Annotated in this window: 55 protein-coding genes and 2 pseudogenes (1 of these 57 cut by a window edge); 23 read left to right on the forward strand and 34 right to left on the reverse strand. The window is 55.0% G+C overall.

Annotated features, from left to right (window positions below; genetic code table 11):
* Nucleotides 1-253: 253 nt before the first annotated feature.
* On the reverse strand, nt 254-1,075 hold the full coding sequence (locus HV213_RS15035; RefSeq protein WP_181486289.1) for a helix-turn-helix domain-containing protein: 822 nt from the start codon (nt 1,073-1,075) through the stop codon (nt 254-256).
* 155 nt (nt 1,076-1,230) lie between these two features.
* Between HV213_RS15035 and celB the strand changes: the two genes are divergently transcribed.
* The 4 genes from celB (at nt 1,231) to HV213_RS15055 (ending at nt 6,160) form a co-directional block, all read left to right on the forward strand.
* The gene (gene celB / locus HV213_RS15040) at nt 1,231-2,550 is read left to right on the forward strand and encodes a PTS cellobiose transporter subunit IIC (protein WP_181486290.1); all 1,320 of its coding nucleotides are present in this window, start codon (nt 1,231-1,233) and stop codon (nt 2,548-2,550) included.
* Between the two features lie 4 nt (nt 2,551-2,554).
* Nucleotides 2,555-3,508 carry a N(4)-(beta-N-acetylglucosaminyl)-L-asparaginase gene (locus HV213_RS15045; RefSeq protein ID WP_181486291.1) on the forward strand — a complete coding sequence of 318 codons (954 nt, stop codon included), beginning with the start codon at nt 2,555-2,557 and terminating at the stop codon, nt 3,506-3,508.
* Nucleotides 3,509-3,511: 3 nt separating this feature from the next.
* Nucleotides 3,512-4,969 (forward strand): leucyl aminopeptidase family protein, encoded by a 1,458-nt coding sequence (locus HV213_RS15050; protein ID WP_181486292.1) that lies wholly within the window; start codon nt 3,512-3,514, stop codon nt 4,967-4,969.
* A 168-nt stretch (nt 4,970-5,137) separates the two neighbouring features.
* Nucleotides 5,138-6,160 carry an IS110 family RNA-guided transposase gene (locus tag HV213_RS15055; protein WP_181484939.1) on the forward strand — a complete coding sequence of 341 codons (1,023 nt, stop codon included), beginning with the start codon at nt 5,138-5,140 and terminating at the stop codon, nt 6,158-6,160.
* 315 nt (nt 6,161-6,475) lie between these two features.
* Here the strand turns inward: HV213_RS15055 and HV213_RS15060 are convergent, their stop codons facing one another.
* Nucleotides 6,476-7,675, reverse strand: coding sequence for an MFS transporter (locus tag HV213_RS15060; RefSeq protein WP_181486331.1), 1,200 nt, complete (start codon nt 7,673-7,675; stop codon nt 6,476-6,478).
* 108 nt (nt 7,676-7,783) lie between these two features.
* On the opposite strand from HV213_RS15060, the gene HV213_RS15065 reads away from it, so the two are divergent.
* Nucleotides 7,784-8,740, forward strand: a complete 957-nt coding sequence (locus tag HV213_RS15065; RefSeq protein WP_181486294.1) for an AraC family transcriptional regulator — start codon at nt 7,784-7,786, stop codon at nt 8,738-8,740.
* Here HV213_RS15065 and HV213_RS15070 read toward each other — a convergent pair.
* From HV213_RS15070 to HV213_RS15095, 6 genes are read right to left on the reverse strand one after another with little or no spacing between them, the layout of a single operon-like run.
* Complete coding sequence (locus HV213_RS15070; protein ID WP_181486295.1) at nt 8,737-9,525, reverse strand: pyrroline-5-carboxylate reductase family protein; 789 nt, start codon at nt 9,523-9,525, stop codon at nt 8,737-8,739. The two genes, HV213_RS15065 and HV213_RS15070, sit on opposite strands and share 4 nt — an antisense overlap.
* A complete protein-coding gene (locus HV213_RS15075) occupies nt 9,525-10,052 on the reverse strand; it encodes an L-2-amino-thiazoline-4-carboxylic acid hydrolase (protein ID WP_181486296.1) in 528 nt (175 codons plus the stop codon). The genes HV213_RS15070 and HV213_RS15075 overlap by 1 nt, the downstream gene beginning before the upstream one ends.
* Nucleotides 10,053-10,056: 4 nt before the next feature.
* Nucleotides 10,057-10,899, reverse strand: a complete 843-nt coding sequence (locus HV213_RS15080) for a transporter substrate-binding domain-containing protein (RefSeq protein ID WP_181486297.1) — start codon at nt 10,897-10,899, stop codon at nt 10,057-10,059.
* Nucleotides 10,889-11,641, reverse strand: a complete 753-nt coding sequence (locus HV213_RS15085) for an amino acid ABC transporter permease (RefSeq protein ID WP_181486298.1) — start codon at nt 11,639-11,641, stop codon at nt 10,889-10,891. The genes HV213_RS15080 and HV213_RS15085 overlap by 11 nt, the downstream gene beginning before the upstream one ends.
* A gap of 9 nt (nt 11,642-11,650) precedes the next feature.
* Nucleotides 11,651-12,349: an ABC transporter permease subunit gene (locus HV213_RS15090; protein ID WP_181486299.1), complete on the reverse strand. Its 699-nt coding sequence runs from the start codon at nt 12,347-12,349 to the stop codon at nt 11,651-11,653.
* Between the two features lie 8 nt (nt 12,350-12,357).
* Nucleotides 12,358-13,098 (reverse strand): amino acid ABC transporter ATP-binding protein, encoded by a 741-nt coding sequence (locus tag HV213_RS15095; protein ID WP_181486300.1) that lies wholly within the window; start codon nt 13,096-13,098, stop codon nt 12,358-12,360.
* Nucleotides 13,099-13,435: 337 nt separating this feature from the next.
* On the opposite strand from HV213_RS15095, the gene HV213_RS15100 reads away from it, so the two are divergent.
* Complete coding sequence (locus HV213_RS15100) at nt 13,436-13,645, forward strand: YdgH/BhsA/McbA-like domain containing protein (RefSeq protein ID WP_110274717.1); 210 nt, start codon at nt 13,436-13,438, stop codon at nt 13,643-13,645.
* A 103-nt stretch (nt 13,646-13,748) separates the two neighbouring features.
* On the opposite strand, the gene HV213_RS15105 is transcribed toward HV213_RS15100, so the two are convergent.
* Entirely contained in the window at nt 13,749-14,879 is a 1,131-nt protein-coding gene (locus tag HV213_RS15105; RefSeq protein ID WP_181482313.1) for an RNA-guided endonuclease InsQ/TnpB family protein, read from the reverse strand.
* Nucleotides 14,880-14,998: 119 nt separating this feature from the next.
* Here HV213_RS15105 and HV213_RS15110 point away from each other — a divergent pair, with 119 nt between their 5' ends.
* Nucleotides 14,999-15,187 carry a hypothetical protein gene (locus HV213_RS15110; protein ID WP_110274718.1) on the forward strand — a complete coding sequence of 63 codons (189 nt, stop codon included), beginning with the start codon at nt 14,999-15,001 and terminating at the stop codon, nt 15,185-15,187.
* A gap of 45 nt (nt 15,188-15,232) precedes the next feature.
* On the opposite strand, the gene HV213_RS15115 is transcribed toward HV213_RS15110, so the two are convergent.
* Nucleotides 15,233-15,508, reverse strand: a complete 276-nt coding sequence (locus HV213_RS15115; protein ID WP_181482314.1) for a VF530 family protein — start codon at nt 15,506-15,508, stop codon at nt 15,233-15,235.
* 274 nt (nt 15,509-15,782) lie between these two features.
* Between HV213_RS15115 and HV213_RS15120 the strand changes: the two genes are divergently transcribed.
* The 4 genes from HV213_RS15120 to HV213_RS15135 are packed head-to-tail and all read left to right on the forward strand — an operon-like array spanning nt 15,783 to nt 19,091.
* A complete protein-coding gene (locus HV213_RS15120; RefSeq protein ID WP_181482315.1) occupies nt 15,783-16,811 on the forward strand; it encodes an isopenicillin N synthase family dioxygenase in 1,029 nt (342 codons plus the stop codon).
* Between the two features lie 29 nt (nt 16,812-16,840).
* Nucleotides 16,841-17,647: a MetQ/NlpA family ABC transporter substrate-binding protein gene (locus HV213_RS15125; protein ID WP_139540107.1), complete on the forward strand. Its 807-nt coding sequence runs from the start codon at nt 16,841-16,843 to the stop codon at nt 17,645-17,647.
* Nucleotides 17,644-18,435, forward strand: coding sequence for a methionine ABC transporter ATP-binding protein (locus tag HV213_RS15130; RefSeq protein WP_181482316.1), 792 nt, complete (start codon nt 17,644-17,646; stop codon nt 18,433-18,435). Before HV213_RS15125 ends, HV213_RS15130 begins: the two co-directional genes overlap by 4 nt.
* Entirely contained in the window at nt 18,432-19,091 is a 660-nt protein-coding gene (locus HV213_RS15135; RefSeq protein ID WP_181482317.1) for a methionine ABC transporter permease, read from the forward strand. The genes HV213_RS15130 and HV213_RS15135 overlap by 4 nt, the downstream gene beginning before the upstream one ends.
* Before the next feature lie 18 nt (nt 19,092-19,109).
* Here the strand turns inward: HV213_RS15135 and HV213_RS15140 are convergent, their stop codons facing one another.
* Complete coding sequence (locus HV213_RS15140; protein WP_181482318.1) at nt 19,110-20,159, reverse strand: NAD(P)H-dependent flavin oxidoreductase; 1,050 nt, start codon at nt 20,157-20,159, stop codon at nt 19,110-19,112.
* Between the two features lie 92 nt (nt 20,160-20,251).
* On the opposite strand from HV213_RS15140, the gene HV213_RS15145 reads away from it, so the two are divergent.
* Nucleotides 20,252-21,088, forward strand: coding sequence for a LysR substrate-binding domain-containing protein (locus tag HV213_RS15145; protein ID WP_181482319.1), 837 nt, complete (start codon nt 20,252-20,254; stop codon nt 21,086-21,088).
* Here HV213_RS15145 and HV213_RS15150 read toward each other — a convergent pair.
* Nucleotides 21,071-22,258, reverse strand: a complete 1,188-nt coding sequence (locus HV213_RS15150; RefSeq protein WP_181482320.1) for a YbfB/YjiJ family MFS transporter — start codon at nt 22,256-22,258, stop codon at nt 21,071-21,073. The genes HV213_RS15145 and HV213_RS15150 overlap by 18 nt on opposite strands.
* Before the next feature lie 264 nt (nt 22,259-22,522).
* Here HV213_RS15150 and HV213_RS15155 point away from each other — a divergent pair, with 264 nt between their 5' ends.
* The gene (locus tag HV213_RS15155; protein WP_181482321.1) at nt 22,523-22,912 is read left to right on the forward strand and encodes a VOC family protein; all 390 of its coding nucleotides are present in this window, start codon (nt 22,523-22,525) and stop codon (nt 22,910-22,912) included.
* A gap of 164 nt (nt 22,913-23,076) precedes the next feature.
* On the opposite strand, the gene HV213_RS15160 is transcribed toward HV213_RS15155, so the two are convergent.
* Together HV213_RS15160 and HV213_RS15165 are read right to left on the reverse strand one after the other, a co-directional pair.
* Nucleotides 23,077-23,379, reverse strand: a complete 303-nt coding sequence (locus HV213_RS15160) for an excalibur calcium-binding domain-containing protein (protein WP_181482322.1) — start codon at nt 23,377-23,379, stop codon at nt 23,077-23,079.
* A 433-nt stretch (nt 23,380-23,812) separates the two neighbouring features.
* Nucleotides 23,813-24,259: a VOC family protein gene (locus HV213_RS15165; protein WP_181482323.1), complete on the reverse strand. Its 447-nt coding sequence runs from the start codon at nt 24,257-24,259 to the stop codon at nt 23,813-23,815.
* A gap of 198 nt (nt 24,260-24,457) precedes the next feature.
* Here HV213_RS15165 and HV213_RS15170 point away from each other — a divergent pair, with 198 nt between their 5' ends.
* The gene (locus HV213_RS15170) at nt 24,458-25,648 is read left to right on the forward strand and encodes an MFS transporter (protein WP_181482324.1); all 1,191 of its coding nucleotides are present in this window, start codon (nt 24,458-24,460) and stop codon (nt 25,646-25,648) included.
* A gap of 194 nt (nt 25,649-25,842) precedes the next feature.
* On the forward strand, nt 25,843-26,133 hold the full coding sequence (locus HV213_RS15175; protein ID WP_110274731.1) for a hypothetical protein: 291 nt from the start codon (nt 25,843-25,845) through the stop codon (nt 26,131-26,133).
* A gap of 177 nt (nt 26,134-26,310) precedes the next feature.
* Here the strand turns inward: HV213_RS15175 and HV213_RS15180 are convergent, their stop codons facing one another.
* From HV213_RS15180 to HV213_RS15205, 6 genes and pseudogenes are all read right to left on the reverse strand, one after another.
* Nucleotides 26,311-29,424 (reverse strand): efflux RND transporter permease subunit, encoded by a 3,114-nt coding sequence (locus HV213_RS15180; protein ID WP_181482325.1) that lies wholly within the window; start codon nt 29,422-29,424, stop codon nt 26,311-26,313.
* Complete coding sequence (locus HV213_RS15185; protein ID WP_181482326.1) at nt 29,421-30,893, reverse strand: efflux RND transporter periplasmic adaptor subunit; 1,473 nt, start codon at nt 30,891-30,893, stop codon at nt 29,421-29,423. The genes HV213_RS15180 and HV213_RS15185 overlap by 4 nt, the downstream gene beginning before the upstream one ends.
* Nucleotides 30,893-32,139, reverse strand: a pseudogene (locus tag HV213_RS15190) (TolC family protein). The gene HV213_RS15185 and the pseudogene HV213_RS15190 overlap by 1 nt, the downstream one beginning before the upstream one ends.
* A gap of 13 nt (nt 32,140-32,152) precedes the next feature.
* Nucleotides 32,153-32,524 (reverse strand): copper-binding protein, encoded by a 372-nt coding sequence (locus tag HV213_RS15195; protein WP_228288538.1) that lies wholly within the window; start codon nt 32,522-32,524, stop codon nt 32,153-32,155.
* Between the two features lie 69 nt (nt 32,525-32,593).
* A complete protein-coding gene (locus HV213_RS15200; protein ID WP_181482327.1) occupies nt 32,594-33,013 on the reverse strand; it encodes a hypothetical protein in 420 nt (139 codons plus the stop codon).
* A 239-nt stretch (nt 33,014-33,252) separates the two neighbouring features.
* Nucleotides 33,253-34,047 (reverse strand): MBL fold metallo-hydrolase, encoded by a 795-nt coding sequence (locus HV213_RS15205; protein WP_181482328.1) that lies wholly within the window; start codon nt 34,045-34,047, stop codon nt 33,253-33,255.
* A gap of 194 nt (nt 34,048-34,241) precedes the next feature.
* Here HV213_RS15205 and tam point away from each other — a divergent pair, with 194 nt between their 5' ends.
* On the forward strand, nt 34,242-35,000 hold the full coding sequence (gene tam / locus HV213_RS15210) for a trans-aconitate 2-methyltransferase (protein ID WP_181482329.1): 759 nt from the start codon (nt 34,242-34,244) through the stop codon (nt 34,998-35,000).
* 218 nt (nt 35,001-35,218) lie between these two features.
* Here tam and HV213_RS15215 read toward each other — a convergent pair whose 3' ends face one another.
* The 6 genes from HV213_RS15215 to glsB all read right to left on the reverse strand — a co-directional run bounded on the left by HV213_RS15215 (nt 35,219) and on the right by glsB (nt 41,099).
* Complete coding sequence (locus HV213_RS15215; RefSeq protein ID WP_181482330.1) at nt 35,219-35,659, reverse strand: GNAT family N-acetyltransferase; 441 nt, start codon at nt 35,657-35,659, stop codon at nt 35,219-35,221.
* Between the two features lie 310 nt (nt 35,660-35,969).
* Complete coding sequence (locus HV213_RS15220) at nt 35,970-37,421, reverse strand: tagaturonate reductase (RefSeq protein ID WP_181482331.1); 1,452 nt, start codon at nt 37,419-37,421, stop codon at nt 35,970-35,972.
* Between the two features lie 239 nt (nt 37,422-37,660).
* The gene (locus tag HV213_RS15225) at nt 37,661-38,188 is read right to left on the reverse strand and encodes a GNAT family N-acetyltransferase (protein ID WP_181482332.1); all 528 of its coding nucleotides are present in this window, start codon (nt 38,186-38,188) and stop codon (nt 37,661-37,663) included.
* A 90-nt stretch (nt 38,189-38,278) separates the two neighbouring features.
* Entirely contained in the window at nt 38,279-39,691 is a 1,413-nt protein-coding gene (locus tag HV213_RS15230) for a GGDEF domain-containing protein (RefSeq protein WP_181482333.1), read from the reverse strand.
* Between the two features lie 113 nt (nt 39,692-39,804).
* Nucleotides 39,805-40,173: a DUF4186 domain-containing protein gene (locus HV213_RS15235; protein ID WP_181482334.1), complete on the reverse strand. Its 369-nt coding sequence runs from the start codon at nt 40,171-40,173 to the stop codon at nt 39,805-39,807.
* A complete protein-coding gene (glsB, locus tag HV213_RS15240; RefSeq protein ID WP_181482335.1) occupies nt 40,173-41,099 on the reverse strand; it encodes a glutaminase B in 927 nt (308 codons plus the stop codon). Before glsB ends, HV213_RS15235 begins: the two co-directional genes overlap by 1 nt.
* Nucleotides 41,100-41,283: 184 nt before the next feature.
* Between glsB and HV213_RS15245 the strand changes: the two genes are divergently transcribed.
* A complete protein-coding gene (locus HV213_RS15245; protein WP_181482336.1) occupies nt 41,284-41,823 on the forward strand; it encodes an RNA 2'-phosphotransferase in 540 nt (179 codons plus the stop codon).
* 146 nt (nt 41,824-41,969) lie between these two features.
* Here HV213_RS15245 and HV213_RS15250 read toward each other — a convergent pair whose 3' ends face one another.
* Nucleotides 41,970-42,509, reverse strand: a complete 540-nt coding sequence (locus tag HV213_RS15250; RefSeq protein WP_181482337.1) for an AAA family ATPase — start codon at nt 42,507-42,509, stop codon at nt 41,970-41,972.
* Between the two features lie 269 nt (nt 42,510-42,778).
* On the opposite strand from HV213_RS15250, the gene ansP reads away from it, so the two are divergent.
* Nucleotides 42,779-44,239, forward strand: coding sequence for an L-asparagine permease (ansP, locus tag HV213_RS15255; RefSeq protein WP_181482338.1), 1,461 nt, complete (start codon nt 42,779-42,781; stop codon nt 44,237-44,239).
* A 48-nt stretch (nt 44,240-44,287) separates the two neighbouring features.
* On the opposite strand, the gene HV213_RS15260 is transcribed toward ansP, so the two are convergent.
* Nucleotides 44,288-44,509: a YgdI/YgdR family lipoprotein gene (locus HV213_RS15260; RefSeq protein ID WP_181482339.1), complete on the reverse strand. Its 222-nt coding sequence runs from the start codon at nt 44,507-44,509 to the stop codon at nt 44,288-44,290.
* Between the two features lie 141 nt (nt 44,510-44,650).
* Nucleotides 44,651-45,712, reverse strand: coding sequence for a 7-bladed beta-propeller protein YncE (gene yncE / locus HV213_RS15265; protein WP_181482340.1), 1,062 nt, complete (start codon nt 45,710-45,712; stop codon nt 44,651-44,653).
* Nucleotides 45,713-45,973: 261 nt separating this feature from the next.
* Between yncE and pqqU the strand changes: the two are divergent.
* Nucleotides 45,974-48,085: pseudogene (gene pqqU, locus HV213_RS15270) on the forward strand (TonB-dependent receptor PqqU).
* A 90-nt stretch (nt 48,086-48,175) separates the two neighbouring features.
* Here the strand turns inward: pqqU and HV213_RS15275 are convergent.
* Nucleotides 48,176-48,475, reverse strand: coding sequence for a DUF406 domain-containing protein (locus HV213_RS15275; protein WP_110274828.1), 300 nt, complete (start codon nt 48,473-48,475; stop codon nt 48,176-48,178).
* A 298-nt stretch (nt 48,476-48,773) separates the two neighbouring features.
* Here HV213_RS15275 and rihA point away from each other — a divergent pair, with 298 nt between their 5' ends.
* Nucleotides 48,774-49,709: a pyrimidine-specific ribonucleoside hydrolase RihA gene (rihA, locus tag HV213_RS15280; protein WP_181482341.1), complete on the forward strand. Its 936-nt coding sequence runs from the start codon at nt 48,774-48,776 to the stop codon at nt 49,707-49,709.
* Between the two features lie 47 nt (nt 49,710-49,756).
* Here rihA and HV213_RS15285 read toward each other — a convergent pair whose 3' ends face one another.
* Nucleotides 49,757-50,794 (reverse strand): NADP-dependent oxidoreductase, encoded by a 1,038-nt coding sequence (locus HV213_RS15285; protein WP_181482342.1) that lies wholly within the window; start codon nt 50,792-50,794, stop codon nt 49,757-49,759.
* A 273-nt stretch (nt 50,795-51,067) separates the two neighbouring features.
* Nucleotides 51,068-51,643, reverse strand: a complete 576-nt coding sequence (locus HV213_RS15290; protein WP_181482343.1) for a helix-turn-helix domain-containing protein — start codon at nt 51,641-51,643, stop codon at nt 51,068-51,070.
* A gap of 158 nt (nt 51,644-51,801) precedes the next feature.
* Between HV213_RS15290 and HV213_RS15295 the strand changes: the two genes are divergently transcribed.
* Both HV213_RS15295 and HV213_RS15300 read left to right on the forward strand, forming a co-directional pair.
* On the forward strand, nt 51,802-52,320 hold the full coding sequence (locus HV213_RS15295; RefSeq protein ID WP_181482344.1) for a GNAT family N-acetyltransferase: 519 nt from the start codon (nt 51,802-51,804) through the stop codon (nt 52,318-52,320).
* Nucleotides 52,317-52,766, forward strand: coding sequence for a DMT family transporter (locus HV213_RS15300; protein WP_181482345.1), 450 nt, complete (start codon nt 52,317-52,319; stop codon nt 52,764-52,766). The genes HV213_RS15295 and HV213_RS15300 overlap by 4 nt, the downstream gene beginning before the upstream one ends.
* A 7-nt stretch (nt 52,767-52,773) precedes the next feature.
* On the opposite strand, the gene HV213_RS15305 is transcribed toward HV213_RS15300, so the two are convergent.
* Together HV213_RS15305 and HV213_RS15310 are read right to left on the reverse strand one after the other, a co-directional pair.
* Nucleotides 52,774-53,007, reverse strand: coding sequence for a DUF2526 family protein (locus HV213_RS15305; RefSeq protein WP_181482346.1), 234 nt, complete (start codon nt 53,005-53,007; stop codon nt 52,774-52,776).
* Between the two features lie 17 nt (nt 53,008-53,024).
* Complete coding sequence (locus tag HV213_RS15310) at nt 53,025-54,623, reverse strand: ABC transporter substrate-binding protein (protein WP_181482347.1); 1,599 nt, start codon at nt 54,621-54,623, stop codon at nt 53,025-53,027.
* 271 nt (nt 54,624-54,894) lie between these two features.
* Between HV213_RS15310 and HV213_RS15315 the strand changes: the two genes are divergently transcribed.
* Nucleotides 54,895-56,106, forward strand: the 5' portion of a protein-coding gene (locus HV213_RS15315; RefSeq protein WP_181485135.1) for an aldehyde dehydrogenase. The gene runs 222 nt beyond the window's last position; only the first 1,212 of its 1,434 coding nucleotides appear in the window; its start codon is at nt 54,895-54,897; its stop codon lies beyond the right edge, outside the window.

Genomic DNA, 56,106 nt, shown 5'->3' on the forward strand with positions numbered 1-56,106 from the left:
GGTCATTCAGGCAGGTTGTATTATGGATTTTTGAGCTATCTCACAACAAAGCGTTCAGGAAATTCAACGCTGCTGTTTTGAGTAAAAAAAGCAGTATTGTTGAGTTCAGGCATAGAGCCCCGGCTCGCGCTGCGCTTAGCCGGGCTACTGGTTCGAAGTCGTATACGGTTTGCGTAGGTCGGGTAAGGCGCAGGCCGCCACCCGACAAAAATGCGCACACAATACCTAACAAATTTGCCATCAGCCTCAGCACTTACCTCTGCCCCAGCGACTCAAGAAACGCCTGCGGCGTCATATCGCCCAGCTTTTTTTGTGTCCGCCCCTGGTTCCACAGCGCGCAGAGACGCTGGAGAGTCGCATCGGGTTCATCCAGTGCCGGGATAACGTCGGCTAATCTTTCACTCAGCTGCACCGCCCCAACCTCTTGTGCCGCTACCGCTCTACACAACAGCCCCGCGCTGGAAGGATGAAAGCCTTTTTGTACGTAAGTCTCAAGACATTGTATCTTAGCCGGACAGGCTTCCAGCACCTGCTCCAGCCAGCTATCAACCAGCGCGGGCGAAATCCCGCAATAGATGCGGCCAAAGCACCAGCCGCTAATCGGCTCCTGCGCCCACAGCAGATGATGCTCGCCGCCGTCGTCCATTGAGAGCGCCACCAGGCGGTAATGGAGCATCAGCGTATCCGCACGTAACCCAGCCTTTAATGCCTTCTTTCCCTGCGGCGCGGCATTCTTTCGCCCTTTATGCGCCGGATGCAGATAACGGTTCAGCGTTGCTCGGGAAATGGCGATCCCCAGTCCTTCATTAACCATAAACAGCAACTCGTCCAGCGGCGCACGAAGGACGTCACGCAGCGTGTTAATCAATGCCTCTTGTTCTTGTCTCAGAACTTTGTGTATTAAATGCGGCGTAGTGTGATTATCAGAAATCTGGCTGCGGTTACGCCAGCGGCGAACGGTGGTGATGGATATCCCCAGTTCCTGCGCCAGTTCCCGGTCACTTTTATCCGATTCCTGGAGATATTTGCGCGTTCTTGGCGTGGTAGTGGCGTTGGCGTGCAGCTTGATTTCCATTCATTCCCCTACAAGAAAACATAACCAATCATATGAGATATATATTATTGCAGAGAATACAATGTGAACCGCTTCACCTTTCAGGCCACCGCTTTCTCTCATAATCCGTCATAGATAACACACACACACCCTGTCGATCTTGTACGGAGTTCACAATGAACAATGTTCTGGGATTTCTTGAAGCTAAATTGATGCCTCTGGCGGCGAAAACCGCCCAGCAGCGTCACCTTGGTGCTATCCGCGGCGCCTACGTTTCATTCATGCCTTTTATTATTGTCGGTTCAATTTTGCTGGTGATTTCGTCATTCCCCAATCAGGCGTATCAGCAATTTATGGCCAGCACCTTCGGTGCCAGCTGGAGCGCGATTATCGAGATCCCGTTTAACGCGGTCTTCTCAACCATGTCACTGTTTATCAGCTTCCTGGTAGCCTACCGCCTGGCAGAACACTACGGCGATGACCGTATCTCCTGCGGCATCCTCTCGCTGGTAGGTTTTCTTATTCTGACGCCGTTTATCAAGGTGGCAGAAAACGGCGGCATCACGGTGATCCCGGTGGAATGGATTGGTACCAAAGGATTATTCGTCGCCATGATCGGTTCGCTTCTGTGGACCGAGCTCTTCTGCTGGTTAAAGCGTAAGAAACTGGTGATTAAGATGCCGGAAGGCGTTCCGCCTGCGGTACAGGAATCTTTCGCCGCGCTGATCCCGGCGCTGCTGGTGATGATTCTGATCCTGGCGATTCGTATCGGGTTTGAGCATACCCACTACGTAACCATCCATCAGTTTATTTATGAGGTCGTCGCCTCGCCGGTGCGTCACTACGGCACCTCCTATTTTGGTGCGCTGATGACCGTCTTCAGCATCACCATTCTGTGGTCGGTCGGCATCAACTCCGGTTCAATGATTAACGGCATCATTCGTCCGCTGTGGATGGAAAACCAGACCGATAACATCGCCGCCATTCAGGCTGGTGTGACGCCTCCGCACATCATTACCGAACAGTTCTTCGATATGATCTGGATGGGCGGCGCGGGCGCGACGCTATCGCTGGTGATTGCGATGCTGATTTTCGCCCGCAGCAAAAATATGCGCGAAGTCGCCCGCCTCGGCGCAGGTGCCTCAATCTTTAATATCAACGAACCGATTCTCTTCGGTCTGCCGGTGATCATGAATCCGATCATGCTGATCCCGTTTAACCTGGTGCCTTTGGTGCTGGTGACGGTGCAGTACGCGGCGATGAAAATCGGTGCGGTGGCAGTGACTACCGGGGTCTTTATTCCGTGGACCCTGCCGCCGGTCATCAGCGGTTTTATCGTCACCGGGCATCTCAGCGGTAGCATCATGCAACTGCTTAATCTGTTGATTGGCGCGATGCTGTACCTGCCTTTCATGCGCATCGTCGATAAGCAGTATCGCGCGGCGGAAATCACCGCCCGCGCCGAAACGGACAACACGCTTGCTAAACAGGAGTAAACCAATGTGGGGAATTATTGCCACCTGGCGAATGGCGCTGGAAGGGGTAACGGAATCCGCTGCGGCGCTGGCCGCCGGGGCTGACACCTCTACCGCCGTAGTGAATGCGGTAGCCGCAGTCGAAGATTTTCCGCTGTACAAATCAGTAGGCTATGGCGGCTTACCAACGGAAAACGGCGAGGTCGAGCTGGACGCCGCCTATATGAACGGCGACACCCTGGCGTTCGGCGCGGTTGGCAATCTGGTGGACATCGCCAATCCGGTCAAGGTGGCTCACGCCCTGAGCCGCCAGCGATACAACAGCCTGCTGGTCGGTCAGGGCGCCCGTGAGTGGGCGCTGAGTCAGGGATTCGCCGCTAAAGAGATGCTGACCGAGCGGGCGCTGCAGCACTATCGCAAACGCTGCCGCGAAACGCTGGATAAAGGCCTCAGTCCCTACGATGGCCACGACACCGTAGGCATTATCGGCCTCGATAAACAAGGTTCCATGAGCGTCGCAACGTCAACCAGCGGCCTGTTTATGAAAAAACGCGGGCGGCTGGGCGACTCGCCGATTATTGGTTCCGGCTTCTATTGCGATAGCGAAACCGGGGCCGCTACGGCGACCGGCGTCGGTGAAGATCTGATGAAGGGCTGTACCAGCTACGAGATCGTGCGGCGAATGGCTCAGGGGATGACCCCGCAGCAGGCAGCAGATTCAGTGGTGTGCGAACTGGAAGACAAGCTGATGTCGCGCTTTGGTCGCGCGGGGGATCTTTCGGTGGTCTGCATGAACCGCCGCGGCGAATTCGGCGCGGCGACCAATATCAAAACCTTCTCTTTTGTGATCGCCAGCGCGACGCAGCCGCTCACCGTGTTTTGCGCCGAGCGCGTGCAGGAGAAAACCCATTATCGTCCGGTGGACGACGAATGGATGCAGGCCTACGCCGCACGCATTCGCGCCCCCATCGAGGAGTAAGTTATGTTGGATTATCGTTTCATTAACCATCTGGATAGCACCTGCAATGGCGCACATCTGGTGACCTGGCCCGGCAGTACGCTGTTAGCGCAATCCCCCCACAACGCCAGCCCCCTGCTCGCCGAAATGGTTGAGCAGGCCGCGCGCGGCGAAGTGGCGGATGCCCGCTTTGGCTGCTCGCCTTTCGCCCGCATTACGCTTATCCCGCAGTCGCTGTGGCAGGACTCGCTTAACGATAGCCTGATCGAGACGCTGCGCCCGTTGTTCAAAGCGCCGGTAAGCGATGCGCTGGTTTTTGATTGCTCGCCGGGAGAAGCACATGGGGCGATGGGCAAAGCGCTGCGCTATTTATTCAATCTCGACTGGCAGCTTGATGATTTAGGTCTGCATCAGGTGAAGACCGTCAGGCCCCGCCTGCGCCAGCTCGCGCTTTACGCGTTGCCAGCACAACAAGCGGCGCTGGAAACGCTGGCTTATCAGCAGCAGGCCACCGCGCACGGTATGCTCGCCGCACGACGGTTAGCGGACCTCCCTTCCGAGCAGTGCACGCCGCAGTATGTCGTAGAAGAAGCCCAGCGTCTGTGCGCGGACATTCCTTCTCTACGCTGCGAGATGCTGGATGAGCGGGCGATTATTGACCAGGGGCTCGGGCTGCTGCATGCGGTAGGAAAAGGTTCTGAGCGCCCGCCGCGCTTGCTGGCGATTCATTATGATGGCATCACCGATGGCCCGGTTCGCTGCTACGTCGGTAAAGGCGTGACCTTTGATACCGGCGGACTGTGGCTGAAGGAAGGCGCCGGGATGTATACCATGAAGTATGACATGTGCGGCGCGGCCAACGTGCTCGGCCTGATGCTGAGCATCGCGAAGCTTGCGCTGCCGGTGCGGGTGATGGGCGTGCTGGCGCTGGCGGAAAACGCCATTGGCCCTAACGCCATGCAGCCCGGCAGCGTCGCGCGCGCCTGTAACGGCTTAACGGTTGAGATCAACAATACCGATGCCGAGGGTCGTCTGGTGCTGTCCGACGCCATCGCCTGGGCCAGCCAGCGGCATCCGCAGGCGCGCTATATTATCGATATGGCAACGCTGACCGGCGCGGTGGTGAAAGCGCTGGGTTATGACCTCAGTGGTTTAATGACTCAAAACGAAACCCTGCGATCGGCGTTGACTCAGGCGGGAATAGAGAGCGGAGATGAAGTCTGGTCACTGCCGCTGGACAGTCGGCTGAAGAAACAGACCGAAAGCGCGATTGCCGATCTTTGCAATACGCCGGGCAACAACGCGGCAATCAGTGCCTCCGCCGCCTGGCTGTTGCAGCATTTCTGTCCGCCGGAAATCCCGTGGGCCCACCTCGACGTCAGCGGCACGGCGCTGTGGCGCGAAGGCGGCAAGAGCGTGGCCTCCGGCAGGCCAATACCGCTGCTGATCCAGCATCTGCTCAACGATATCAGCCATGTTTAAAACCTTCCCGGGACGGCGCGTTGCGCCTTGCCCGGGCTACCAAACAACAAACTCGCACGATGCACCTGCCATAAAGTAGCCCGATGTGATGGACACCTCCCACCTTACGGCATCATAACGTGCCAGACTGGAAGTGTTACCTGCAGTCCACAGGAGGAGGTGTCCACCATGAATATTAAACGTATCGGTCTTGACCTGGCAAAAAATGTCTTTCAGATCCATGCCGTGGATCACCATGAGCATGTCGTCGTACGAAAATCTATTCGCCGCGCCCACATGCACGCTTATTTCTCTCAGCTGGCTCCCTGCACCATCGGGATTGAAGCCTGCGCATCATCCCACTACTGGTCCCGCGAACTCACCCGCATGGGGCATACCGTGCGCATTATTCCCCCGAAATTCGTCAAGCCTTACCTCAAAGGCAACAAGAATGATGCCAACGATGCCGAAGCCATCTGTGAAGCCATCAGCCGCCCCGCCATGCGCTTCGTCGCGGTTAAGACAGAGCGCCAGCAGACCCTTCAGGCGGAGCATCGCGTGCGGGCCAGAGTGATAAAAAGCCGCACGGCGCTGTGCAACGAGATACGGGGCTTTCTGGGCGAATTCGGCGTGGTGCTGCCGGTCGGCATCAGCCAGTTGCGTAAGGCGCTGCCGGAGATACTGTCACAGCAGGAGCAGTGGGATGACCGGTTTATGCGCCTGCTGTGCGAGCTGGCCGAAGAGCTGCGGATGCTGGATGACCGGGTGGCGGGGCATGACCGGCGGCTCGCAGAGGCGGCGCGGGAAGATATCTGCATCCAGCGGCTGATGAAAATAGAAGGTATCGGCGTGATAACCGCCAGCGCGATGGTGGCGTTGTTGGGTGACGCGACGCAGTTTAAGAACGGTCGGGAGATGGCGGCTTATGTGGGGCTGGTTCCCCGGCAGCACTCAAGCGGCGGTAAGCAGCAGCTGGGGCATATCAGCAAGCGGGGTGACAGCTACCTGCGTACGCTGGTCATCCACGGGGCACGGTCAGTTCTGAAGACATGTGCAGGCAAAGAAGACCGGCGGAGCCAGTGGCTGCAGTCGGTGGCGGAAAGACGGAACCGGAATATCGCGACGGTGGCGCTGGCGAACAAGAATGTGCGGATAGCGTGGGCGGTGCTGAGTCGCGGAGAAGATTACCATGGTTCACGGGTCGCCGGTTAACCGACACCCCGTGAACCATGCAGTAAAAGAGCAGTAACCCTGTCGTGAGATTGCGAAGCGATTTAGCGTGATGAGTAACCGGTAAGACCAGCACCTGAGAAATCCGGCCTGTCCGAAGGCTCCCTGCGAAGCAAAGCCGATAGCCCGAAAGGAAGCAGGTGCGCAGAACACATCATGGCCCGGGTACGACGGTACCGAAAGAGAGGCCGGATATACGAACGCAACTTACCCTGGTGACTCACACAAAAAATAGCTTGCATCACGGGAGGTGTCCATATACGGACAGGTGCGCCAGCACCGCCTCCGGGGAATACCCTACTCCTCGCTCACCACCGGTTTGACTCTTACCGCAAACAACACAATCACCATCGCGCTGACCAGCAACAAACCGCTACCGGCGAAAACCCCGCTGGCACCGTTAAGATCGAACACCGCTCCGCCGCCTGCCGCACCCGCGCCAATCGCCAATTGAATAGATGCCACCAACAGCCCGCCCGCGCTTTCCGCCTCATCCGGCACCGTAGTGGCAAGCCACGTTGACCAACCCACCGGCACCAGGCCGAAGGCAAAACCCCACATCGCCACTAACAAACCATCCAACAGCGCGAAGTGCCCGAACGTCACCATCATCAGCGCCAGCACGCTGATCGCCAGCGGCACCAACGCCAGCGTCATGCGCAGACTTCTGGCCAGCAGATGACCGGCAATCGACGTACCGATGAAGTTCGCTACCCCAAAACCCAACAAGATCAGGGAAACCCCTTCGACGCTGGCCTGCGCCACGGTCTCCAGAAACGGTCGCAGATAGGTGAAGAAGGCAAAGTGACCGCTGAAAATGAGGATAGTCGCCAACATCCCGCCAATCATGCCCGGACGGCGCAACACTTTGAACAGCGTCGCGAAGCTGCCCGCGCTTTCCGGGCGCATCGAAGGCAATACCCACAGCTGCCACAACAGCGCAACCACGCTTGGCAATGCGCAAATAATAAACACGTTGCGCCAGCCTATCAGCGCGCCGAAATAGCTCCCCAGCGGCGCGGCAACCACGGTGGCAATCGACACAGCAGAAAAGATGATCGCCAGCGCTTTCGGTACCATCGCCGCCGGAACCAGGCGCATAGCGGTGGCGGTCGACATCGACCAGAAGCCGCCAATCGCAATCCCTAACAACAATCGTCCAAGCAGTAAAAACTCAAGCGTTCCGGCGAACGCCACCATCATGCTGGAGATGATTTGCAAAACGGAAAAAAACATCAGCACCCAGCGGCGGTCAATGTTTCTGGTCGCAGTAGTGATCAACAGGCCGGTGAACAACGCCACCAGCGCCGTTGCGGTTACCGCCTGCCCCGCCATGCCTTCGCTGACCCCAAGGCTTGCTGCCATCGGCGTTAACAAGCTAGCAGGAAGAAACTCAGCGACAATCAGGCCGAACACCCCCAGCGCCAGCGCATAAACGGCGCGCCACGCAGGCTTAGCGCTTGCCAGACTCTCTTCAGCGGCAATGCAAGAACTCATATACATCTCTCCAGAACAATTAACATTTCGTTAAGATTAGGCGGTTCTGTCCGGACGATCTATGATGCATACTCTGCAATTATTGATAATTCGTCCGGGAGTGATGTAATGACCCAGCAAGCCCTCGATCTCACCAGTGAACTGCTGCGCGGCATGCGTCTTTCCGGCGTTAACTATCGCCGCATCGAGACCAGCCGCCCGTTCGGCGTCGAATTCGGCTTCGTGCCCGGTAAAGCGCAGTTCCACTTTATTAGCCGGGGACCGGTACTGCTGCGCATGGTCAGCGGTCAGCGCCTGATGTTACAAAGCGGCGATGCGTTATTTATTCCCAACGGCGATGGCCATGTGCTGCTCTCCGATGACCAGGCTGAGGTGGTCAACGTGTCCAGACTTCCCAGCGAACCGGTCTGCAACTCGGTAAGCTGTATCAAAAACGCCTGTGACAACGAAAAAAGCGACAGCGCCATTATCTTCAGCGCCTGTATGGACTTTGAACTGGGCGGCATGCAGCCGCTGGTCAAAGCGATGCCGGAAGTGATGCTGGTCAGCAGCCTGTTGACCACTCGCCCGGAGATCCAGCCGATGCTCGCCGCCATGGAGCGTGAAACCCTGACGCGTCAGGCGGGCTATGCTGGCATTCTGGCGCGGCTGGCGGATGTGGTCGCCGCGCTGATTGTGCGGGGTTGGGTGGAGTGCGGTTGCGGCAATGCCACCGGTTGGGTGCAGGTGCTGCGCGACCCGAAGCTGGCCAAAGCCATTTACGTCATGCACCAACAGCCCGGAATCAACTGGAAGGTCGAAGATTTGGCTCGCGAGGCGGGAACCTCCCGCTCGGTATTTGCCGAACGCTTTCTCTCCGCCACCGGTACCACGCCAGCCCGCTACCTGACCGAGTTGCGGATGCGGCTGGCGGTGCAGTACATTTCCCATGAGGGACAGGCGCTGGAAAAAGTGGCCTTCAAACTGGGCTACAGTTCGCATGCCGCCTTTAGCCGCGCCTTTAAGCGCATCACCGGCAAAGCGCCGGGCGCACTGCGTGACCTGTCGCGGGGAGAAGAGTTTTAGCCCAGCCCTAATTCACGAGTGCGCCTGACCGCCGCCAGCACGCTACGCTGAAGCCCGGCGGCGAAATCACTATTATTCAGCTCGTACAGACCGTGAATCCCCACTCCTGCCGGTGAATTGTTGATATCCAGAAGCTGGCGCGGATGCTTCTGGCTGCGGCGCAGCATCTCTACCGCGCCGAGCAGATTTTCCAGCACCACTTCCGTGGCCTGAGCACGCGACAACCCAGCCAACACCCCGGCATCGGTAAAGGACTCGATAAAGTAGTAGATATAGTTGGGACCTGCGACGCCAAAACCGGTGAAGATATCGATCAATCGTTCCGGCAGATACAGTACCTTGCCGAAACCGCGCAGAAAGGGCTCGACCCGCTCCGTGCTGGCCAGGGCGTTTAGGGTCGCGCCGCTATAGCCAAATCCGGTATCGGTCAGAGTATTGGGGATCACCCTGACAATCGGCGTTTCAGCGCCAAACAGGGAGGACAGTTTTTCCAGCGTCACTCCAGCAATCAATGAAACAACCGTCGTTCCTCCCGTCAATTGCGAACGTGCGCGGTCAGCCACCGCCGCCAGATCGTCCTGCGGACGGATCCCCAATACCACCAGAGAAGCGTCCGTTAACCCGCGCCCCTCCGGCAGCGAATAGAGGTTTTGCAGATAATCAACTCGTGTACCATCAATATCCTCCAGCGAGATCTCTTCCGCTCGCAGCGTGCCGTTGCTTAAAGACGCGCGAATAATCGCCTCTGCCATCTGCCCGGCCCCGATAAAATGAACATTTGCCATTATGCCTCCTGCTCTTCTGACTGATAAAAACGCAGCCGACAGCCCGCGTCACCGCGAGCCAGCGCGGTCTGTACGTCTAACTGCAGTCCCGGGAATGCGTCGGTTAACGCATGATCGCCTTCCATGCAGATATCGCACAGCGTCTCAACTTCACGGGCATCGCGCCCCTGCTGCCGCCAGCAGTTGACGTAAGGGCAATAGTGAAACAGGACGATAAATTCCGTGCGGCTGGCGCTGACGGGCTCCATCTCATAAACCTGAGATTCAAGACCGCGAGTAAACAGCGTGGCGAACGCTTCCAGATCTCGTCCATCGTGCATCTGCGCGCGTATCTTATGCCCAATATCCCGGCCATAATGACGAATCGCCTCACGGGCAAAATCATCAGTGATGTTACGCTTGCGGCTTTCATCAAGCAGATAACCGAGGGTTGCCGCCCGCTTTTCGGTGATCGCGCGCAGTGCCAGAGTGACTTCATCAGTTAAGGTTGCCGCGTTATGCGCCGGTTTTGCGGTGATTTCGCTCATGCGCTTATTCCCAGTCGGTATTGACTTTGACGTCATTGGCTCCCGGTAAGGCGTACACATCTTCGGCGTACCACTTACGTGAAAGCTCGGCGAGCGTGCCGTCCTTTTTCAGGACCGCCAGTTGGCTATCAATCTCTTTGATCAACTGTGGATCGGTATTCTTTTTATATAAATAGACGTTAGGAAATAAGCCGACAGAATCCGAAGCTTTAAGGTTAAGATTTAGCGCCTTATTTAAGGCCAGCAGCGCGCCAATAGGATAAATTGCCGCATCGTATTCTCCTGAAGCCACAGCTTTAAAAATATCAGCGGCAGACTGTTCACCATTCGGTTGCAGATTAATTTGCTGCGTCGGGTGCTTTTTATTGTAGTTTTCAATCACCGTATAACGCGCATCGGTGGTATGAATCGGTACCAGCTTTTTCTTACCGCTGGCAAGATCGCCAAGATTATGAATATCGTTCTCGTTATTACGCACGATCAGACGTAAATCGCTGATCCCGGTCGGTTCACCGGAGTGGTCGTATTTTTCTGCCCGCTCTTTAGTGAGATAAAAGTGATCCGCCGCAAGGGTATAGGCCCCGGTAGATAAGCCGACTATCATCGCATCGCGCGAGACAGCATTAAAATGAAATTTATAATTGGCCAGCCGCTGATCCAGCACCTTTAACAGATCGCCATCATAACCGGTAATAGTATTGTTATCGTCAACAAAACTAAAAGGAAAACCGTTGGCATTCACCACCACTTCTACCGTTTTCGCCGTCGGGCTTTTTTCAGCAGCCTGCGCAGCGCTAATTCCCATTGCCAGGAACAAAGAACTCACCAGTAACGTTTTATTTTTCAAAATACTTTCCCCAAAATGATAAAGTTGCCACTCTTTTTTGTGCATCTCCTCGCCAGCGTGCGCTCAGAGATATTTCTACGCTGCGCAATGCCCGGGCGATCGCCAGACACAACACGATGTAAATCACCAGCACCACGCAATATGCTTCGACAAAGTGGAAGCCGCGTGCGGCGGCGATGTTGGCTTTCGCCATCAGGTCGATAACGGTGATGGTATAAACCAGCGAGGTATCCTTAATCAGATCGATCAGCACGCTGGTGAAGTTAGGCAGCGCGGATACCGCTGCCTGCGGAAAGATAATCCGCCGAAACTGGGAAAACCCGCTGAGGCCAATCGACCAGGCGGCCTCCCGCTGCCCTTTATCAACCGCGTTCCATCCGGCCCGAAATGTCTCGGCAAAATAAGCGCTGAAGATCAGCGACAGCGCGGTCACCGCCGCCACTAGCGGTGAGAGCTTATAGCTGAACATTTTCTCCTGCGGGCCACCAAACAGTCCGGCGGCAATCCACGGCCAGACATAAAAAAAGAAATAGAGCATCACCAATACCGGTACCGAACGGCCAAAGGAGATGAATATCTTCGCCACATATTTAACGCCGGGTGTCTGGCGAATAATGACATATGCCAGCACTGCCCCCAGCAGGGTAGAAAAAAGTAGTGATAAGAGCGTTATCGCCAGAGTCACCGGCAGTGCGCTCAAAATAAAGGTAAAATTATCCCGAATGAATGCAAAGCTAAACATGTTAATCTGTCACTCCAGCAGGAACTGATATTTCTTTTCAATACGGGTGGTAAAATAGAGAATAATACTATTCAGCAACCAGTAGACGATTATCACGCTAATAAAGGCCGCAACCTGTTTAGCACCATAGCTATTTTGTGAGATTTTCTGTGCCCGACCAAAAATATCGACAATACCAATAATATTCACCAGAGAGGTCATCTTCACCAGATTGATTAAAAGATTACCAAAATTGGGAATAGCAATAATTAATCCCTGGGGGAAAATAATTCGCCGAATGCCAATGTGCCAGGGGATATTCAGGCTCCGGATCGCCTCCTTTTGGCCAATATCTATTGCATTCCATGCCGAGCGGATCATTTCGGCGAAATAAGGACTGATGCTGACCGAGATAGATAAAATGGCAAAGGTGGTATCGCCAACCAACAGCGGTGGAAGCGCCAGCGCCGTCAGAATCAGTTTGCCACCGAAGAAAAAAAGCAGAATCAGCAGCGCCAGCGGTGCCCCGCGCAGAATATCGGTATACCCTTTTGCAACAATCCTGAGCGGCGTAAATCGACTAAATTGTAGCACCACAATAATCAGCGCCAGCATCAGCCCCAACAGCAATGATGCGAAGGTCATCCCGAGGGTGATCGGTAAATTCTCCAGCAGTTTGGGGATAATCTGGCTGATATCCTGCCAGCTAAACAACGCGTTATTGTCCATCTTTAGCCTCAGCCATGGTAGTGCAAACGAGCCAGAAACGCCCGGGTTCGCCCCTGCTGCGCGGCACCAAATATCTGCTCCGCGGGCCCCTGTTCAACAATCTCGCCGTTTTCCATAAACACCACCCGAGAAGCCACCTGGCGGGCAAACTCCATTTCGTGAGTGACGATAATCATCGTCTGCCCCTCGGCGGCAATCGCCTGTATCAGTTCCAGCACTTCGCCGACTTTCTCCGGATCCAGCGCCGAAGTCGGCTCATCCAGAAGCAGTACAGCGGGGTTGATTGCCAGCGCGCGGGCAATACCGATGCGCTGCTTTTGGCCACCGGAAAGGCTATGAGGATAGTGGTCTTTCTTATGCAGTAGCCCTACCTGTTTTAATAACCGTTCGGCAATGTTTTCAGCCTCCTGGCGCGAGCGCTTTTTGGCATAAATCAAGCCTTCGGTGATATTTTGCAGTGCGGTAAGATTATGAAAAAGATTCCACGATTGAAAAACCATTGCGGTTTTGGCGCGTAGCTTTTCAATTTCTTTTTTACCCGCCTCTGCACAGTCCAGCGCCACATCATCTATTTTAATTTGTCCGCTATCTGCGGGTTCTAAAAAATTAAGCGTCCGCAATAGCGTTGTTTTCCCTGAGCCACTAGGACCAATAATGCAAATAATTTCGCCGGGATTTACGCTCAGCGAAACCTCTTTGAGCACCCGTTCACCGGAAAAACTTTTACTGATTTTATCGAGAGTTATCATAATGAGATATTCGTGAATATATTTTCCAACCCGCCGCTTATCGACGTTTGTTGCCGTGTAAAAACTATATTGCTGCGGTTCAGGGGATAGCAAACAAGAAAAAAACATATCTAAAGTCGAAAAATAACTTTTTATATATTTGTTATGGTATTAAGTCCGGATTGTAACCAACGCATCACCATTCAGTGGGGTTAACGTTGAAACGCTAAAATCATTCAATTTTTCTGAAAAAGATGCGCAAATTGTTTCGATTTTAATCACCGCATGCTCAGTCTATTATTTATCACATCGGGGCAACAACGCTCCAACACTGATAAAACACATAAGGAATACGACCATGAAATCCATCAAAACTTTCGTTGCAGTTGCTGCTCTCTCTATGATCTCTTTCGGTTCTTTTGCACAAAGCGTTAGCGCCAGCGCCTCAACTCTGGACCGCGCAGAAGCAAAAATCGCCGCTCAGGCAGCAGAACAAGGCGCGTCATACAAAATTACCAGCGCTCAGTTTAATAACCGCGTGCATATGACTGCTGAACTGACTAAATAAGATCGACAACATTGCCGGGCCGCCAAAAGAACAGGCGACAGCGACAACACGTTGACTGCTCCCCACCGTAAACGGTGAGGATTCCCACTTCGCAGAGCCGAACCTAAGCCGCGTGACGCAATTCAGGATTTACCCGCTCTCCATGGGCTAACACTGCCAGCCCGGCAGCTTTGATATTACGCGCCGCGTTAATGTCGCGATCATGGTCTGCGTCGCACTCAGGACAAGACCATTTACGAACATCCAGAGGCATCTTTTTCATGGTGAAACCGCAACAGCTACAGCGTTTTGAAGACGGGAAAAACGGGTCAATAGCAACGACTGAACGCCCGGCCCATTCGCCTTTGTACCGGAGCTGGCGCGTAAATTCACCCCAGCCTGCGTCTGCTATCGCTCTGGACAGCGACGGGTTGCGGAGCATGTTCTTCACCTTCAGGGATTCGACGCAAACAACTTGATTTTCGTTGATCAGTTTGCGGGATGCCTTGTGCAGGGCATCCTGGCGGCAATCGGCTATTTTCGCGTGGAATCGGGCCACCTTTAAGCGGGCTTTGGCGCGGTTTTTCGAGCCTTTGGCCTTTTTGCTTAATCGGCGCTGGAGCAGCGCCAGGCGGGCCGCGTATTTAGCGGTATGGCGTGGATTGCCGGATTTAAATCCGGTATCAGTGACGAATAAATCTTTTAAACCGACATCAATGCCGACCGTTTTAGCAGTGACCGGCAGTGATACAGGCTCAAACTCGCAGAGACAGGAGACGAAGTATCGTCCGGCGGTATCTCTGGAAAGGGTGACGGTAGACGGAACAGACGGCAATCCACGGCTCCAGCGCACGTCTAAGGGCACTTTACTCTTTGCCATATACAGCTTGCCATCGCGATATTTGAATGCACTGGCGGTTAATTCCGCGGCCTGTTTATGGCGCTTACTTTTGAATGTCGGGTATGCAGCACGCCCGGCGAAGAAGTTCGCAAAGGCGGTCTGCTGGTGGCGTAGCGACTGCTGGAGCGGCACGCAGGAAACATCATTGAGCCAGGCAAATTCCGACTCTTTTTTCAGTGCCGTTAGCCGGGTGCTGGCCTGAATATAGCCCATTTTCTCCTGCCGCTCGTTGTACGCATCAGTGCGCCAGCGAAGGATTGAATTGTAGACAAAACGCACACAGCCGAACGTCCGGGCCAGAAGCTCAGCCTGTTCGACTGTTGGATAGAATCTGTATTTATATGCGCGTTTCATATTTCACATCATATACACGAATCTGTGGGGCTGTAAATGTATACAGGTAAAACCAAATTATGGTTAGCTTCCTCCTTTCTCTCTGCCCACATTGGGCGAGGTCTCCGGAGGGCTATTTGATGAAAAAAATCAGCGTGGTCACCGCACTGCTTTTGGCCGCTACACTTTCATCTACCGTGATGGCCGCAGAGAATAGCTTTGCGCGACCAGAAGCAGGTTCAAATATAGATACCTCGGTGCATCAAAATCATATTGATGTCAGCCATGCTTTCGATAAAGAGAGCCTGACGGCGGGTAATCTTCAGTAAGTAAGACATAGCAAAAGGAGCGCGCGGAAATATCCGCTGCGCTCCTTATTTTTTCTGCCAGTTCGCCCACGGACTCTCTGCCGGGGCATCCGCAACGTCTGACGCCACATCCGTCAGCGAATCGATATACAGCTCCTCCACCTCTTTGCGCGCCCACGGCGTGCGGCGTAAAAACTTCAGGCTCGACTTAATACTCGGATCGCTTTTAAAACAATTAATATTGATGCGCTTCGCCAGTTCAGCCCAACCGTATTTAGCGACCAGCGCGTTGAGCAGGGCTTCCAGCGTGATACCGTGCAGAGGATCTTTTGCGTGCTGCATGACCGTGTTTTTACCTGAATAGAAAAATTTCGCCCACCATACTGGCTCACGACGCCGTGCGCAACCCGACTCACCCTCCTCTTAGCCAAAATTCGCAAAAGCACAGAACCCTGCGCAGACATAAATTAGAAAAGAACGTTATTGGTTGATTATTTTCGCTTAAGGCAAGCTGGCTTCAACCACCCGACTGAGGAATCGATCATGCGCTGTTGTTGTCCCCGAACCCTGAATCTGACTAAACGAAAATGCCTGAAAACCGCCTTCGGAGAACACAATGAACGCGACAACCCTACCGATACTGGATCTTGCCCTCTACGCGAACCCCGCTGAGAAAACGGCGTTCCTCGCCGACCTGCGCCACGCGGCGCGCGATATCGGCTTCTTCTATTTGATTAACCACGGCGTTGATGCCTCGCTGCAACAGGCCGTCCAGCAGCAGTCCCGCGATTTCTTTGCCCTTGCTGATGAACAAAAACAGCAGGTGGCAATGATCCACTCCCCGCACTTTCGTGGCTACAACCGCGCTGCATCGGAATTAACCCGTGGTCAGCCGGACTGGCGCGAGCAGTTCGATATCGGTGCCGAGCGCCCGGCGCTCACGCTCAACGAACGCGCCCCGCGCTGGCAGCGCCTGCAGGGGCCAAATTTATGGCCCGACGCCTTGCCCTCACTCAAACCGACATTGCTAACCTGGCAGCAAGAGATGACCCAGGTTGGGATCACGCTGCTGCGCGCGTTTGCCGAAGCACTGCACCTGCCGCAGGATGCCTTTGATGGCCTGTATGGTGATAAACCCAACGAACATATCAAGCTAATCCGCTATCCGGGCCAACAGGAAACGCAAAGCGCCCAGGGCGTCGGCGCGCACAAGGATTCCGGTTTTCTCAGCTTTCTGTTGCAGGATGAGCAAAAAGGATTGCAGGTCGAAGTTTCACCCAACCGCTGGATTGACGCCACGCCGCTGGCGGGAAGCTTTGTCGTGAATATTGGCGAGCTGCTGGAACTGGCAACCAACGGCTATCTGCGCGCGACGGTGCACCGGGTGGTCTCTCCGCCCGCCACACGGCAGCGTTTGTCGATTGCTTTCTTCCTCGGCGCTCAACTAGATGCCGTGGTCCCCGTTTATACGCTTCCTCCCGAACTGGCCCGTGAAGCCCTCGGACCGGATAGCGACCCGCAAAACCCGCTGCTGCGTGAAGTGGGCTGGAATTATTTGAAAGGACGTCTGCGCTCGCATCCTGATGTCGCTGAACGCTACTACCAGGATGTTTTTCGCGAACGCGCCGAGCAATTGATCGTTTAAACATAACAACAAGCAAAAGGAATAAGATAATGAAATATGCCGCATTTAAACTGGCAGGGGTCGCACTGTCTCTCTCTCTGGCGTGGACTTCCGCTCAGGCCGCCGCGCTGCGCGTTGCCGCTGACCCGGTGCCGCACGCTGAAATCCTGAACTACATTAAAAAAATCGATCCCAGCCTCGATTTGAAAATTGTCGAATTAACCAGCGGCGTGAATGCCAACGAACTGCTGGCTAACGGCGACGTCGATGCCAACTATTTCCAGCACGTGCCCTATCTGAAAGATCAGGAAAAGGCGCTCGGCAAAACGTTTGCCGTTGCGGCGACCGTGCATATTGAGCCGCTGGGCATTTATTCGCGCAAACATAAAGATTTTAAATCGTTGCCTGAGAATGCCACCGTGGCGGTGCCAAACAACACCACTAACCTGAGCCGCGCGCTGTTTCTACTGCAAAGCCAGGGGCTGATTAAGCTGGCGGCAAAATTCACCGACCCGGCGACCACGCTGGCGACACCGAAAGATATCGTCGAAAACCCGAAGCATCTGAAGATTCTTGAAATTGAATCGCCACAAATTCCCCGGTCGTTGGACGACGTCGACCTGGCGGTGATCAACGGTAACTATGCGCTGGAAGCCGGACTGGTTCCGGCAAAAGACGCGCTGGGTCTGGAAAGCGCCACCAATAACCCTTATGCCAATATCCTGGTGACCACGCCGGAGCTGGCTAACGATCCGCGCATCAAGGCGCTGGCAAAAGACCTCACTTCACCGCAGGTTGCTGAATTTATCCGTAAACAATATAACGGATCGGTGATCCCGGTAGCCCCTCAGTCATGATTGAGGTTGTCGGGCTGAGTAAAACCTATGCCGGAACAGGCCGACCGGCGTTAAGCGATGTCTCTCTGCAAGTACCAAAAGGTGCCGTTTACGGCATCCTCGGGCGCAGCGGTGCAGGCAAAAGTACGCTGATACGCTGCCTGAATTTGCTGGAGCGGCCCACTTCGGGCCGCATTATTGTGAACGGGAATGATATTACCCAGATGGATAAAACCGCGCTGCGCGAGTATCGGCTGCGCACCGGGATGATCTTCCAGCACTTTAATTTACTTCACGCCCGCAGCGTGGCCGACAATATCGCGGTGCCGCTGGAGATCGCCAGGGTGCCGAAAGACGCCCGCCGGGCGCGCGTCGCGGAGCTGCTTGAGCTGGTGGGGCTGGCGGACAAAGCCGCCGCCTTCCCGTCTCAGCTTTCCGGCGGGCAAAAGCAGCGCGTCGGTATCGCCCGCGCGCTGGCGGCAAGGCCGGATGTCCTGCTGTGCGATGAGGCCACCAGCGCTCTGGACCCCGAAACCACCGCCTCGGTACTCAGCCTGCTGGCGGACATTAACCAAAAGCTCAACCTGACTATCGTGCTGATCACCCACGAACTGGAGGTGGTAAAAACCCTCTGCGATCACGCGGCACTGCTGGAACACGGGGAGATTATTGAAAGCGGGAGAATTGCCGATCTGCTGGCAGCCCCGTGGTCACGATTGCGACAATCGCTACTGCATGACCCTCAGGCGGAACGGGATTTTCTCGCCCGCCACGGATTTCACGGGAGGCCATTATTCGGGGTAGCATGAGTTGGCAAGATCTCTGGCCGCTGTTGCTTCAGGGCACGGTAGATACCGTTTATATGGTCGGCCTGGCGGCACTGTTTACGGTGCTGATCGGGCTACCCACCGGCGTGCTGCTGTTTGTCTCACGTCGCAATGGTCTGTCGCCGATGCCAAAGCTAAACACAATACTGGGCGCAATTATCAACTTTGGACGTTCGCTGCCGTTTATTGTCCTGCTGATTGCGTTGATCCCTTTCACCCGGCTGATTATCGGCACCACCCTGGGCAGTACCGCCGCAGTGGTTCCGATCACCATTGGCGCTTTTCCGTTCTTCGCTCGGCTCACCGAGAATGCGCTGGATGAGGTGGATTACGGGCGTATCGAGGCGATTTTGTCGATGGGCGGCAATATCTGGCACGTCATCTTTAAATCGCTGTTGCCGGAAGCGCTGCCGACGCTGCTGGCGGGTATCACGCTAACCATCGTGATGCTGATCGGTTTTTCCTCGATGGCGGGCGTGATTGGCGGCGGCGGGCTGGGCGACCTGGCGATTCGTTACGGCTATCAGCGTTTTAATAATGAGGTGATGGTCGGGACGGTGCTAATTCTGGTCGCGCTTGTGCAGGGCGTACAGATGGTCGGCGACCGTCTGGTGCGCGGTTTAGCGCACCGACGTTAGCGGAACATGCGGTTTTCGCTATTGAAAACCGCTTTCGCTAATCAGGGTTTGTATCAGCTCCGTAGCCGAAAGCTCACGAATAAGATTAACGCCCTGTCCCGCCCAGTGCGCGCCGTACTGATGATCGCCGTGGGCCTTTGCCGCCGTCGCCAGCGCTTTCCCGACATCGTAAGCCACGGGATACGCCGGTACCGCGTGCAGCTCTTTCATCTCACGCCAGCCATTCGCAATACATCTTGCCGGACGCCCGGAAATCGCCGAGGTTAAAAAAGTCTGCCCATCGGAACGGTCTTTAATGGCCCGCCGATAATCAGCATCGGCGGCGGATTCCGGGCACAACACGAAGGCCGTGCCAAGCTGTGCGCCCTCAGCGCCAAGGTTCATCACGCTGTTAATTCCCGCGCCGTCCATAATCCCACCTGCGGCAATAATCGGTAATTCTACCCGCCGTTTTAGCGCCTGCACCAGGGTGAAGGTGCTCATCTGCCCATCGGGCGCGAGCGGGTCAAACATCCCGCGATGACCACCGGCTTCGTAGCCCTGCGCAACAACCATATCGATCCCGTGCGCTGCGATCCGTAGCGCTTCCTCAACGCAGGTGGCGCTCGCCAGGGTGACGATACCTTTTTCGCGCATCCGGCGGATAACCTCCCGGTCCGGGATACCAAAATGAAAGCTGATCACCGCCGGGGCCAGGTCGAGCAGCAGCTCTGTCATCTGTGGATTCTCTTGAAAACTGAGATAAATTTCCGCCAGCGTTTCGGGGGGATGACGATTAAAACGGGCAAACTCGGGGCGCAATTGCTCAATCCACTGCGCCTCACGCTGCGGGTCACGGATCGCAGGGTCGTGGCAAAACAGATTGACGTTAAACGGGCGCGTCGTTAGCTGCCGGGTCCGGTTGATCAACGCTTCAGCCTGAGCCACCGTGGACGATCCCAGCCCCAGCGAGCCAAGCGCCCCGGCATGGCTCACCGCCGCCGCCAGTTCCGGCGTCGAGACCCCCGCCATCGGTGCCTGAATAATGGGATAATCGATATCAAGCTGCTGCGTAAGCCGGTTGCTCATGGGCTGTCCTGTTAAAATTTGCGTGCCTGGCTGATTAAAATCTCTTTTAGAGATGCTAATATCAATATTATTTTCAAATTAAGAATAAAAATATGAACCACACCACATTACAGATTTTCAAAACGGTGGCGCAGGAGCAGAGCGTCACCCGTGCGGCAAAGCTTCTCGGGCGGGCGCAATCCAATATCACCACCCGTATTCATCAACTGGAAGAGGAGCTGGAGGTTGAGCTTTTTGCCCGCGGCAATAAGAAGATGCTGCTGTCACCTGCTGGTGAGAACTTTTTGGGCTATGCCGTGAAGATCCTCAGCCTCGCCGAAGAGGCCAAACAGGCGCTGCATCCAGCCACGCCGGGGGGGAATTTACGCATGGGGGCGATGGATGCCACCGCCGCCAGCCGTCTGCCGCAACTTCTCCCTCTCTTCCATACCCAATGCCCGGAGGTGACGCTGACGCTAAAAACGCAGCCGACCCGCCCGCTTATTCAGCAGGTGCTTGACGCTTCTCTCGATTGCGCACTGGTCTGCCTGCCGCAGGGCGCAGCCGCACCTGCCGACATTGAATCCGTGCCGATATTTAATGAACAACTGGTACTGGTCATCCCGGTTAATCAGCAAAATTTTCGCTTTGCCGCCTTCCCGGAAGGTTGTTCCTATCGGGCTCGGGGCGAAATTTTCCTGGCTCAGTGGGTAGACACGCAGGTCGACATTCAGGACGTCAGCTCATACCACGCGATGATCGCCTGCGTGGCCTCCGGCGGCTACGCCTGCCTGTTGCCACAAAGCGTGCTTGATACCCTGGCGTTGCCCTTGGGGTGCCAGGTGCAGCCGGTCGGACAAGCGATCACGCAACTTATCTGGCGCAAAGGCTATACCTCACCGGCCCTTGAACATATGCGCCAGATCCTTGAATCAGCGTCCGATATTTGACTGCCGCCGGACTCCCATCGCGACCAGCGCAGCGGCGACCAGAAGCGCAAATGTCGCCGCGCTCAGCGAAGGATTGAACGATCCGCTGCGGTTATACAGCGCCTCGGCGACCAGCGGGCCGATAATTTGCCCTACGCCATAGGTCGCGGTCATCGCCGCAACCATATTGAATGACACCAGATGGTTCAGCCGCCTTCCCTGCGATAGCGCGATGGTCACCGTCCCCAAAAAGGTGAAACCAACCAGCAGCGCGCTCAATATGCAAAAGGGTAACGAATGGCTCCACGCCGGAAGGATCACGCCGGCCGCCTGAATCAGCAGATTTGCAGTAAACGTGCGGCGATAGCCAAACTTAATCACCAGCCGATGCCAGACAAAACATGACGGAACCGCCGCAAGTCCGAAGATAGCCCAGATTTGCACCGGATCGATGGCGTTCAGCGAACCGCTGAGAAACAGCGGCAGATAGGTGGCGGTAATAATGTAGCCGAAACCGGCCAGGCCATAGATCAGCAGCAGCTTCCACGCCTCGCGCGCCCCGCCCTCTGCCTGCTCATGCTGTGCGGTATCGGCAGGTTTATAAGCGATAAGATAATCGGCCGGACTCAGCAATAAGCGCAGAGCCAACACAAACAGGACGCCAGCGCTTATTGCACATATCAACCAGATTTGCTGGCTGGAGAGCGCCAGCGACTTGCCCAGGTAGATAACTTCAGCCGACAGAAATATTCCCATCCCGACGCCGGAATAGAGCACCGGCGCGCCGTTATGATGCTTCATATGCTGTAGCAGCCACAGCGAAGCGGCAATCAACGTGACTGCGCTTAACAATCCAGCAATACCGCGTACCACGATAATCGCCAGTGGCGAACCTAAAAACGCCAGTAAAGCCATGCACAGCAACGTTAGCAGCGCGGAAAGCAGACTTAACAATCTGGCGTCCGCAGGCCTGGCTTTTGCCAGCAGCAACGCGCCCGCCAGATAACCGGCGTAGTTTGCCGAGGCGGCAAGATTGCCTTCGCGCAGCGAGAGCACCTGCTCATTCAGCATCAACGGCAGGATGCCGGTATAGGCAAAACGCCCGTAGCCCATGCCAATAATCAGTACGACTGAACCGGCCAGTGCCAGTAGAAAAGCCTTTAACTCAGGTCTGATTTCGCCAACGTTCACCTGTTACCTCTTTAATTTAATCTCAAAAAGAGAATTATTATTAATTATTATTCTCTTTTAATTATGATATCGGTTAACCCGACGCGCAAGTCACTCCATGCAGAGGCTTGTCGCCCTGCATGGTAAGGACTTTACGTAAAAGGTATGGAGATGCTTCGTCGGGGGGCGAAATATGGACGTTCACGAGAAAGGCTCTTCCCGACAAATGCCGGAGGCAAAAGCAGATACAGTCATTCGACCAAACGCTCTTCAAGACAAGTACTTATGACACCAATTCAAATGCGTATCGCCAGACCGGTCACCAACCTTTCACTCAGTAGCAAAATGTACTGCGAAGGGCTGGGACTTGAGCAAATCGCGCAGTTTTCCGATCATGATGGTTTTAGTGGGGTGATGGTTGGTCGTCGGGATCTCGGCTGGCACCTTGAATTCACTCTCTGCCACCACCATCCGATAACGCCCTCGCCCAGCGAGGAGGATTTGCTGGTGCTGTATTATCCGCAAATTGCACAGTGGCATGCGCAATGCGAGAAAATGCTGGCCGCCGGTTTTGCGCAGGCCAGCGCGTTTAATCCGTACTGGAACGTGAACGGTAAAACCTTTGTCGACCACGACGGCTATCGGGTCGTGCTGCAAAACAGAAGCTGGTCGTAATGGTTCCATGCGGCAAAGAACTGGGAGACGTTCTCAGAACGTCTCATGAACAATATCACCTATGCTGAAATGTAGTTAAACATGGAAGAAGGTATCTTTTCTGGTATTTCGAGATGGCAACAAAAGTTATTAAAATATTGTTGCCATCTATTTTTAACGCTCTACTACTTGATAACTTCAGCGGACATACTCTCGTTTTTTAATGTGGCAAGATAATTGAAAGAATGACTTTTCCTCTCAAAAATGGATTTAGCCGCATTAGGTGCTTCAATCCTATTATGCCCACACCAATTTTCGCATGGATTACCGTCGCGATCGCCATCCATGCGTACATCTGGACAGTTGCGAGCTACCCAACGGGCCTCATCACAGGATTTCATTTCACTGCAATATTGACGTCCATCACATTCATAAGCATAAACAGATGAAATGAAAAACATCCCCAAAAGTGCAAAAAGTAATTTCATAACTAACGCCCTTTGTTTGAACCAGAGTTAAATATATTACAATGTGTCTTTAAAGCACAGCAAGCTTAAGTTTCATTAAAATAACATAACAACTGCCATCAAATATTGGGATTATATATATATAATTATGAGTGAGAATTCCTAAGCATTACTAAAATAAATTGAATTATCGATGTGATATTCTATTTCCATAATGGATAGGAGAGATCATTTAGAATAATTCTTATCAAAAAACATTCATTCCATCCATCTCTAGCTACTTCCAACAGTTGGAACCCAACACGCACATCCCAGTTAAGCACGTTAAACTAAAAATTGGTGGCTGGAGGCAAGATAATGCACGGTATCCCACTGCAGGTAAACGGCCTGAATTCGTGGCGCATCATCTGCGGTTAAGGAATTTAACCGCAGTCTGTGAGTCACAACCATAGCGCTACTCTTTCCCCTCACGCAGCCACGGGGTGACGGTAACCCCGGCCAGCAGTCCTTCCGGGCTAAGCAGTCGCGTCACGGTCTGGCCCCAGGGTTCCATGCGGTTATCGACCAGCAGACGGTAGCCTCTGGCTTTCAACACGTCGGTCGCAGAGTCAATATCGCGCACTTCAAACTCGATCCACGCCTGGGGAATGGGGAGATCGTCAGGCCAGCGGTCGGCGCCAAAACAGGAACGAGCGGCCTGTGCCAACGGCCAGAGGGCAAAATGTTTTACCCCACCCAACGCGCCATGTTCGATGAGCAAGTAATCTTCATTATTGGGCATCGGTTTTAACGGCAGGCCCAGCGCATCGGTATAAAATGCGCTACTGTCTGAGGTTGATTGCGTTATCGGCCCAAAGCCCGCAACAAACAACACATCCATACCCGCTAAATCGTCTTCCATACTCTTTCTCCTGGTCATTGTCCGTGATGATTTAACAAATTTTATACTCTGTTGCGTGCCGCTTGCCCAGATTCCTCTTCACACATTAGATTTTTTAGTGGGTTTGGCTGAATCATTGAGAAAGCGCATGGTCTGCTCGTCGCGCCCGGCGGCACTGCGCTATGCTTAGCCTCCCTTTTGTTTTAAATACTTAGCGTTATGACCACTTCCGTCAGCACCACTCAGCTTAATCTGCGCATTATTTCGATCGTTGTCTTTACCTGTATTTGTTATCTCTCGATTGGCCTGCCGCTCGCCGTGTTGCCCGGCTATATCCATTACCAACTGGGATACAGCACCTTTATCGCCGGGGTGGTCATCAGCCTTCAGTACATCGCCACGCTGGTCAGTCGCCCCCATGCAGGCCGCTATACCGATATCTGGGGGCCAAAAAAAGTCGTCAGTCTGGGGATTATTTGCTGCATGTTGAGCGGGCTGTTTACCCTGCTCGCCGTCCTTTTGCAGGCCGTGCCGCCGCTGGCGGTGGCCGCTTTACTGGTCGGCCGTATTTTCCTCGGCGTCGGGGAAAGTTTTACCGCCACCGGCGCAACCTTGTGGGGGATTAAAACCGTTGGCGCGATCCACACTTCGCGAGTTATTTCATGGAACGGCGTGGCGACTTATGTGGCGATGGCGGTCGGTGCCCCGCTGGGGGTCCTGCTCAATAGCTATTTTGGCATTAGCGGATTTGCCATTGTCGTGGTGCTGGTGGCCATCGTGGGGCTACTGTTTGCCCGTACCCGTCAGGACGTCAGCGTGACGGCGGGTATCCGGGCACCGTTTCATGTGGTGGTGCGCAAAATCTGGCCTTACGGGATGGGGCTGGCGCTGAGCACCGCGGGTTTCGGGGTTATCGCCACCTTTATTACGCTCTACTTTTCCGCCCATAGCTGGCAAGGCGCGGCGTTTACACTTTCCCTGTTCAGCGTCGGCTTTATCTGCATCCGCCTGGTGTTGGGCAACATGATTACCCGCTACGGCGGCGTGCCGGTATCATTAGCCTGTTTTGTGGTGGAGTGTCTGGGCTTGCTGATCATCTGGTATGCCCCTTCTGCGTGGATTGCCGGAATCGGCGCGTTCCTCACTGGTTCAGGTTTTTCGCTGGTCTTCCCGGCGCTTGGGGTTGAAGCGGTGAAACAGGTCGAAGAGCAAAACCAGGGAACTGCCCTGGGTACCTATTCGGCATTTCTCGATCTGGCGCTGGGGTTAACCGGCCCGGTTGCCGGATGGGTGGCGGGTTATTACGATCTGGACACTATTTATTTGCTCGCCGCGGTGGTGGTCGCGTTGGCATTTATATTGATTTTGCGAATTTATCTACGACAACGCGCTGATTTGCAGCGGGCCTGAGGAATACTCTTCGGACGGCGATTCTCGCGTTGCCTGGTAAAAAACTAATCAATATTTGACTGCTATTCGGCTTCCGTGCCACCATCGCCTCAGCGTCCGGCTGGCGGCGCAATGGTGGCACGGGTGGATATCAGAGACCGCATGATTAAGGTCCATGCCCGTCCTCAACCTGATTCTGGCGGGAAATAAAAGACATGCACCAAAGTTTTAATCAGCGCGTTCATTTCTATTACTGCATTCTGGTTGCGCTGAAAATACACGCAAATTCAAAGAAATCAGGCGGTGTTCGCGGGAAGAATAACTTCCTGCTGAAATGGCTACGCAAAGCCCAGGACAACAATATATTCCACTCGGATATTGCCAGCGAGATCGAATGGCTTCGCGGCAAAATCATTCAGGCTGGCTATGACACCGACCTCGAACCGATGCTGGATTTTGTCTACGCCACCGCCAAACGTGCGGAAGACCTTAAAAACGCTGACTGAGATTACTGATAAAGTGCGCCTCTCGGGCATTGCCCGGTGGCGGGCCTACGGAAAATGAGTCACCTGATGATATGGCGGGTTTTGTAGACCGTGCAAGGCGCCAGCCGCCGCCCGGCAGAAATGCGAGCACAATATCTAATGCTTCCCCGGACCGCCAGGCCCGGGGAATTGATAACGTTAGCGCTTTTTGCGGTGCGTGAGCAGATACACCGCCGGGATCACCAGCATCGACAGCAGCGGCGCGGTGATCATCCCGCCGATCATCGGTGCGGCAATACGCTGCATCACCTCTGAGCCGGTCCCTCCCCCCCACATAATCGGCAGCAACCCGGCCATAATCGTCGCTACGGTCATCACTTTCGGGCGCACGCGCAGCACCGCCCCTTCATGAATCGCTTCGTTGAGGGTCCGATCATCCAGTTGCTCACGCCGTTTGGCGATCGCCTGATTTAAATAGAGCACCATAATCACCCCAAACTCCGCCGCGACGCCCGCTAGCGCAATAAAGCCAACGGCGGCCGCCACCGACAGGTTATAGCCCAGCAGCCACAGCAACCAGACACCGCCAATCAGCGAAAACGGCAATGTGCCCATTATCAACAGCGCGTCTTTAACCTTGCTGAAGGTAACGTAAAGCAGCACGAAGATGATCATCAGGGTAAACGGCAGCACGATTTTCAGCTTTTCAGTGGCCCGCTCCAGGTATTCATACTGCCCGGACCAGGTCAGTGAGATCCCTTCCGGCAATTTAACCTGTTTGCTGACCTCACTCTGCATTTCGTCAACGGCGGATTTCAGGTCACGCCCGCGAATATCGACGTAGATCCAGTCCGACAGGCGGGCGTTTTCGCTTTTTAGCATCGGCGGGCCGTCGGTGATGGCGATATCCGCCAGCTCGGACAGCGCCACCTGCGCCCCGCCGCTGGTGACCACCGGCAGATCGCGCAGCTTTTGCAGCGAGTCGCGCATTTCACGCGGATAGCGCACGCTTATCGGGTAACGTTCACGCCCTTCAATGGTCTCGCCAATGTTATCGCCGCCCACTACGCTGGCGACCACCGATTGCAGCTCCTTCACCGACACGCCATAGCGGGCCGCTTTTACCCGGTCGATCTTGATATCAATATAGCGTCCACCGTCGAGACGTTCAGCCAGCGCCGACGTCACTCCCGGCACGTTGCGTACGATGCGCTCGATCTCCTCGGCGGTTTTTTCAATTTCCGCCAGATTGTTGCCGTTCACTTTGATGCCGACCGGGCTTTTAATGCCGGTTGCCAGCATATCAAGACGGTTACGGATCGGTGGCACCCAGACGTTGGCAATCCCCGGCACTTTCACCGTGTTATCCAGCTCGCTAATCAGCTTATCCATGGTCATACCGGGCCGCCATTCGCTTTTTGGCTTGAACTGAATGGTGGTTTCCAGCATCGTCAGCGGCGCCGGGTCGGTGGCGCTATCGGCACGACCGGCTTTGCCAAACACGCTCTGCACTTCAGGAATGGTTTTAATCAGGCGATCGGTTTGTTGTAGCAGGCGTCCGGCTTCGCGGCTGGAGATCCCCGGCAGCGTGGACGGCATATACAGCAGATCGCCCTCATCAATCTGCGGCAGGAATTCGCTGCCAAGCTGCGCCAGCGGCCACAGCGTGGCAACCAGCAGCACACCGGCGGCGGCCAGCGTCGCCTTTGGCCACTGCAACACTTTATCCAGCAGCGGTTCATAGGCGCGAATCAGCCAGCGGTTGAGCGGATTAGCGGTCTCATCGGGGATTTTGCCGCGAATAAAATAACCCATCAGCACCGGAACCAGGGTGATCCCCAGTCCGGCGGCTACCGCCATCGAGTACGTTTTAGTGAAGGCCAGCGGCGAGAACATCTTGCCTTCCTGCGCCTCGAGGGTGAATACCGGAATAAACGACAGGGTGATGATCAGCAGGCTGCAAAACAGCGCAGGTCCCACTTCCGACGCCGCCTGCTGGGCAATTTTCCAGTAATCATCTGAAGATGGCTGGCGCTCGGGATGATCGTGCCGCCACTGCTCCAGCACCTTATGCATATTTTCAATCATCACGATTGCCGCATCCACCATCGCCCCGATGGCAATCGCAATCCCGCCGAGCGACATCATATTGGCGCTGACGCCCTGATAGTGCATGACGATAAACGCGCCGAGGATCCCTAGCGGTAGCGTAATCATCGCCACCAGGGCGCTGCGAAAGTGGAACAGGAACAGCGAGCAGACCACCGCCACGACGATAAACTCTTCGATAAGCTTATGGGTCAGAGTCTCAACCGAGTTTTTAATCAGCTGCGAGCGGTCGTACACCGGGACAATCTCCACGCCAGCGGGCAGGCTTTTTTTGACTTCCGCCAGTTTGGCCTTCACCGCGTTAATGGTGGTCAGCGCATTTTTGCCCGAACGCATAATGATAATCCCGCCCGCCACTTCCCCTTCACCGTTGAGTTCGGCGACACCGCGACGAATCGCCGGGCCGCGGCGCACGCTGGCGACGTCGGAAAGCAGCACCGGCACGCCGTTGCGCGAGGCAATCACAACCTGATTAAAGTCGTCGATGGATTTCAGGTAGCCGGTAGTACGCACCATATATTCGGCTTCGCCCAGCTCCAGCACAGAGCCGCCTCCCTCCTGGTTGGCGCTCTGAATGGCGCTAATCACCTGCTCGTGGGTGACATTTAGCGCCCGCAGCCGGTCAGGATTGAGGATCACCTGATACTCTTTCACCATTCCGCCGACGCTGGCGACTTCTGAGACATCCGGCACGGTTTTCAGCTCATATTTGAGGATCCAGTCCTGAATCGCCCGCAGATCGCCGAGACTGTGCTTACCGCTTTTATCGGTGAGCACGTATTCAAACACCCAGCCGACGCCGGTAGCGTCCGGCCCTAACGAGGCTTTCGCTTCCGGCGGCAGGCTGCTCTGGATTTGGCTCAGATACTCCAGCACGCGGGAGCGCGCCCAGTACGGGTCGGTGCCGTCATCAAACAGCACGTAAACGTAGGAATCGCCGAACATCGAAAAGCCGCGTACGGTTTTCGCACCCGGTACCGATAGCATGGTGGTGGTCAGCGGATAAGTGACCTGGTCTTCAACAATTTGCGGCGCTTTGCCGGGATAGCTGACGCGGATGATCACCTGCGTATCGGAGAGATCCGGTAACGCATCCAGCGGTGCCTGCTGCACCGACCAGACACCCCAGGCAGCCATAATGAGCGTCGCCAGCAGCACCAGCAGACGGTTGCGCAATGACCAGCGGATAACGGCGGCAATCATGGCTGCTCCTTAGCGCCGGTCATCGGCATAATTGAGGTGACTTGCGCCCCGTCGTCGGTCAGGGAAAAGCTGAACATCACCGACTCGCCGGGGCGGATTTGCTGACGCTGCTGCGGCGTGATGGCAAAATCCATGGTCATCGCTGGCCACTTCAGCTCCGGGACCGGCTGATGCTCAATGGTGACCGATTCATCGTTCAGCACTTTGATAACGCCGTGCGTCGAGTACGTTTTAGCCTCCTCGCCCTCCTGCCCGGCGATTTGCGGCAGCGCGCTGCGCAGGCTGGCTTCGGAGTCAATCAGGAACTGACCAGAGGTGACCACCTGCTGGCCCTCTTCGAGGCCGGATTTGATCTCGACCAGCCCGTTCTGCGCGCGTCCGGCGGTGACCTCAACTGGACGGAAATGCCCTTCGCCATCAGCGATCAGCACGCGGTTGCTGGTGCCGGTGGCGATCAGCGCCTCTTCGGGGATGGTCAGAACGGCGCGACTCTGCTTCGCCTCAGCCAACTGGACGTTTAAGTACATTCCCGGCTTCAGTTGATGCTGCGGATTCTCCAGCACCACGCGCGCTTTCAGGGTGCGGGTGGTGGCTTCGAGGTCGGGCAGCAATTCACTGACTTTCCCCTGGAAGGTCAGCCCGGGCCAGCTGCTGGTGGTCGCCGTCACCTGGCTACCGAGACGCAGCAGGCTGGCCTGGTTTTCCGGGTAATCAATCACTATCCATATCGGGTCGAGGCTCGCCAGTTCAAACAGCGCCTGAGTGGCCGTCACCTGCGCGCCGGTTCGCGCATCGAGTTTATTGACGTAACCCGCGTTTGGCGCGCGAACGGTCATGCGGGTTTGCGGTTTGCCGCTACGCTCGACGCTGCGAATAATCGCTTCCGGCATAAACTGCAATTGCAAGCGCCCGCGCGCGGCGGCGGTGAGCCCGCTATCGCCAAGCTGCCTCACCGCCAGATACTCCTGCTGCGCTGCCGCCCACTGCGGGATCCACAGCTCGGCCAGCGCTTGGTTCTTTTTCACAAACTGCTGCGAGGCGTTGACGTAAAGCTTCTCAATCAGGCCATTAGCCAGCGCTGGAACCGTTTCAACGCTGCGTTCGTCAATAGCAACAGTACCAAACGCGTTGAGTTTGAGCGCCAGCGCCTGACGGGAAACCTTTGCCGTACGCACGCCGAGATTTTGCTGCTGGCGAGCGCTAATCAGCACGGCGCCCGCATCATCTCCCTCGCCTTCATCGGCATAGCGCGGAACCAGGTCCATATCCATAAATGGCGATTTGCCCGGCTTATCAAAACGCGTGCCGGGGGTCATCGGATCGTACCAGTACAGCACTGTGCGGCCTGCTACTGCTTCCTCTCCACCGTTAGCCATTGTCGGGGCTTCTCGTGCACCCAGCCAGTATCCGCCCGCAGCGGCAAGGGCGACGGCCAGCGCCACCAGGGTAATAACAGATTTAAGCTTCATTATTTAACATCCTGCGGAATCAGGTAGCGAATAGCAGCCCACGCGTCAGCGAGCGCTTTCTCGGCATTGTTGCTGGCGATTTCGCCGCTCAGCAGATCGCGACGCACGGATAACAGCTCGCTAAGCGCAGAGCTGCCCGCCCGATACTGGGCATTGACGAGGCTGACTTTTTTGCGCAACAGCGGCAGCACCTCGCTTTGCTGGCGGTCGTATATTGCTTTCGCTGCGTTATATTGCGAGATCAGCTGATACTGCTGCGCCTGGTGTTCGCGCAGCAGTAGCGTTAGCTGGTCGTTGGCCTCAAAGGCGCGCGAAACATCGGCGGCGTGGTCTTTGTCCTGACGTTTGCCCTGAAAAATAGGCATATCGACGGTGAACATCACTCCGACCATGTCGTCGTAATCATCCCCGCGTCTGGCGTAATAGACTTCAACGCCGACGTCGGGGATCGCCGCCACCTCCGATTGCCCTGATTTCGCTTTTGCCAGATCGGCTTCGCGCGCGGCCTGAATCAGCTCCGGATGGAGTTTAACCCCCTCGATTAAGGTGGTTTCATCCGCCGGAAGTCGTTCGATGCGCGGCAGCGGGCCGGAGATATCGCGCACATCCTTGCCGGTGAGCTGCATCAAGCGCGCCTGAGCGACCTGTACATCGCGACGCGCGTTATCCTGCTCATTTTTCATCGCATTCAATGCCAGTTGAACATCCAGCACGCTGCTGGGACTGGCGCTATCGCTACTGACGCCCGCTTTCTGGACGCCAATTTGCCGGGAAGTTTCGCTAATCAATGTCTGTACTGAGCGTAGCGATTTCTGCGCCACCGCCAGCGCCAGCCATGCCTGAGCGGTTTCCCGTTGGAGCCGGGCGCGAATCACATCCGCGTTGGCAGCGGTTCGCCGCGCTTCGGCGGTTATCGAGTCGGCTTTGCGCTCGCGCTTGGTACTGCTGACGTAGTCCTGCATCACACCAACCCGCTGCATAGTCATACCCTCACGGGTCAGGCGGCTGGCGTTGTTCCCCCCAACGGGACATTCTCAATGCCAAATTTCAGCTTTGGGTCGGGGAGCTGCATGGCGGAGTCCGCCATGTTTTCTAATGCGTTAACCTGATGATCGTTAGCGGAAAGCTCGGCGGAGTAGCTCTGCGCAGCCGACAGGGCCTCCGCCAGCGTCGTCGCCCAGCCGTTGGTTGAAATCAGCGACAGCAGAAGCGGCAGCCCAAAGGCCGCCTTATTTAAGATGTGCATAGTGACTCCGGAGTTATTGCGCGGTAATGGAAACGAGCGCGTAGCCGGAGTCAGTCTGACGGAAGGTAAAATTAACCCGCTGCCCCACTGCTAACTTTTCACCCTGATACTCGCCGAGCGCAAAGCTCATGGTCATCGCGGGCCAGTTCAGTTGCGCAACGGGCGAATGGGCAATGGATACCGAATTATCGCGCCAGCCTTTAATCAGCCCATTTGCCGAATAAGTCGTAACGGAATCATCCTGCTTATTCATATCCGACATGTCCGTCATCGTGGACATATTGTGGTGATGCATGGCGCTGTCTTCGGCGTTGGCGGTAAATGAAACGGCGGTAAAGGTCAGAACGCTGGTAATAAGCAGAAAAATAGAAGTAGAACGCATCATAATATCTCCGAAAAAAACATAAAGTCGCCCGCAGACCGGGCAGATCTGATGGATGTTTTTAACGGAGATTTATTCTCTGAAGCGGCAGAAGCGTATTTCAGCCGGAGGGCCAGTGACCGGCGGCGTATGCCAGTCCATACGTTCAGCGCAACTTTCCTGCTGCGGGGAAACCACTAACAGCGCGGTCTCTGAGGGAAGAGCATTCAGCTGTAGCGCAGTTGAAGAATTAGGCTGAGCCGTGTCCGGGTCACAGTGCTTCTCGCAAATAACCTTCTGACCAGCGCTTTCCATACCGGGCATACTCATCATGCCATCAACAATATGGTGAACCTGCACTTCCGGCGCGACCGATGGTTGGCCACCGCCATGATGCGCCGCGACCGCGAGCTGAAGATTGAGCAGTAACCAACAGGCAATAACAAGCCCAGCGCGGATACGTAGCCTGCGCCGGGTTGCTTGTTTAAATAATGCCTGAAGTGACTGGATCATAGTTATATTCACAATGAGATGACCGCCGAATTAAATCACACTCACCGGCAGAATTAAATAATATTTCAGAAGGAAAAACAGGCATTAAACAGAATGAAGTTTCTCTATATACCTTTACACAAAATAGTGAAATAACGATTTGACCTTCCCCTAGGGGGAGGGTGTATGGGCCTGGAAATAATGTATTTAATAAATGGCAAAAATGTTATTTATATGTGATTCAATAATAAATTAAGCCGCTACTCCAGCACTAACGTATCGCCCGTTGCCGGGGCCGCGTCAGCTGAAAGCCACCATCGCCCCCATGAGCCGGTGCAGTGGCACGCCATAATCTTTTCTACCTTTTGCTGCCGCAAAAACAGTTTCAGCTGGCGTATGAGCCAGGGGGAAGCGCTGCGCAGATGAAGACCGCCGATTACAGCGTGTATTCTCTGTTCGCACATTATCTTCTGGCAGTGCCTGATGGTATTGATCAATCCGCGATGTCCGCAGCCGCAGATAATGACCAGCCCTCGGGTCGAGCGGTAGATCAGCACGCCTTCATCGGCAATATAATCCTGTGTCTGACCATCAAGTACGCCGTAAGCTTTTGGCCTGGCGACGGCAATTTCACCGGACCACGTTAACCGCTCACTAATCCGCAACGGCTCGCGGCTATACTCCATCCGGTGGCGGGAATAGTCGATTTCCCGCGATAGTTTCTTAATTTTCCAGCGGTGCCCGACCAGCGATAGCGCCGAGTAACGCCGCTGCGCAATCTGCGGATGGCAGATAATACGACTGTTATCCGGTAGCCACGGCACGCCGCCGCAGTGATCGTAGTGCCCATGCGACAGCACCGTCGCAGTTAAATCTTTTAAAGAAACGCCCATACGCTGGGCATTGTGTAAAAAACTGCCGTCAGGCCCGGTATCAAACAGGACGCGGCTGGTTTCATCTTGCAAAAGCAGGCTCAAACCCGGTTTCGCCCGCAGCGTTTTGTCCTTTCCCTCACCGAGTCGATTTTCAAGCAACACCTTAATTATTAGAGCCATTGTCCTTCCGATAGCCACTATTTCACGGCGCGTAGTCTACCTGGCAGCCACTGAAAGTACCGTGATGCATCGCTCAGCATGGCGCATAAAAAAGTGACAGCGTCACCGAAAAACATCAACGATTTAAAAAGCTTGTTGCCAGAGCGTCATTGCCATCTATGCTGATGGCAAGTTTCTCACAACCGGAGCGCACTATGGCAGACTGGAACCCTTCACTGTATTTGAAATTTGGCGCGGAACGTACGCGCCCCGCCGCTGAACTTCTCGCCCGTATCGCCCATCACCCCGCAGCGCTGGCCATCGATTTAGGCTGCGGACCGGGCAACAGTACCGCCCTGTTGCGCGACGCCTGGCCGGAGGCAACGATTATTGGTGTCGATAATTCACCAGCGATGCTGGAAGAAGCCGCCCGGACGCTGGCCGATTGCCGGTTTGTCACCGCAGATATCGGTGAGTTTCGCCCCGAGCGCCAAGCGGACGTGATCTACGCCAATGCTTCTCTGCAGTGGCTAACCGATCATCAGCGGCTATTTCCTCATCTGGTGGGTAATCTTGCGGCGAATGGCGTGCTGGCGGTGCAGATGCCTGATAACTGGCAGGAGCCGTCGCATACCCTGATGCGTCAGGTAGCAAACGAGTTGGGGTATCCGGCTAGCGGACGTCATCCGCTGCCGAGCGTGCAGGAGTATTACGATATTCTGACCGCTAGTGGCTGCGAGGTGGATATCTGGCGCACGACCTATTACCACCCTCTGGACTCACATCAGGCAATTATTGACTGGTTACAGTCCACAGGGCTTAGACCGTTTCTGCAACCGCTGGATGAACAGCAGCGCGAGGCGTTTCTTGAGCGCTATCTGGAACTGCTCAGAGAGCATTATCCGTTACAGTGTAACGGAAAGGTTTTATTGTTATTTCCTCGCCTGTTTATAGTGGCGCGACGCTCGTCTTGAACGATAAGAATGGGACTACGGCGCCGGAACGAGCGCCGTATCATCTGATTTACCAGGAAAGGTGATGTACCAGGGAGAGATCCCATGCGGTGGCCAACAGCGAAAGAAACATGATTAAATTGACGACTGTCTCTATGCGTTTTTCCATTTTTGCTTCTCCTGAGCCGTTTTCACCTGTTTTACAGGTAAAATCTTAATAACTTCTTAATCTCAGACTTTTAGAGCGTTATGCGGTAGCGAACATAGTCATCAGCTGGCGTGAATTCATCATAAAGACGCCGGGCCGGATTGTCAGTGCGGGTGTGCCAGTAAAGACGCGACCATCTTTTCTCTATGCCTTCCGCTTGCAGCGATTGTATTAGCGTCCTGGCGATACCGCGCCCGCGCACCTGTGGATCAACATACAGATCTTCCAGATAACAAATGGGGTTTTTTACCCATGTTCCTTCATGGAGCAGACAAATCGCAAACCCAACCACTTTCCCGTCCACCACGGCAACGCGGCCCAACAGCGGCGAAGCGGTATCAAGCAAGCGTTGCCAGGTGTATTCAGTGACGTCCTGCGGCTGCGGGCTGCCGTAAAATTTGGTGTAACCTTCCCACAGCTGTAACCACTGCGCTTTGTCCTGCGGACCTGCTTCGCGAATCTCAATGACCATCGCATTTCCCCTTAAACGGATAAGCCATTATTTTCCGGACAGATAATTAGTTCAAGCGACTGAGGCACAATTCATCCTTTTATCTTAATTGCCTTTAGGTTGTCTGCCAGGCAAAGATGGCACGATGTTGCAAACCTGCTTTAGAGAATAAAATAAAAGTATGTTGTAACTAATTTAAGCGCAAAACTAACCCGGCAGTAGCCGGGTTGAGATCGATAACAAATCAGCTTCAGGCATTGTGCCTGGATAATCGCCGGGTGGCGGCTGCCGCCTTACCCGGCCTGCAAACCAGCGTGCGGGCTTCAGAACATCAGCACAGCGGTTTAACCGCCGCACGCATGCCATCACGCAGAATAGCATCCAGATCCTGCGTAACCTGCTCTACCAGGCCAGAAACTTTAGTCAGATCCTGCTCCCAGTGGGATTCAACGGACAGTACCGCTTTCACCAGTTCACCGGTGCTGATTTGCGCATCACGATGCTGGGCCCACAGCGCCTGATAGCTTTCCATCCATTCAGCGTCATCCTGCACCGGATAGCTCTCGCCGTTACGCTCACCGCGGTAAAACGCGATCAGCGCCGCCAGTGCAAAAGTCAGACGTGCCGGGAGCTTGCCGCCCTTCGTCTGCCCCGCCAACAGCTGTGGCAAAATGCGGGTGCGGTATTTGGTCATCCCGTTAAGGGCGATAGACAGAAGCTGGTGCTTGATGTACGGGTTACGGAAGCGCCCGGTTACCGCGCTGGCGAAAGATTCCAGCTCATCACGCGGCAGGTCGAGAACCGGAATGATCTCTTCATAAATCGCCTTCTCGACGAAAGAACAGATTTCGGTGTCATTCATCGCCTCACCAACGGTATCCAGGCCAGCCTGGAAAGCGACTGGCACCAGCGCAGTGTGCGCACCGTTAAGAATGGCGACTTTGCGCTCTTTATACGGCTTAATATCGTCAACGATCAGTACGTTAAGCGCCAACTTGTCGAGGCGTAGCTCCGCGGCCAGGGATTTTGGTCCCTGAATCACAAACAGGTAGAAGTGCTCAGCGGTATCAAGGAAACCATCTTTATAGCCCAGTTGCTCTTCAATCTGCGCCGCTTCATCACGCGGATAGCCGGTAACAATGCGGTCAACCAGCGTGGAACAGAAGGCGTTAGCCTCGTCCAGCCAGGTCAGGAACGCTTGCGGCAACGCCCACTCCTGCGCGTAGCGCAACACCAATTCACGCAGCGCTTCGCCGTTATAATCAATCAGTTCGCAAGGGATGATGACCCAGCCTTTATCCGCCGCGCCGGAGAAATGGCTATAGCGTTCAAACAGCAGGCGGGTCAACTTCGCCGGATAGCTGACCGCAGGCGCATCGTCAAAACGGTCGCCCGCGTGGTAGCTGATCCCAGCTTCAGTGGTATTGGAAAACACAAACCGCATATCCGGATTATGCGCCAGACGCAGCAACTCATCGTAATCCGCATAGGCGCTGATTTCCCGGTTTACAGAACGAATCAAACGCGCATCGCTGACCGCTTCGCCCTTCTCATTCAGGCCACGAATGATCGTGGTATAAAGACCATCCTGAGTGCTGAGCGACGGCGGGAATGAACTCTCAATCGGACGCACGATCACCACCCCGGAATTCAGGTCGGTATGCTCGTTCAGCAGATCGATCTGCCAGTCGATAAATGCGCGCAGAAAGTTGCCTTCGCCAAACTGGATGATACGTTCAGGGTACTGCGCGCCCGGGAAATCGCGACGGTTTAATGTTTTCACAAGGGTTCCCTCATAGAGTAGTCACACAACCTGAGTAATTGGTCCAATAAGTTATCAGGTTTTTACACGAGTGAAACCCTGTTTTGATCAAAGCTGTATGCAATATCAAATTTATACCCTAAATAATTCGAGCTGCAAGAAGGCGGCAAGTGAGTAAATCCTCAGGAGCTTACTGAAGTAAGTGACTGGGGTGAGCGAACGTAGCCAACGCACATGCAGCTTGAAGTATGACGGGTATATTACAGAAATTTATAGAACAGAGACGTCGCGGTCAGCTCTCCGTCCGGCATCAGCGCATAGCGCGGAATTTCCCCGGCTTTTTCCCAACCGCATTGAACATAAAAGTTTTCTGCACCACTGCCCGTCGCGGTATCCAACACCAGTACGCTCTTACCCTGCTCGCGAGCGATCTCTTCCAGGCGGTTCATCAGTGCGTTAGCCAGCCCCTGTCGACGTGCATTTTGGTGAACCAGAAGTTTGGCGACGTCGGCACGGTGCGGTTGGTTTTCCGGCTGGTCGGTTATCAGTTGTACTGTGCCGACGAGCTGCTGCTGCGCATCTACCGCCGCGAGGATGGTGCGCTCCCCGGCGGCAACGCTCTGCGCCATTCTCAGCCAGAATGCCGTTGCGGTGTCCGGGTTAAAAGGCAGCATAAAGCTCACCGATGCCCCGCCGTTGACGCAGCTGACGAGGATGTCGGTTAACTGAGGAAGGTATTCGAGAATATCGTCACGCGACAGCGTGCGTAGTGAAAAGGATGTGGTCATAGTTAACTCCTTGAAATTGACCACATCACTATGTTTTTAACTTAAATTTAACACAAGCGGAATTATCATCGCGTTTTCTTATATCGCACTTTACGCCAGCTGTTGCGTAAAAATACGATTTCGCCCAGCTCTCTTGGCCTGAATCATATAATCATCGGCATCCATCAATAGCTGGTTAAACAGCTCGGTCACTTTTGCGCTACCGAGCTGGCGGCTTTCAAGCCCCATACTGACGGTTAGCTGAATTTTGTTTTGCCCCCAGGTGAAGGCCTGCGACTCAATGCCCTGGCGAATTTTCTCCGCCAGTATTTGTCCTTCCTGCTCTGAGGCCGTTATCGCCGCGACCACGAACTCTTCACCGCCAATACGCGCCACCATACCCTGTTCACCCGCCAGCAGCCGTACCTGTTGCGCAAACTGGGCCAGCACGCAATCACCGCACTCATGCCCCCAACGATCGTTGACCTGTTTAAAGCCGTCGATATCCAACACCATGACCGTTAATAGATTTTCGGATGATAATGGCCGGCGCTTCAGCGCCTCGCTTAAACCGGAACGGGAATAAACGCGCGTCTGGAAATCAAAATCAGCGCGCAGCGCTAGCTGTTTCAGCAAGTTATTAATCGCCTCGACGCTGGAGGCAACAATAATCGGGCTAATCAGCATTGCCGCTATGCCGAGTCGGGTCGAGAAGAGCTGCCACGGCTGCATCCGCGCATCGGGCGAGAGATGGATAAGCGAGTTGGCTACCAGCAAAATTTCGCTAATCCCAGTAATAAAGGTCAGCAGGCAGGTTAGCGGCAAGGGGTAGCGGATCGCGCACCAAATCAGCGCCGGTAGCGGAAAAGTAATGCTTCCCGCCCCGCCAACGGCAACGCCGAGAATAATCGACAACACCAGGGCAATAGCCGGCAGCAGCTGACGCAAGCGAAAACGGCCAAATGCCGAGGGCAGCGTCAGTGTCAAAACAAACGGCAGAATCAGCACGGCAGTAGAAAACTGCTCGCTAAACCAGTCCGCCAGTTGGGGAATAAAGGTAGCGCGTTCAACATCCACCGACCCCAGCGCACCCACGGCGGCACACAACAACGCAGCCAGCAGACAATAGCAAAACAGACTCAGCGCGTTAATCGGGCCAGGCATTGAATCCGTTCGCCGTTTATCCCACAGAATCAACTGAGCAAGGGTGACAATAAAGACAATATTGGAGAAATTAATCAGGAAGGAAGCAAAGCCCATTCCCCAGCGCGAAGTTAAACCGTCATAAACCAGCATGGCGGCAAAACAGACGGCGTAAAAATAACTGCGATTTAGCCAAATATAACGTGCAAAAATACCCGCCATTACCGCATTCAGCGGCCAAAAGAATGACAGTTCCTGAACCAGACGCAGCATCGCGCCAAAGAAATGCAGTAGTAGCGTTAACGTGAACAAGACCAGCGCATCGCGCACGGGTTGTTCCTCACGAAACAGCGTGAATGACCGAATCGACAGTGGAGACATTCATGATTATCCGTCTAATTGTTTCAGGCAATTATTATGTTAATAATTAGTTAGCACGGCATCATATCATGAGAATAATTATCAGGCATACACCGACGCCTGATGAATTAAAGCTAGCGTTGATCGGGAGAATTCATCTGGATGACCAGCCAATGGTGAATGACCTGCACCACGTAGCGCTGCTCTTGCTCGCTAAGTCTCCGTCCCTGCGGGATGGCATGCCACTTTTCCAGACAGCCACGACAGCAGGTGGCGGTGGCGTGTTGCGCAATAAACACCGGATGCCCGCGCATTGGGGTTTGTTTACCATCGTTAGGTATTTCAGCAGGAGCCAACCGCTTGCCGATAAAATCGGCGGCGTGCTGGTCGATAACGTCCGCCCCCTTGTCATAGCAATACTGCCGCTCCTTGAAGCCAAGGCGAAACCGGGAGCGAAAAGTCGAACGCTGAAGACGGGCAAACAGATTGTCGATTGGCACCATCAGAACACCGACCTCCCGAGTTTTTGGGTGAGTTTTTCCAGTAACGCGATGCCCGCCAGCGAGTTCCCGGCATCGTCAAGCTCCGGGCTCCACACCGCAATCGCCATCTCCTGCGGGACGATAGCCACAATCCCCCCGCCAACACCGGATTTCGCCGGTAAACCAACGCGCCAGGCGAATTCACCGGCGTTCTGGTACATGCCGCTGGTCATCATCAGCGCGTTGACCTGCCGTGATTGAATAGGCGCGATAACCGGCGACGCAAGGTGCGGGGCAATGCCGCTGTCGGCAAGAAACAAGAACGTGCGCGCCAGTTCGACACAGCTCATCTCCAGCGAGCAGTAATGGAAGTAATTTTGCAGCACCGTCGCAACATCGTTATGAAAGTTGCCGAACGATTTCATTAGCCACGCGATGGCGGCGTTACGCGCCGAGTGGTCAAATTCAGAACGGGCGACGACCGGGTCATAGGCAATATCGCTCACGCCGCTCAGGCGACGGACGATTTCCAGCATTCTCTGACGCGGCGCGCTAAGACGGCTTTGCAGCATATCGCAGACCACCAGCGCCCCGGCATTAATAAACGGATTGCGCGGTTTACCCTGTTCGATTTCCAGCTGCAACAGCGAGTTAAATGGCTGCCCGGAAGGGTCTTTGCCCACTCGCTGCCAGATCTCCTCTTCCTGATAGTGGTTCATTGCCACTACCAGGCTCAGCACTTTCGAGATAGATTGGATAGAGAAACGCTCGTGAGCATCACCAGCGCTATAGTGTTGACCATCCACCGTACAGATAGCAACGCCAAGCTTATCGCCGCTGACGCTGGCCAGCGCCGGAATATAATCCGCCACCTTGCCGCGCCCAATCAGCGGCCTGACTTCAGCCAAAATGGCATCGAGCATTGCGTTATTGATTACTGTCGCCACACGCGGCTCCTTGCCAACATCAAAATTCTGGCTGCAATTATAGGCGCACAGGGAGCGAAGAAACAGCCTCTTTCTGCCGCACGTTATGGCTCATCGCGGATAAAAAAACCATTGATCAAAGTTATGAGTAATATAAAAGCACGCTAATCATTCCCCCTCAACAAGGAAGCAAGGGTTAAATTTAATGAGCAAATCACAGACAGAAGTGAGTAAATTTTTAAGTTATGTCTTACGCCATCAGCCCGAAGCCATCGGACTGAGACTGGATAACGAAGGCTGGACGGATATCGACACATTGATTGCCTGCGCGGCCAGAGAACACGTGCAGCTCGACAGGCAGCTCATTCAATCGGTTGTTGAAAACAACGATAAAAAGCGCTTTGCCATTTCAGCCGATGGCCAGCGTATCCGCGCGGTTCAGGGGCACTCTTCCCGACAGGTTAATATCACGTTTATTGCAACAACACCGCCTGAGTTTTTATTTCATGGGACCGCAACGCGATTTGTTGATGCGATCCGTGAACAGGGGTTGATTCCCGGCGCCAGGCAATATGTACATCTATCCGATAACGAAACAACCGCGGCTGAGGTGGGAAAACGTTACGGTAAGCCCGTGGTGCTGAAAATTAATGCCTTATCGATGTATGAGCAGAACATTGAGTTTTATCAGGCGGAGAATGGGGTTTGGTTAACGGCGGCGGTGCCCGCGAAGTTTATTGAGTGATAAGGCAATCCCGGAGGCGGCGCGGCGCGCCTGTCCGGGCTACTCCTGGCTCATATTCCGCACTCCTCCCGGCTTGCGGCGCGATGCGCCTTAGCCGGGCTACGGATAGTTTTGTAGCCCGGCTAAGCGCAGCGCGAGCCGGGGAACTATCGGCATTGCTGTTGAAGCTCGCGGACCAACGCCTCGGTCTGCTGCTGGTTGCGTAAACGCACAAAGCGAATATGTTGATATTGTGGATCCTGCATATCCGCCAGATAGCGCTGGCGATTATTACGCCAGGTTTTTAGCGTCCAGAGAATAATGGATTGCCGACTAAAGAAGGAGCGGCGGAAGGTTTCGCAATTGCCGGTGCCGGGCCACAGCTCCTGTCGGCGGCTTGCACGAGAGGCCGCGCGCCATACCGCCTGACGGAAGGTGCGCCAGAAGCTGTAATCCACCCACACCACCAAATCAACCTCACGCCATTTCACCGCACGGCTGCGGTTGTAGTTACCGTCCAACACCCAGCCTGGCGCGTCGAGAGCTGCAGCAAGTGTGGCGTAAAACTCATCATCCGGCGTCCCTTGCCACTCCGGCCGCCAGTAAAGTACATCCATTTCGATATAAGGCAGTGACAGTTCCTGAGCCAGCCGACGCGCGAGGGTAGATTTGCCGACGCCGCTGGTCCCTACTACGTTGATTTTCATCGTTGTCTCTCGGGCAAAACGCGGGCTGAGAATAATAGCGCAATAACGTCGCAAACGATGAGCAAAATTCTCTGACCATTCTCCTGCCGTCAGAAAATAACCGATCTCCTTGATATTTAAGCAAGTGCTGCCCGCTAATGTTTTGCGTGCGTCCATTTTGTGATGCGTGTAGGATTCTCCGCCATGTTGGCTTATCTCATTCACCAGAATGATGAGAGGGCCAGCATCACGAACCACTCATGGACATTGACAGGAAAATAGCAATATCAATGAATACGAAACACACTACTGTGGCGGAGCAGCATGCTGCAAAACGCCACTGGCTGAACTCGCAAGAGTCCGGTTATCACAAGGCAATGGGCAACCGTCAAGTGCAGATGATCGCCATCGGCGGTGCCATCGGTACCGGTTTATTCCTCGGCGCAGGCGCGCGCTTACAGATGGCAGGTCCCGCGCTGGCGCTGGTTTATCTGGTCTGCGGCCTGTTCTCGTTCTTTATTTTACGCGCGCTGGGCGAACTGGTGCTTCACCGCCCTTCCAGCGGCAGCTTCGTCTCCTACGCCCGTGAGTTCCTTGGCGAAAAAGCCGCTTACGTTGCGGGCTGGATGTACTTTATCAACTGGGCGATGACCGGCATTGTCGATATCACCGCCGTTGCGCTGTATATGCACTATTGGGGCGCATTTAGCGATGTTCCGCAGTGGGTTTTCGCCCTTGGCGCGCTGGCGATTGTCGGCACCATGAACATGATTGGGGTGAAATGGTTCGCCGAGATGGAGTTCTGGTTCGCGTTGATAAAAGTGCTGGCGATCGTGGCGTTTCTGGTGGTTGGGACTATTTTCCTCGGCAGCGGCAAGCCGCTGGACGGCAACGCCACCGGCTTCCATCTGATTACCGATAACGGCGGCCTGTTCCCACACGGCCTGCTGCCCGCACTGGTGCTGGTGCAGGGCGTGGTTTTCGCCTTCGCCTCTATCGAACTGGTCGGTACCGCTGCTGGCGAGTGTAAAGACCCGCAGACCATGGTGCCACGTGCGATTAACAGCGTTATCTGGCGTATCGGCCTGTTCTACGTGGGTTCGGTGCTGTTGCTGGTTTTGCTGCTGCCGTGGAATGCTTATCAGGCCGGGCAAAGTCCGTTCGTCACCTTTTTCTCGAAGCTGGGCGTGCCGTATATCGGCAGCGTGATGAATATCGTAGTGTTAACCGCTGCGCTCTCCAGCCTGAACTCCGGCCTCTACTGCACCGGGCGCATTCTGCGCTCCATGTCGATGGGCGGTTCCGCACCGCAGTTTATGTCGAAAATGAGCCGCCATCATGTGCCTTACGCCGGGATTCTGGCGACGCTGGCGGTCTACGTGGTTGGGGTATTCCTCAACTATCTGGTGCCTTCGCAGGTATTCGAGATTGTCCTTAACGTCGCTTCGCTGGGGATAATCGCTTCGTGGGGCTTTATCGTGGTGTGTCAGATGCGCCTGCGTAAAGCGATTAAGGAAGGCAAAGCGGCGGACGTCAGCTTCAAAATGCCGGGCGCGCCCTTCACTTCCTGGCTGACCCTGCTGTTCTTGCTTAGCGTGCTGGTATTGATGGCTTTCGACTATCCGAACGGTACTTATACTATCGGTTCGATTCCGCTGATTGCCGTGCTGCTGGTAGCCGGTTGGTTTGGCGTGCGTAAACGCGTGCAGGCAATTCATAGCACCGCGCCGGGGATTGAAAAACAGCAATAAACCACTCTTGCGGTTTGCCTCTCAGGGCAAACCGCAACACTTTAGTACTTAATTATCTTCAACCAACTGAGCAACATCGCTGCTGTTGATCTGGCGCTGGTTGCCGGACTCATCGGTATAGCTGGTCATGCCGGTATCTTTATCCAGCTTCGGCTTGCCCTGAGTCACAATCGTCTGCCCGCTTTTTGTTGTCATCACGTAGTTTGAGCTACAGCCCGCCAGAAAAGCCAGCATCGCGCCAGCGCACACAACCATTAATGATTTTTTCATCTTTTCTCCAGGAATTAATGCCACCGTCCCGCTGATGCAGGAAAGTCTTAAGTGTATAGCCATTGCATTTATCCGGCTAATAAGTGTTTGTAACAGAGGGTAATATGGGGGGACAGGAGGGGTTGCCCCCTCCTGAGAAGATTACAGCGCGATGCGGATAACGTCATCCGGCTGCGTAGCTTCTTTCTGACGAGTTGATTCCTGTTTCACGCTGACGTACAGCGTTTTACCATCGGCGGAGAGCGTCAGGCTGTTCGGGTGAGTCGGGGTTTTGAAAGTCTTGACCACTTTATAGCTCTTACCATCAATCACGCTCACTTCACCGGCTTTACGATGCGTCACGTAGGCTTCATTGCGGGTCGGGTTAAACAGCACGGCCAGAGACTCCGGCGCGGCGATTTTCTCCAGCACTTTGCCATCGCGAATATCAACCACCAGCACTTCCGGCTGTTTGCCGTCGGTAATAAAGGCGCGGTGACCGGCAGTATCGAGGCTCAGGTTCAGGTAGAAGTGCTCTTTGCCGTCATCCTGCAGCTTTTTGCGCGACAGGATCTTGTTGCTGGTGCTGTCGATAGTCACCAGCTCACCATCAGCGTTGGTGGTGTAGATACGGTTGGCCTCGGCGTCCACTGCCAGCCCCGTCGCCATCGCGCCGGTGTTAGCAATGGTATCTTTCAGCGTCAGCTTGTCGCCATCAACCACCCAAATCACGCTCTCTTTACCGAGACCCGTGATGTAGACAGTATTGGTTTTCTCGTTGACCGCCAGTTCACGCGGGGCCAGCGGGCGTACGGTTTCGCTACGTTCGCGGGAGTCAAGTACCAGACGCCCTTTCACCTTCCCGGTTTTGGCATCAATCGCCGTCACGGTGCTGTCGGTGGTGTTGCCAAACCACAGAGTTTGGGTGGCGTTGTTGATGGTCGCGCCGAACGGTTTCAGGTCGTTATGAATAACCTGAGTCACCTCAAGGGTCGTCGGGTCAAGACGATAAACGATACCGCCTTTATCCAGCGAACGACTCTGAGACGTGGCCACCCACAGCGCATTTTCTTGCTGGCTAAAAGCCATTTCGTATGCGCCCTTGCCGACGGCCTTGCGCAGCATTTCTTCCGCCGCGTGAGCGCTGAAGCTCCCCGCCAGCAGCAATGAAGTTAATAACAGTGAACGGCGCAGACGCGGCGCGGACAGATGACGTAATGACATAACGACTCCCTTTGATAAAACAAATATGTGCCTGCTCGACAGTGCTTCCGGGCGCAAAATCATTGCTTTACGCCATTTACGGAATGCGAATAGTAATCATTATTTATCTCAATGTGGAGCATTAATTGCGTATAGTGGCCTTGAGATCACGCAATTCCTGCTATTCGTTAACTCAAATATCGTTAAGTCTTTTCAAATAATTTACAATAGAGTTAACATATATACATATGTCCCATTTGGTTCGTTTTGCGAGTAACTCTGATGAAAATCCTTTCCGTGCGCGCCGCCGCGCTCCCCGCCCTGCTTCTGCCGCTGGTTGCCAGCGCGCCAACCGCCAGCGCCGCTGAACAAACCATGGTCGTCACCGCTGCGCCATCTACAGTTTCTGAACTCGATACCCCAGCCGCCGTGAGCGTGGTTAACGGCGATGAAATGCGCCAGGCCGCGCCGCGCGTAAACCTCTCCGAGTCGCTGGGCGCGGTTCCCGGCCTCCAGGTACAAAACCGACAAAACTACGCCCAGGATCTGCAGCTTTCTATTCGCGGCTTCGGCTCCCGCTCGACCTACGGCGTGCGCGGGCTGCGCATATACGTCGACGGTATTCCGGCCACCATGCCCGATGGCCAGGGGCAAACCTCGAATATTGACATTGGCAGCCTCGACTCGCTTGAGGTGCTGCGCGGCCCCTTTTCCGCGCTGTACGGCAACTCTTCCGGCGGAGTAATTAATGCCACCAGCCAGACCGGCAGCCAGCCGCCAACCATCGAAGCCAGCAGCTACTACGGTAGCTTCGGTACCTAGCATTACGGCATGAAAGCAACCGGCGCTGTCGGTGACGGTACGCACGCGGGCGACGTCGACTATGTGGTTTCCACCAACCGCTTCACCACCCACGGCTCCCGCGACCACAGCGGCGCGCGCAAGAATCTCGCAAACGCCAAACTGGGCGTACGTATCGACGACGTCAGCAAGCTGACCCTGTTGTTCAACAGCGTCGATATCAAAGCTAACGATGCAGGTGGCCTGAGCTATGACGAATGGCAGAGTAACCCTCGCCAGTCTCCCCGCGGCGATCAGTACAATACGCGCAAAACCATTAAGCAGACCCAGGCCGGTTTGCGCTATGAGCGCCAGCTGAGCGAGCAGGACGATCTGAGCGTAATGATGTACGCCGGTGAGCGCGAAACCACGCAATATCAGTCGATTCCGCGCGCGCCGCAGCTTAATCCGACCCATGCGGGCGGCGTTATCGACCTGACCCGACACTATCAGGGGATTGATACCCGCTGGACCCACCGCGGCGAGCTGCTGGTGCCGGTCACCTTTACCACCGGTCTCGATTACGAAACCATGAGCGAGCGCCGCAAAGGCTTCGAAAACTTTGTCATGAGCAACGGCGCGCCGCAGTACGGCGAAAAGGGCGACCTGCGCCGCAATGAACGTAATCTGATGTGGAATATCGACCCGTATCTGCAAACTCAGTGGCAGCTTACCGAGAAACTTTCGCTGGACGCCGGGGTGCGCTACAGCTCGGTGTGGTTCGATTCTAATGACGACTACATTACCCCAGGCAACGGCGATGATAGCGGCGATGCCAGCTATCACAAGTGGCTGCCAGCGGGCTCGCTGAAATATGCAGTAACCGACGCGTGGAATCTGTACGTTTCCGCCGGTCGCGGCTTCGAAACGCCAACGATTAACGAGCTTTCGTATCGTTCCGGCAACCAGGGCGGTCTGAACTTTGATCTCCAGCCGTCAACCAACGAAACCGTCGAAATTGGCAGCAAGGCGCGTATTGGCAATGGCTTGTTAACCGCTGCGCTATTCCAGACTGATACCGATAATGAGATTGTGGTCGACGCCAGCAGCGGCGGGCGTACCAGCTATAAAAACGCCGGTAAGACCCGTCGTCAGGGGATGGAACTGGGGCTGGATCAGCAGTTCGGCGACAGCTGGCGTTTGCAAGCAGCGTGGACCTGGCTGGATGCGACTTATCGCACCAACGTCTGCGACGACACGAGCTGTAAAGGCAATCGTATTCCGGGGATCGCCCGCAATATGGGCTATGCGTCCTTCGGCTATCAGCCCGAAAAAGGCTGGTACGCGGGCAGCGATATTCGCTATATGAGCGATATTATGGCTAATGATGAAAACACCGCCAAAGCGCCGTCATGGACGGTGGTCGGCCTGACGACCGGCTATAAATGGAGCTACGGCAAGGTGGATATGGATCTGTTTGGCCGCGTCGATAACCTGTTCGACCGCAGCTACGCGGGCTCGGTTATCGTTAACGAATCCAACGGTCGCTACTACGAACCGGCACCGGGTCGCAATTATGGTGTCGGGCTGAATCTGGCATGGCGGTTTGAATAACGGTCGTTTCTCTCATCAGGTTGCGTACTTTTCGTAGGCCCGGTAAGGCGCCAGCCGCCACCGGGCAATTTCCAAAACGCGCGCTTTGCCTTAAATAATGTTTCTTAGGGACAATTCAAAAATAATCTTTTCCGCCTGGCAGGAGAAAGCGATAGAAACATCAAGCTTCACCTCATCACCTGCGGCCACAATGGTATAGTCAACCTGCGGCGGCTCGCTGGCGGGCGCTGCGGCTACAGCACGTTCGCGAACGGCTGCCAGTGTAGATTCCGCCTCCTCGCGTGATGGGAAAGTTTTCGCAACCTGCCAGACGCAATCCTCATTATCAATAATCGACCCAACATCGATGGCGCAACCTTTAGTACTGCATTTATCTACAACATCTTTCATCGTGGTAACCTCTTGAGTTTTCATCAGGATAAGAATCCGTCAGCAGAAAAGCAAACCATTAAAATTCGTATGGATTAGTCTTTCATCAGTATATGTCACTGGAAGAGTCAACTTCTTGCGCCATCGCATGGCGGTATCGTCATTGCACACCGATAAAACACCACAGCTCATGCATCGTATCAGTCCGCACTCAACTGCGATCAATCGTGCACGCCATCACACTATCCTGCGTTGTGCCTCGTCTATCCCGTTTTACAGCGTTACCCTTGTCACAAAACAACGCCAATAAGGAGCCACCATGGCACTGCCAGTAATTATCGATTGCGATCCGGGTCATGATGACGCGATTGCTCTCGTTCTTGCCCTCGCCTCACCCGAACTCGATGTTAAAGCCGTGACGTCCTCCGCGGGAAACCAGACCCCGGACAAAACCCTGCGTAACGTACTGCGGATGCTCACCCTGCTGAAACGCCAGGATATCCCGGTGGCCGGTGGCGCGCTCAAGCCGCTGATGCGCGAGCTGATTATCGCTGACAACGTACACGGCGAAAGCGGGCTGGATGGTCCGGCGCTGCCGGAACCCGATTTTGCCGCGCAAAGCTGCACCGCCGTTGAGCTAATGGCTAAAACGCTGCGTGAAAGCGCCGAGCCGGTGACAATCGTGGCAACCGGGCCGCAAACCAACGTCGCGCTGTTGCTCAACAGCCATCCTGAACTGCATAGCAAAATCGCCCGCATTGTCATTATGGGCGGCGCGATGGTGTTGGGTAACTGGCAACCGGCGGTCGAGTTTAATATCTACGTCGACCCGGAAGCGGCGGAGATCGTTTTTCAGTCCGTTATCCCGGTGGTGATGGCCGGTCTGGACGTCACCCATAAAGCGCAAATTCACGCCGAAGATATCGAACGCTTCCGCCGTATTGGCAACCCGATTTCGACGATTGTCGCCGAACTGCTCGATTTCTTCATTGAATATCATAAGGATGAAAAATGGGGCTTCGTCGGCGCGCCGCTGCACGATCCTTGCACCATTGCCTGGCTGCTGAAACCGGAGATGTTCACCACCATTGAACGCTGGGTCGGCGTGGAAACCCAGGGGAAATACACTCAAGGAATGACGGTGGTTGATTTCTACAACCTGACCGGGAAAGAACCGAACGCCACGGTGATGCTCGACGTCGACCGTCAGGCGTTTGTTGACCTGCTGGCCGAGCGGCTGGCGTTTTACGCGTAACTCACGTCATAAACCCCGGCAGGCGCTACTGCCTGCCGGGAAATACGTCATTCATCTGGAGAGACGCGAACCACCACTTTACCGAAGTTCTCGCCCTTCAGCAGACCGATTAGCGCCTGCGGCGCGTGCTCAAGACCGTCGACGACCTGCTCACGGTATTTGATTTTGCCTTCCTGCACCCAGCGCCCCATCTCCTGCTGAAACTCCGCAATGCGATGGCCGTAATCCTGGCCGATAATAAAGCCCTGCATCCGAATACGTTTTTTGAGGATCGTCGCCATCAGCAACGGTAAACGATCCGGCCCATCCGGCAACGCGGTGGCGTTGTAGCCGCTGACCAGGCCGCAAACCGGGACGCGGGCCGAGGTGTTTAACAGCGGCAGAACTTCATCGAACACTTTGCCGCCGACGTTCTCATAATAGATGTCGATCCCTTGCGGGCAGGCTTCGAGCAGCTTGACGGCAAAATCAGGCGCGCGGTGGTCGATACACACGTCGAACCCTAAGGTTTCGACCGCATAGCGGCATTTCTCGCTACCGCCAGCTATCCCCACCGTACGGCAACCTTTTAGCTTCGCGATTTGCCCGACCGTTGCGCCAACGGGCCCGGTTGCGGCGGCGACCACCAGCGTTTCGCCCGCTTTCGGCTGACCAATATCCAGCAGGCCCATATAGGCGGTAAAGCCCGGCATCCCCAGAATCCCCAGCGCCCAGGAGGGATGCTCAGGATTATCGCCTAACTTCACCAGCCCGCTACCGTCTGACAGTTCATAATCCTGCCAGCCGCCGTAGCTGAGCACCCAGTCGCCGGGCTGGAAATCGGCATGATTCGATGTCACGACGCGACTCACGGTACCGCCCACCATCGCCGCGCCAATGGCCACCGGCGGCGAATAGGACGGGGCATCGCTCATGCGCCCGCGCATATAGGGATCTAATGATAAATAGACGGTGCGCAGCAGTAATTGCCCCGGCCCCGGAGACGCGACGTCGCCCTCTTCCAGGCGGAAGTTTTCCCCGGTCGGCTCGCCATGTGGACGAGACGCCAGTAGCCAGCGGCGATGACGTTGTGGATTAAAAGCCATAACAAACTCCTCTTTTGACAAGTCTGTACTGAGGCTAGCTGCTTTCCCGGCAATACGCATTGACATTAAGAGCCTATCCCAGTAGGCGTTATTGGCGCAGACAGTTTGAACGCGGACAGCGCACAGAAACCGGAACGTACACGTAGTACGCGAGGATGATTCGCTCCGCTCACCCTTCGGGCCGCCCTGAAGGGCGTTCAAAACTCGGTGAGTTTTGTCCGAGCACTGCCCAGGTTCAAAATGGCAAGTAAAATAGCCCTAATGGGATAGGCTCTAAGAGGCAGATTGATTGAGTCGAATGACCAGATAAACGCAGGCTTGCGCAGATTCATTAATAAAGCGGCAATCGTTAGGCGGCCCAAGCTCAAGGCAGTCTCCCGCCTGCATCTCGTGACGTGTGTTGCCTTCGACAAACACCAGTTCGCCCTGCTGCAGCCAGATAAGCTGGCGAGCCAGCGCATAAGAGGCCGCAGGCATCGGCACATCGCTGCCTGCCGGGAGTTCTATCTGCACCAGATCGATGGGCAGGTCACTGCGCGGGGATACGTGGCGGCGCAGATAGTGGCTCTGCGGGTCGCGCCACACTGGCTGGTTAGCCAAACGCAAAAGCTTACCTTCCTGCATCTCCGCACGGGCGATCAGCGTTGACATGCTGATGCCAAATGCGCCGGAGAGTCGCCCAAGCATTGACGCCGTGGGGCTGCTTTCACCGCGTTCGATTTTGTGGATCATCGCCCGTGACGCCCCCGCCCGCTCTGCCAGTTCACTCAGCGACCAGCCACGGGATTCCCGTTCGATACGGATGCGCGCGCTGATGCGCTGATTAAGGTTGTCTTCTAAAGTATTCATAACGTGACACTATAGTGTATGCGTCTGGCAGCAACAAGCGGTCGCAGCGAGCGGTATGACGCGACATAATAAAATATTATGACCAAAGCAGATGCAGCCTTGCGTACATTATTGTAATAATGTCGTACTACTATAGTGTACAACCGTTGAGGTTTGCCATGACCATCCGCCATGCCAGTAAAGACGATTGCGCCGCAATCGCTGAAATCTATAACCACGCGGTAGTGCATACCGCCGCTATCTGGAACGACAAAACCGTCGATACGGACAACCGTATTGCCTGGTTTGAAGCCCGCCAGTTTGCCGGTTACCCGGTACTGGTCAGCGAAGAAAATAGCGTCATCACTGGCTATTCCTCATTTGGTGACTGGCGCGCCTTCGACGGCTTTCGCCATACCGTCGAGCATTCCGTCTATGTTCACCCGGATCACCAGGGTAAAGGGTTGGGTCGCCGCCTGCTGGTTGCGTTAATCGCCGAGGCCAGGCGGTTGAATAAACACGTGATGGTTGCAGGTATCGAAGCGCAAAATGAGGCTTCTTTGCATCTGCATGAAACACTGGGGTTTGTCACCACCGGACACATGCCGCAGGTGGGCACGAAATTTGGTCGTTGGCTGGATCTGACGTTTATGCAATTACAGCTCGACGATCGTCGCGATCCGGACGGCAGCGCATGAACCAGACGCTGACCCTGGCCTGTTTAATTGCCGCAGGGGTTGGGCTGGTGCTGCAAAACACGCTGATGGTGCGCATTACCCAGTCCTCGTCCACTATTCTTATCGCGATGCTGCTTAACTCGCTGGTGGGTATTGTTATTTTCGTGACGATACTGATGCTACGCCACGGCGCGGCGGGGTTTCAGGAGCTGGCGGTTAGCGTGAAATGGTGGACGTTAATTCCCGGTCTACTGGGATCGTTCTTTGTTTTTGCCAGCATTAGCGGCTACCAGAACGTCGGAGCGGCGACCACGATTGCGGTGCTGATTGCCAGTCAGTTGGTCGGCGGGCTGGTGATTGATCTAATCCGGGCGCACGACGTGCCGGTTCGCGCCCTGATTGGCCCGCTGTGCGGGGCAGTGATGCTGGTGATAGGCGCCTGGCTGGTAGCCAGACGCCAGTTTTAACAGCGATTTAATGAATTTCGCCGCCACGGGTTAACTGCTCGCGGCGCGCTTCCTGCTCTTCATGCTGCAGGCGACCATGATGAGCGATGGCATTACGCAAGCGCTGCTGCTGGGTATAGCGCTCTTCGCGTCCCAGCTCAGCGTCATCGCTCAGCGCGATCAGCAGTTCATTCATATGGGTAATCACGCCTTCCGCAATCGTGGCATCCACGCGGGCGATCACTTCATCCAGATGTAGCATTCTTTTCTCCTTGCGGCTTAATTCAGTTTTACTTTGGAAAAATCGCTGCCCATCAGGCTCACGCTATAGCCACTGACGTTGCTGCGCGTCGCGTAGAAGGTTTTCCCGGTCGCCAGAGTTATCCACGGGGCCTGCTGATAAAAAATCTCCTGCGCCTGACCATACAGCTTCGCGCGCTCCTGCGGGTCGCTCACCAGGATAGCCTTTTTCACCAGCGCATCGTAGGATTTATCGCACCAGCGGGCGACGTTAGAGCCGGTTTTAATGTTGTCGCAGCTTAGCAAGGTTCCGGCGAAGTTGTCCGGATCGCCGTTATCGGACATCCAGCCAAACAGCGCGCTGTCGTGCTCGCCTTTACGCATTCCGGCAAGATATTCACCCCATTCATAGGTGACAATTTTGGCTTTGATCCCAACCTTGCTCCAGTCGTTCTGGATCATCTCCGCAATACGCCGCGAATTAGGGTTATACGGACGCTGTACCGGCATCGACCACAGGGTCACTTCCGCGCCCTTTTCCAGTCCGGCCTGCTTGAGCAGTTCTTTCGCCTTCTCAGGGTCATAGCCATAATCCGGTAGATCTTTCTTGTAGCCGAGCATATTGGCCGGAATCGGTGATTTCGCAACGCTACCGGAGTCCAGGAAGACCGCTTTAACAATCGCTTGTTTATCCGTCGCGTAGTTTAAAGCCTGACGCACCAGCACGTTATCAAACGGTTTTTTCTCGGTATTGAACGCCAGATAGCCGACGTTAAGCGCTTCCACCGAATGCAGGGCCAGGTCTTTATTACCTTTAATCACCGGGAACTGTACCGGCGACGGTGCAGGAATAATCTGGCATTCGTTGGTTTGCAGCTTCGCCAGACGTGTCTCGACGTTCGGGGTGATCGAGAAGATCAGATGTTTGGTCGGCACTTCACCATCCCAGTAATGCGGGTTAGCGATATAGCGAATCAGCGAGTCCACTTTATATTGTTGCAGCGCGTAAGGTCCCGTGCCGATAGGCCAGGTATCGACGTACTCCGGCGTGCCTTTTTTCAGCATTGCATCGCCGTATTCGGCAGAAAGAATCGACGCAAAATCCATCCCCCAATCGGCGAGGAACGCCGCATTCGGCTCGTTCAGGACGAACTGAATGTGATAGTCATCGATCTTTTTGACCTCTTTGATCAGCTTATCCAGCCCGACGTCGTGGAAATATTCATAATTTCCTTGTGAAACATTGTGGTACGGGTGTTTCTCATCCTTCTGACGCAGTACCGAGAACAGCACATCATCGGCGTTAAAATCGCGGGTCGGCTTGAAGTATTTGTTGCTGTTGAACTGTACGCCCTTGCGCAGAGTGAAAGTCCAGGTTTTGCCGTCCGGGGAGACGGTCCATTCGGTCGCCAGTGACGGAATTGGCGTATTTTTTACCGGGTCAAAGTTGATCAGGCGGTTATAGAGCACCTGCGAACTGGCGACAAAAGACGGCCCTGAGCTGGCAATCTGCGGGTTGAAAGATTCCGGCGAGGCTTCGGAACAGTAGACCAGCGTATCGCTCCCCGCCGCCAATGCAGTACCGGCTGGCAATAGCGCGCTTAGCGCCAGCGCAAGCAGTGTTTTCCCTGTAGACATGGTTATAAGCCTTATGAATTTGTTATAAGTCCTCCAATAACAGCACAGGAATATTCCCCCGGCAAATAATCAATCGGTATCAAGTTATGCTGAAAACGTCGTTTTCGCCGATTAATTCAACACAAGCCTGTTTTTCACCATTGGCATCATCAATAAATTGTGAAGTTCCCGGAAGGTTGGGAAAAAAGGGGGCGATTACCGCCCCGCTCGCTCCAGGACGTGGTGCAAACCGATACACTCGGCAAAATCGCTATACCAGGAGACGCTAACAATGACAATAACCTGCAATCTGTACACCAACGGCCAATGGCACGATGCCGAAGGTCATGCCACGTTTAGCCGCCATAGCCCGGTGACGGAAGAGATCGTTTCTGTCGCCAGTGCTGCAACGTTGACCGACGCTCGTCGCTGCGTGGAGTCCGCGGCCAGCGCTTTTCCACAATGGCGTGAAACGGCCCCCGTAGAGAGGCGTCGTCTTCTTCTGGAAGCCGCCGAGGAAATGCTGCGCCGTGAGGCTAAATTTATTGCCGCCATGGCGGCGGAAACCGGTGCTACCGCCCACTGGGCCGGGTTTAACGTCCATCTCGCCGCTGATATTCTACGCGAAGCCGCCGCGTTGACGACGCAGATCGAAGGGCAGGTTATCCCATCTAACGTACCGGGAAATCTGGCGATGGGGATCCGCCAGGGCGCGGGGGTTGTGCTCGGCATGGCACCGTGGAACGCGCCGTTAATCCTCGCGACCCGCGCTATCGCCACGCCGTTGGCCTGCGGCAATACGGTTATCCTCAAAGGCGCAGAGCTGTCGCCTGCCACGCAAGGGCTGATTATTGATGCGCTGGCAGCAGCAGGTTTTCCCGCCGGGGTCGTCAACTATCTGACCTGTGCGCCCGCCGACGCACCTGATCTGGTGGAGTCGCTGATAGCGCATCCCGCCGTGCGCCGCGTTAACTTCACCGGTTCCACGCCGGTGGGAAGAATTATCGCCCGCACCTGCGGCGAACATCTGAAACCGGCGGTGCTTGAGCTTGGCGGCAAGGCTCCGCTGCTGGTGCTGGATGACGCCGACCTCGAACAAGCGGCAGCAGGCGCGGTTTTTGGCGCGTTCGCCAATGCCGGGCAAATTTGCATGTCGACCGAGCGAATCATCATTGATAATGCCGTCGCAGATGAGTTTGTTTTGCTGCTGGCCAAACGCGCGGCAGCCCTCCCCGCCAGCCTTCTCGGGCCGGTAGCGGATATGAAAACAGTCACCCGCTGCAATACGCTGATAGACGATGCGCTGGCGAAAGGCGCGCGTCTGTTAACCGGCGGCAAAGCCAGTTCGACGCAAATGCGCCCCACGCTGCTTGATGGGGTCACCCGGGAAATGCGCATCTGGCGTGAAGAGTCTTTCGGCCCGGTGAAAGCGATTATCCGGGTTGAAGATGAAACGCAAGCGCTGGCCGTTGCCAACGAAAGCGAATATGGCCTCTCGTCGGCG

The organism is Klebsiella sp. RHBSTW-00484 (assembly GCF_013705725.1).
GTDB lineage: Bacteria > Pseudomonadota > Gammaproteobacteria > Enterobacterales > Enterobacteriaceae > Klebsiella.

Excerpts from the sequence above, each read along its gene's own strand:
- HV213_RS15035 (WP_181486289.1), bottom strand. The coding sequence starts at position 1,075 with ATGGAAATCAAGCTGCACGCCAACGCCACTACCACGCCAAGAACGCGC.
- celB (WP_181486290.1), top strand. The coding sequence starts at position 1,231 with ATGAACAATGTTCTGGGATTTCTTGAAGCTAAATTGATGCCTCTGGCG.
- HV213_RS15045 (WP_181486291.1), top strand. The coding sequence starts at position 2,555 with ATGTGGGGAATTATTGCCACCTGGCGAATGGCGCTGGAAGGGGTAACG.
- HV213_RS15050 (WP_181486292.1), top strand. The coding sequence starts at position 3,512 with ATGTTGGATTATCGTTTCATTAACCATCTGGATAGCACCTGCAATGGC.
- HV213_RS15055 (WP_181484939.1), top strand. The coding sequence starts at position 5,138 with ATGAATATTAAACGTATCGGTCTTGACCTGGCAAAAAATGTCTTTCAG.
- HV213_RS15060 (WP_181486331.1), bottom strand. The coding sequence starts at position 7,675 with ATGAGTTCTTGCATTGCCGCTGAAGAGAGTCTGGCAAGCGCTAAGCCT.
- HV213_RS15065 (WP_181486294.1), top strand. The coding sequence starts at position 7,784 with ATGACCCAGCAAGCCCTCGATCTCACCAGTGAACTGCTGCGCGGCATG.
- HV213_RS15070 (WP_181486295.1), bottom strand. The coding sequence starts at position 9,525 with ATGGCAAATGTTCATTTTATCGGGGCCGGGCAGATGGCAGAGGCGATT.
- HV213_RS15075 (WP_181486296.1), bottom strand. The coding sequence starts at position 10,052 with ATGAGCGAAATCACCGCAAAACCGGCGCATAACGCGGCAACCTTAACT.
- HV213_RS15085 (WP_181486298.1), bottom strand. The coding sequence starts at position 11,641 with ATGTTTAGCTTTGCATTCATTCGGGATAATTTTACCTTTATTTTGAGC.
- HV213_RS15090 (WP_181486299.1), bottom strand. The coding sequence starts at position 12,349 with ATGGACAATAACGCGTTGTTTAGCTGGCAGGATATCAGCCAGATTATC.
- HV213_RS15095 (WP_181486300.1), bottom strand. The coding sequence starts at position 13,098 with ATGATAACTCTCGATAAAATCAGTAAAAGTTTTTCCGGTGAACGGGTG.
- HV213_RS15100 (WP_110274717.1), top strand. The coding sequence starts at position 13,436 with ATGAAATCCATCAAAACTTTCGTTGCAGTTGCTGCTCTCTCTATGATC.
- HV213_RS15105 (WP_181482313.1), bottom strand. The coding sequence starts at position 14,879 with ATGAAACGCGCATATAAATACAGATTCTATCCAACAGTCGAACAGGCT.
- HV213_RS15110 (WP_110274718.1), top strand. The coding sequence starts at position 14,999 with ATGAAAAAAATCAGCGTGGTCACCGCACTGCTTTTGGCCGCTACACTT.
- HV213_RS15115 (WP_181482314.1), bottom strand. The coding sequence starts at position 15,508 with ATGCAGCACGCAAAAGATCCTCTGCACGGTATCACGCTGGAAGCCCTG.
- HV213_RS15120 (WP_181482315.1), top strand. The coding sequence starts at position 15,783 with ATGAACGCGACAACCCTACCGATACTGGATCTTGCCCTCTACGCGAAC.
- HV213_RS15125 (WP_139540107.1), top strand. The coding sequence starts at position 16,841 with ATGAAATATGCCGCATTTAAACTGGCAGGGGTCGCACTGTCTCTCTCT.
- HV213_RS15130 (WP_181482316.1), top strand. The coding sequence starts at position 17,644 with ATGATTGAGGTTGTCGGGCTGAGTAAAACCTATGCCGGAACAGGCCGA.
- HV213_RS15135 (WP_181482317.1), top strand. The coding sequence starts at position 18,432 with ATGAGTTGGCAAGATCTCTGGCCGCTGTTGCTTCAGGGCACGGTAGAT.
- HV213_RS15140 (WP_181482318.1), bottom strand. The coding sequence starts at position 20,159 with ATGAGCAACCGGCTTACGCAGCAGCTTGATATCGATTATCCCATTATT.
- HV213_RS15145 (WP_181482319.1), top strand. The coding sequence starts at position 20,252 with ATGAACCACACCACATTACAGATTTTCAAAACGGTGGCGCAGGAGCAG.
- HV213_RS15155 (WP_181482321.1), top strand. The coding sequence starts at position 22,523 with ATGACACCAATTCAAATGCGTATCGCCAGACCGGTCACCAACCTTTCA.
- HV213_RS15160 (WP_181482322.1), bottom strand. The coding sequence starts at position 23,379 with ATGAAATTACTTTTTGCACTTTTGGGGATGTTTTTCATTTCATCTGTT.
- HV213_RS15165 (WP_181482323.1), bottom strand. The coding sequence starts at position 24,259 with ATGGAAGACGATTTAGCGGGTATGGATGTGTTGTTTGTTGCGGGCTTT.
- HV213_RS15170 (WP_181482324.1), top strand. The coding sequence starts at position 24,458 with ATGACCACTTCCGTCAGCACCACTCAGCTTAATCTGCGCATTATTTCG.
- HV213_RS15175 (WP_110274731.1), top strand. The coding sequence starts at position 25,843 with ATGCACCAAAGTTTTAATCAGCGCGTTCATTTCTATTACTGCATTCTG.
- HV213_RS15180 (WP_181482325.1), bottom strand. The coding sequence starts at position 29,424 with ATGATTGCCGCCGTTATCCGCTGGTCATTGCGCAACCGTCTGCTGGTG.
- HV213_RS15185 (WP_181482326.1), bottom strand. The coding sequence starts at position 30,893 with ATGAAGCTTAAATCTGTTATTACCCTGGTGGCGCTGGCCGTCGCCCTT.
- HV213_RS15195 (WP_228288538.1), bottom strand. The coding sequence starts at position 32,524 with ATGATGCGTTCTACTTCTATTTTTCTGCTTATTACCAGCGTTCTGACC.
- HV213_RS15200 (WP_181482327.1), bottom strand. The coding sequence starts at position 33,013 with ATGATCCAGTCACTTCAGGCATTATTTAAACAAGCAACCCGGCGCAGG.
- HV213_RS15205 (WP_181482328.1), bottom strand. The coding sequence starts at position 34,047 with ATGGCTCTAATAATTAAGGTGTTGCTTGAAAATCGACTCGGTGAGGGA.
- tam (WP_181482329.1), top strand. The coding sequence starts at position 34,242 with ATGGCAGACTGGAACCCTTCACTGTATTTGAAATTTGGCGCGGAACGT.
- HV213_RS15215 (WP_181482330.1), bottom strand. The coding sequence starts at position 35,659 with ATGGTCATTGAGATTCGCGAAGCAGGTCCGCAGGACAAAGCGCAGTGG.
- HV213_RS15225 (WP_181482332.1), bottom strand. The coding sequence starts at position 38,188 with ATGACCACATCCTTTTCACTACGCACGCTGTCGCGTGACGATATTCTC.
- HV213_RS15230 (WP_181482333.1), bottom strand. The coding sequence starts at position 39,691 with ATGTCTCCACTGTCGATTCGGTCATTCACGCTGTTTCGTGAGGAACAA.
- HV213_RS15235 (WP_181482334.1), bottom strand. The coding sequence starts at position 40,173 with ATGGTGCCAATCGACAATCTGTTTGCCCGTCTTCAGCGTTCGACTTTT.
- HV213_RS15245 (WP_181482336.1), top strand. The coding sequence starts at position 41,284 with ATGAGCAAATCACAGACAGAAGTGAGTAAATTTTTAAGTTATGTCTTA.
- HV213_RS15250 (WP_181482337.1), bottom strand. The coding sequence starts at position 42,509 with ATGAAAATCAACGTAGTAGGGACCAGCGGCGTCGGCAAATCTACCCTC.
- ansP (WP_181482338.1), top strand. The coding sequence starts at position 42,779 with ATGAATACGAAACACACTACTGTGGCGGAGCAGCATGCTGCAAAACGC.
- HV213_RS15260 (WP_181482339.1), bottom strand. The coding sequence starts at position 44,509 with ATGAAAAAATCATTAATGGTTGTGTGCGCTGGCGCGATGCTGGCTTTT.
- yncE (WP_181482340.1), bottom strand. The coding sequence starts at position 45,712 with ATGTCATTACGTCATCTGTCCGCGCCGCGTCTGCGCCGTTCACTGTTA.
- HV213_RS15275 (WP_110274828.1), bottom strand. The coding sequence starts at position 48,475 with ATGAAAGATGTTGTAGATAAATGCAGTACTAAAGGTTGCGCCATCGAT.
- rihA (WP_181482341.1), top strand. The coding sequence starts at position 48,774 with ATGGCACTGCCAGTAATTATCGATTGCGATCCGGGTCATGATGACGCG.
- HV213_RS15285 (WP_181482342.1), bottom strand. The coding sequence starts at position 50,794 with ATGGCTTTTAATCCACAACGTCATCGCCGCTGGCTACTGGCGTCTCGT.
- HV213_RS15290 (WP_181482343.1), bottom strand. The coding sequence starts at position 51,643 with ATGAATACTTTAGAAGACAACCTTAATCAGCGCATCAGCGCGCGCATC.
- HV213_RS15295 (WP_181482344.1), top strand. The coding sequence starts at position 51,802 with ATGACCATCCGCCATGCCAGTAAAGACGATTGCGCCGCAATCGCTGAA.
- HV213_RS15300 (WP_181482345.1), top strand. The coding sequence starts at position 52,317 with ATGAACCAGACGCTGACCCTGGCCTGTTTAATTGCCGCAGGGGTTGGG.
- HV213_RS15305 (WP_181482346.1), bottom strand. The coding sequence starts at position 53,007 with ATGCTACATCTGGATGAAGTGATCGCCCGCGTGGATGCCACGATTGCG.
- HV213_RS15310 (WP_181482347.1), bottom strand. The coding sequence starts at position 54,623 with ATGTCTACAGGGAAAACACTGCTTGCGCTGGCGCTAAGCGCGCTATTG.